The sequence below is a fragment of the Robbsia betulipollinis genome, assembly GCF_026624755.1.
Taxonomy (GTDB): Bacteria; Pseudomonadota; Gammaproteobacteria; order Burkholderiales; family Burkholderiaceae; genus Robbsia; species Robbsia betulipollinis.
Genome location: NZ_JAPMXC010000006.1, coordinates 287602 through 345272 on the forward strand (window position 1 = coordinate 287602; position 57671 = coordinate 345272).

The window sequence follows — 57671 nt, forward strand, 5'->3', positions numbered from 1 at the left end:
CCCCGGCACCATGGCGTGCGGTTGCAACGGCGTCAGGTATACGCGTCCCTGTCGCGCCACATCGCCTGGTAGTTATTGGTGCCGAGGCCGGTTCCGCTCCAGTCGCCGGCATGGCGGCGGGGGCGAACGGCGACGACCGTCCTGTCGTCCTCCCGGGCGATGAAGGGCAAATCCACGTCCAGGCTTGGCGCTTCATGCACGCCTCGGTACTGGTCCTCGGGAAGCATCCTGCGCCACCGATCCGTCGCCGCCGCGGCGCATGCATGACCGAGCACGCGCGGCCCCGTCACATCGACCGGATCGTCTCCGTAGTAACGCCGGTGACAATGCGCGACGATCCTCTCGATGGTCAGCGCCAGTTCCGCCCTCCCGGGCAGCGACCAGATCAGACTGTTGGACACCGTGCTGACGGTTTTACGCCAGCGCCAGGCCTGATTGAAGATGCCGAAACCATAGCGCGCCGATATCTCCCATGGCCGCTCGTGCCGCAGCATGATGTCGCTGTACAGACCGCCCTGCGCGAACAGGATGCAAAGCCGCCCCAGGTCCGACTTGTACGCGTAGGGTTTCAACGTGTCGAATGCCTGCAGAACATCCCTATCGAAGTCCCGCGCGATCAGGGTGCGCACCGCGTCGCCGCTCCAGAGCGTCTGTCGCGCCGTCGGATAGACCTGTCCGAGGGACGCCATACAAGCATCGATCCGATCGGGCAAGCGGTGCGGCAGCGAGAACCCGTCGACGATCAGGATCTGATGAATGCGATCGATCGGATGCACGCCCTCGGCGCCGGAGGCGGCACCGGCCGTTTGCGCGGCCGCCCAGGGCAGACGCAGCGTGGTGCCCGCGGCGAGGCCGTAACCGATGGTCTTGACGAATTGCCTACGCGACACGAAAGTCCTCCCTGCACGCCGTTTGCTTTCGAAAGCGTAGCGTGTCCGGAGGAACTCATGACAGGACAGGACGCAATCCGCGCTCGCCGGACGCATCGGCGGCCCCCTGGCCGGTGACGCCGTGACGTCAGCCGGAGACGGTCGGACGACCGATCGCCGCAGGCACGGCGGACGCGGCGGACGCGGCAGGCACGGCAGGCACGGCAGGCGCGTCATTCCAGCCGCCCCCCAGCGCCTTGACCAGGTACACGACCAATCCCGCCTGCTGTCCCTGAATCTGAATTTCCTGCCGCTGGCTGCTCAGCAGCTGCTCCTGCGCGCTGATGACATCGAGGTAGGCCACCAGACCGCCGGAATAACGATCGTTCGCCAGGCTCAGCAGTTTCTCTGCATCGGTGGAAGCGATGTGGGCCTGCATCACGGCGCCATCCAGCACCGAGAGGCCGGTTATCCCATCCTGCACTTCCTGGAAGGCGGTCAGCACGGTCTGACGGTAAGTGGCCTGCACCGCCACGTAATCCTGCTGGGCGAACGCCACGCCCGCGCGCCGCTTGCCGCCGTCGAACACGACTTCGCCGAGCGAACTGCCGACCGACCACAGCAATGACGGCGCGGACAGCATCGAGGCGAACCGCGTGCTTTCCCAGCCGATCGTGGGCGACAGCGTCAGGTCGGGAAAATACGCGGTGCGCGCGACGCCGATCCGGGCGTTGGCCTGCGCCATCGCCCGTTCCGCCGAGGCGACATCCGGGCGTCTTTGCAGCAGCGCGCTGGGCACTCCGAGGGCGATGCGCGGCACCGGCAGCGGCGCGACCCGGGTGGCGAGCGAGAAGACCGGCGCGGGCACGCCGATGAACGCGGCGATCGCATGCTCGTATTGCGCGCGCTGGCGCGTCAACAATTGCGCCTGCGTGCGGCTGGCGTCCAGTTGCGAACGCTGCTGCATGACGTCCAGCCCGGAGACGGCACCCAGGTCGTGCTGCGTCAGCACGTAATCCAGCGCCCGCTGCTGCAAGGTCAGCGACCGCTGGACGATGTCGATTTCGTCATCGAGCTCGCGCAGCGAAAAGTAGGTGCTGGCCAGGTTCGCCGTCAGCACCAGCCGGGCGTTGGCCAGATCGTCATCCGCCTGATCGACTGCCGCGCGCGCGCCCTCCAGCGTACGGCGCACGCGCCCGAACAGATCGACTTCGTAGCTGACGCCCGCCTCCAGCGTGATGTCGTTCTGCACGGTCGATTGACTCGGCGTGCTGTAGCGCTGCACCGGCCGCTGACCGGAGATTTTTTCCCGCGCCAGACCGCTGTTGAGCGTGACCTGCGGAAAGATCGCCGAGGTGGCCGCGTCGAGCGAGGAGCGCGCTTCGGCATAATGCGCGCTCGCGGACTGCAACGATTGGTTGCCGGTCAACAGGCGCTGTTCCAGATCGTTCAGCACCGCGTCGTCGAACACCTGCCACCAGTCGAGCGACAGCGGCGCATGCGAGGGGGCGGCCGCCTGCCAGTATGCGTCCGTGCGCCACTGCGCCGGGGTGTCCACCGCGGGGCGCTTGTAGTCGGGTCCGACCGTGCACGCCGTCAGCAACGCCGCGCACAGAACGAGGCTGCCATGCAGACGCTTCATGTCGCGGCCTTCTGCGACGCGCTCGCCGGCTGCGTGGCGGACGCCTTCGGCGCCGCCTTGGGGGGCGCGATCGTCACGGCATCGCCTTCCGCCAGGGCGTCGCCCGGGTTCACGATGATGCGATCGGACGCGGTAATGCCGTTATCGATCTCCAGCGTTTTGCCGGTGTCCTGGGCGATGACCACCGGCAGCAGGTGCACATGGTTGTCCGCGCCCACGGTCGCCAGACGGGGTCCTTCGGCGCGAAACAGCAGGGTATTGCCCGGCACGATCCAGCGTCCTCCCGAGGCGCGCGGCAGGGTGACCTGCACGTAGGCGCCCGGCAGCAGGAGGCCGTCGTGGTTGGGCAGCGTGATTTCGATCTGCAGCGACCGGGTCGGCACGTCGATGGCGGCCGACGTGTGCGTGATCGCCCCGGAAAAGGTTTTACCCGGTAGCTCGGCCTGCCGCACCGTCACCTGCTGCCCGAGCGCCACGTTGGTGGAATAGGCCTGCGGTACCGAAACATACACGCGCAACGGGTCCGATTGCGCGAGCACGAACATCGCGCGCGTGGTGCCATTTCCCGCAGCGATCAGGTCGCCGACATCGATATTGCGTTGCGTCACCACGCCGGTAAACGGCGCGAGGATACGCTTGAAGGCGCGCAACTGCGCGAGTCGCTGAACGTTGGCATCCGCCGCCGCCTCGTTGGCCCGGGCTTGCTGATAGCTGCCCGTCCGGTCGTCGAGTTCCTGCTGCGAGACGGCGTCGCGCTGCCGCAGTTGCTGCGAACGGTCGGCGGACGTCTTCGCCAGGGCCAGCGCCGACGTGGTCTGTTGACGCTGCGCGACCGCCTGTGCCCATTCCTGATCGACCTCCGGCGTGTCGAGCAGCGCCAGCAACTGACCCTTCACCACGCGCGCGCCAATGTCGGCGTACCAATGCACGACATAGCCATTGGCGCGCGCGTAAATCGGCGACTCGACGTTCCCGCGCAAGGTGGCGGGCAGCACCACGTCGCCCTCGCCGCCCTGCCGGGTCGCGTGCACCACGGTGACGAATTGCTGGCTATTCTGCTGACTGACCTTTTCGGTCCGATGACGGCTGCGCAAATTGGCATAGATCGTCCAGGCCGCGCCGATCAGCAAAATCACCAGCACCACCAGGCCAATGCGCTTGGCGCGACGGCGCACCAAGGCACGCGGCGGCATGGGCCGCGAGACATGCGGGGCAGCGTCCTTTTTCCCGGACTCATCGGTCTTGCCGGACTCATCGGTCTTGCCGGACTCATCGGTCTTGCCGGACTCATCGGTCTTGCCGGACTCATCGGTCTTGCCGGACTCATCGGTCTTGCCGGACTCATCGGTCTTGCCACGCCCGTCGGTCTTCCCGGGCGCCGGGTTCGGCGTTCGTTCCGGAACGTCCTTGCCTTCCTCGCCTTGCGGCGGCCCGGCCTGCGGTGTCTCGCTCATGTCGAATCTCGTGTCGATGCGGCCGCGCCCGGGGGCGGTGCGTCGCGCTTGTCTTCCTGCTTGTCTTGTTGCTTGTCTTGTTGCTTGTCTTGTTGCTTGTCTTCTTGCTTGCCGTCAGCTTCGTGACCGTGCCCGGCCTCGCGCCGCGCCGCGCGCTTCGCGAGACGGCTATGCACGCCGGCAAAGACCAGCGGTACGAACAGCAGCGTCGATACGGTGGCCAGCAGCAGGCCACCGATCACCGCACGCCCCAGTGGCGCGTTCTGTTCCGCGCCCTCGCCCAGACCCAGCGCCATCGGCACCATGCCGATGATCATCGCGGTCGCGGTCATGAGGACCGGACGAATCCGGGTGGCTCCCGCTTCCAGCGCGGCGGCCAGCGGGGCGGCGCCGCCCTCCAGGCGCTGCCGGGCGAACGCCACCACCAGGATGCTGTTGGCGGTGGCCACTCCGACGGTCATGATCGCGCCGGTCAGGGCCGGCACGCTCAGGTGCGTGCGGGTCAGGAACAGCATCCAGGCAATCCCCGCCAAAGCTGCGGGCAGGCCGCTGATGATGACCAGCGGATCGAGCCAGGATTGGAAATTGATGACCATGATCAGGTACACGAGCACGATGGCCATCGCCACACCCAGGCCCAGCCCCACGAACGACGACTGCATCGTCGCCACCTGACCGAGCAGATTGATTTCCGTACCCTTCGGCAAAGACTTGCGCGCCTGCGCGACGATCCGCTGGATGTCGCTGGCGACGCTGCCCAGATCGCGTTCCTCGACGCTGACGTAGACGTCGATCGACGGCTGGATATTGTAGTGATTGACGACCGCGGGCTGAACGGCTGGCCGTACCTGCACCAGGTTGCCCAACAATTGCGGCACCCCGCCCGATGGGCCGGACACCGGTGTACGCAGCAGATCGTCGAGGCTCTGTACCTGATATTGCGGTGTCTGCACCGACACCGGGTACTCGACGCCATTGTCCGGACTCAACCAGAAGGACGGCGTCGTCTGCGAACTTCCCGACAACGAAATCAGCACTTCCTGGGTAACGTTCTGCGCGCTCAGTCCCAATTGCTGCAAGCGGCTGCGATTCATCTGCAGCGTCAACATCGGTGCGTCCACGCGTTGCTGGATATGGGTATCCACAGTGCCGCGCAGCTGCGCGATCTGCTTCATCAACGTGCTGGCGACCTTGAAATTCGCCTGTTGATCCTTGCCGCGTACCTGCAGGTCGACCGCGGCCGGCTGGCCGAAATTCAGGATCTGCGTGACGATGTCGGCCGGCTGGAAGAAGAATTCGACGCCCGGGAACCGCTGCGGCAGCACCCGACGCAGCGTGTCGATATAGCCGGCGGAGGGATGATGGTCCGCCGTCAACGCGATCTGGATCTCGCCATCGAGCGAGCCGATGGTGCCGGCGTTGCTGTAGGACAGATTGATGCCGCTGTTCGGCAGCCCGAGGTTGTCGACGATCGTGTCGATTTCACTGGCAGGCAGCGTCTGGCGTACCACTTTCTCGACCTCGTCCGCCAGACGCGCGGTTTCCTCGATGCGGTAGCCGGTGGGCGCGCGCATGTGCAGCCGGATCTGACCGGCGTCGACGCTCGGGAAAAAATCGCGGCCGAGCACGAATACCAGCAGCGAGGACAGCAGGCAGAAACCCAGGAAGGCGCCCGCGTAAAACCGTCGGCGCACCAGCATCGTACTCAGCAGCACGATGTAGTTGCCGCGCACCTTCTCGAAAAGTTCGTCGAACCGGTGGTACAGCCGGCCGAACAGCGAGCCCGACGACTTTGGCGTCCCCGCCGCGCCGGAATGCGCGGATGCCGGAGGCTGATCCTTCAGCAGCATCAGCGCCAGGGTCGGCACCAGGGTGCGCGACAGCAGGTAGGAAGCCAGCATGGCGAAGACCACCGCCTCCGCCAGCGGCACGAAAAGATAACGCGCCACGCCGGTGAGGAAGAACATGGGCACGAAGACGATGCAGATGCACAGCGTGGACACCAGGGCCGGGATGGCGATCTCGCCGGCACCGTTGCGAATCGCATCGTAACGGGCCGCGCCCTCGTGCAGGTGGCGTTCGATGTTCTCGATCGTCACGGTGGCGTCGTCCACCAAAATGCCCACGGCCAGCGCCAGGCCACCCAGCGTCATGATGTTGATCGTCTGGCCCAACGCATGCAGCACGATCAACGACGACAGGATCGAGAGCGGGATCGACACCGCGATGATGATGGTGCTGCGCCAGTTTCCCAGGAACAACAGAATCAGCGCCGCGGTCAGCAGCGCGGCGATCAGCGCTTCGCGGACCAGTCCGGAAATAGATGCCTTGACAAAGATTGACTGGTCAAACAAAGGCGAAATCTTGATGCCCTGTTGCACTGTCTGCTGCAGACGCGGCAGCATCGCCTTCAAGGAACTGACAATGGCGAGCGTCGAGGCATTGCCGTTCTTCAGCACCGTGATCAGCACGCCGCGCTTGCCGTCCTGCCGGACGATATTGGTTTGCGGGATCGAACCGTCGCGCACGTGGGCGACCTCGCGCATGTAGGTGGTGGCGCCGTCGACCGTGCGAATGGGGATATCGTTCAGCTCGGCGATGGTCGCAGGCGATCCATTCATATTCACGATGAACTCCGTCTGTCCGAGTTTCGCGGTCCCGGTCGGCAGGATCAGATTCTGTGCATTGACGGCATTGACGACATCGAGGGGCGTCAGGCCCTTGGCAAGCAAGGCCCGCGTGTCCAGATCGACGGCGATGGCGCGCGTCTTGCCGCCATAGGGATAGGGCGAGGCCGCGCCCGGGATCGTCACGATCTGCGGCCGCAGAAAATTCAGCGCCGCGTCGCCGAGTTGCTGCTCGCTGACGTTCGACCCGGAAAGTCCGAGCTGGATGACCGGAATGCTCGAAGCGGAATAACTGATGACCAGCGGCGGCGTCGCCCCCGGCGGCATCTGCTTCAACTGGGCTTGCTCGTTCGCCACCGTCTGCGCGATCGCGGTCGGCAGCACCGCGTCCGGTTGGAGAAACAGCTTGATGATGGCGATGCCGGGCAACGACTGCGACTCGACATGCTCGATGTTGTTGACCGTCGTCGTGAGGCTGCGCTCGTTGACGGAGGTGATTCGGTCCGAGATGTCTTTCGCGGACAGCCCGTTGTAGGTCCAGATGACGCTGATGACCGGAATATCGATGTTCGGCAGCACGTCCGTGGGCGTGGTGAAGATCACGAACGGCGTTGCCATCAGGATCATCAAGGCCATCACGATGAACGTGTAGGGCCGTTTCAGCGCAATATCGACAATCCACATTGACGATGTTTCCGGAAGGCAAGGGACTTGCGGCTAGGACGGTCGCTTCGCACGGTGGTGCAGGGCCATCCTGCCTGCCGGAAACGTGCTACATCATAGCGTGCGCAGTAAAACGCGGTTGCCTATCCCGGCGTGCCGGAGCAGGGGAAATCTTACGAAATATCACAAAAAACCCGCGTGGAGGGCGCGGTAAAACAGGCGCAAAAAAAAGGCGCCGTTCAGGGCGCCTTTTTCATCATTCGTCAGCCGGTGCTTCCCGGCCCACGCCACGCGGGCTGCTCAGGCGAACACGCCCTGCACTTCCAGCCCGAAACCCTTGGGCGCCGTCTTCGCGTCCTCGAAGGTGACGAATTCGAACGCTTCCTCGTGGGCGAACATCTCGCGCAGCAGCAGGTTGTTGAGCCCGTGCCCGGACTTGTACGCGGTGTAGGCGCCGATCAGCGGGCTGCCTGCCACATACAGGTCGCCGATCGCGTCAAGGGTCTTGTGCTTGACGAACTCGTCCTCGTAGCGCAGACCGTCGGCGTTCAGGATGCGGTATTCGTCGAGAACGATGGCATTTTCCATGCTGCCGCCGCGCGCCAGCCCCAGTTCCCGCATCGCCTCGAATTCATAGGCGAAACCGAACGTACGGGCCCGGGCAATGTCGCGCGTGTAGGACGTTTCCGCGAAATCGACCTCCACTTCCTGTCCGGTCTTGTCGACCGCGGGATGATGGAAATCGATGGTGAATTTGAGTTTGAATCCGAAAAACGGTTCGAGGCGGGCGTACTTGTCGCCCTCCCGTACCTCGACCATCTTCTTGATTCGGATAAAACGTTTTGCCGCATTCTGTTCCTCGATCCCGGCCGACTGGATCAGGAACACAAAGGACGCCGCGCTGCCGTCCATGATCGGAATTTCCTCGGCCGTGATATCGACATAGAGATTGTCGATTCCCAGTCCGGCGCAGGCGGACATCAAATGTTCGATCGTCGATACGCGCGCCCCGTCCTTTTCCAGGACCGACGCCATGCGTGTTCCCCCAATGGCGTGTGCGCTCGCCGGGATATCCACCGCCGGTTCGAGATCGATACGCGAAAAGACAATGCCCGTACCGGGAGCAGCCGGACGCAAGGTCAGTTCGACCTTCCGCCCCGAGTGCAGACCAATCCCCACCGTCTTTACGATCGTCTTGATGGTGCGCTGCTTTAACATTGGATGAACTTTTTTAATAAACTTTACTGATTGATTTTCCCAATCACGCTCTTTTACTTCATAGCCCCCATTCTAACAAAGTCGCTTCCATTGCGGCTTTTCCATCTGTTGCCATGTGTTACTTTTTGATGACACGGCGGCCCGCCGGACCAGGGGAGGCTTCCTCGTCCGGCGTACCGTCGCTTTTATGACACATTACCGTTCCGCTCCTTGCCCGAGGCGCGTCGCGTTCCCCTTGTCAACGGCAGGTTTCGCCATTCCTGAAGGGCGACGTGATGAACGGCCGTGGTCAGTCATCTCAGTCCGCCTGCTTGCGCAGGAAGGCCGGGATGTCATAGGTGTCGACACCCTTCTCCTGCAGGGCCGCAACGTGCGACGCCGCGGTTTCACGCGTGTTGCGCCAGACGGCGGGCGTGTCGAGCGAGCCGTAGTCCGCCGTCGAGTGCGTCGTCGTCGGGTGGCTGCCCACCGACATCGGCGCATTGTCGGTACCGGTGCGCAGCAAGGTCATCGGCGCCTGGTGCGCCGCCTTCTTCGCGGTGCGACCCAGGCCGGTGGCGACCACCGTCACGCGCAGCGCATCGCCCATCGCGTCGTCGTACACCGTACCGAAGATCACCGTCGCGTCTTCCGCGGCGTAGCTCTTGATGGTGTTCATGACTTCGCGGGTTTCCGACAGGCGCAGCGACCGGCTGGCCGTGATGTTGACCAGCACGCCGCGCGCACCCGAGAGATCGACGCCTTCGAGCAGCGGACTGGCGACCGCCTGCTCCGCCGCCAGACGCGCGCGGTCGACGCCGGCCACCGTCGCGGTGCCCATCATCGCCTTGCCCTGCTCGCCCATCACCGTCTTGACGTCCTCGAAGTCGACGTTCACCAGACCGTCGACGTTGATGATCTCGGCAATCCCGGCGACCGCGTTGTGCAGAACGTCGTCCGCGCACTGGAAGCACTTGTCCATCTCGGCATCGTCGCCCATGACGTCGAACAGCTTGTCATTGAGCACGACGATCAGCGAATCGACGTTTTCCTCGAGTTGCTGCGAGCCGGCCTCGGCGACGCGCTTGCGCTTGCCGCCTTCGAATTCGAACGGCTTGGAGACGACACCCACCGTCAGGATGCCCATTTCCTTCGCGCATTGCGCCACCACGGGCGCCGCGCCCGTGCCGGTGCCGCCGCCCATGCCGGCGGTGATGAACACCATGTGCGCGCCGCGCAGCGCGTCGCAGATGCGCTCGCGCGCTTCCTCCGCGGCCGCCTGGCCCATTTCGGGCTTCGCGCCCGCGCCCAGCCCGGTCTTGCCCAGCTGGATCACGCTGGCCGCCTTCATCCGCGCCAGCGCCTGCGCGTCCGTATTCATGCAGACGAAATCGACGCCCTGGACGCCGCGGTCGATCATGTGCTGAACGGCATTGCCGCCCGCACCCCCCACGCCGACGACCTTGATCACCGTACCGTTGGTTTCGGTTTCCAGCATTTCGAATTCCATGTTTGCCTCCATCTCGATTAAGGATATGTCCTGATTCGGCGATCGGTCCGCGACCCCGCTCGGGCAAGCGAGGCCGCGAGCGCCGCCGCCGCGCGGCGCTAACTGCAGTATTACCGTATTGCCATGGCGCTTCCACTGCGTTTTTTTCGCGCACTGTCCGGTTTTGCTGCCGGCCCCGAAGGGACGGTCACCGCGCCGGGCGCCCGCTTAAAAATTGCCCACGAACCATTCTTTCATGCGTGTCCAGATCTGCCCCGCCGACCCGCTCTGCACGGCGACTTTCCGGCCGCGCGAGCGCTGCGCGTGCGCTTCGCGCAGCAGCCCCATCGCGGTCGCGTAACGCGGATTGCGTACCACGTCGGCCAGACCGCCGGAATACTCGGGCACGCCCACCCGTACCGGTTTCAGAAAGATGTCCTCGCCCAGCTCCACCATCCCGGGCATCATCGACGCGCCGCCTGTGAGGACGATACCCGAGGACAGAAGTTCCTCATACCCGGATTCACGTACCACCTGCTGAACCAGCGAGAACAGTTCCTCGACGCGCGGCTCGATCACGGCCGCCAGCGCCTGCCGCGACAGGGTCCGCGGCCCGCGCTCGCCGAGGCCCGGCACCTCGATCATTTCGTCGGGATCGGCGAGCGTCTGCTTGGCGATGCCGTGCGACACCTTGATGTCCTCGGCGTCGGGCGTCGGCGTGCGCAGGGCCATCGCGACGTCGCTGGTGATCTGGTCCCCGGCGATCGGAATCACCGCGGTATGGCGGATCGCGCCCTCGCTGAAGATCGCGATGTCGGTCGTGCCGCCGCCGATGTCGACCAGCACCACGCCCAGTTCGCGTTCGTCCTCGGTCAGCACCGCGAGACTTGATGCGAGCGGCTGCAGCACCAGGTCGTTGACCTCGAGCCCGCAGCGGCGCACGCACTTGACGATGTTCTGGGCGGCCGACACCGCGCCGGTCACGATGTGCACCTTCACCTCGAGCCGGATGCCGCTCATGCCGATCGGCTCGCGTACGTCCTCCTGCCCGTCGATGATGAACTCCTGCGTCAGGATGTGCAGGACCTGCTGATCCGTCGGGATATTGATCGCCTTCGCGGTCTCGATCACGCGCGCCACGTCGGCCTGCGTGACCTCCTTGTCCTTGATCGCCACCATGCCGCTCGAATTGAAGCTGCGGATGTGGCTGCCGGCGATGCCGGTGAACACATTCGTGATCTTGCAGTCGGCCATCAACTCGGCTTCCTCGAGCGCGCGCTGGATCGACTGCACCGTCGCCTCGATATTGACCACGACGCCCTTCTTCAGCCCCTTCGACTCGCTCTGGCCCAGTCCGATCACTTCGTAGCGCCCTTCGCCACGCAGCTCCCCGACGATCGCGACCACCTTGGCGGTACCGATATCGAGCGAGACCAACAGATCTTTGAAGTCTTTACTCATGGCGTGTGTATGAAGTCATTTGTTTCCCTTGCTTGCGCTCGGATCCTGGGTGAAGCGCATGCTTGCGGCCCGGATCGCCAGCCCGTTCGGATAGCGCAGGTCCGCATGCTCGATATTGTCCCCCCAACGCCTGACCACCTGTGGCCAGGCCTTGACGAGACGCATGCTGCGCTCGTCGAGCGTCTGCGCGGTACGCTCGCGGCCCAGATCGATCTCGAGCCCGCTGGTCAGGCGCACGGTCCACGCATAGCGCGCCGACAGCGATACCGCTTCCGGCGCGGCGCCCAGTGGCGCGAGCCACTTCTGGAAGTCATGGTACCGCTGCACGACCATCTTCTCGCTGCCGACGGGGCCGGAGAACTCGGGGATGTCGTCGTCGATCTCGGCCTGGTTCGCGGTGAACAGTTCGCCGTCGACGCTGACCAGCTGATTATCGCCCCAGGTCCCGAGCGGCCTGTACTCCTCGAGCGAGACCGCCAGGCCGTTCGGCCAGACGCGCCGCACGCTCGCCCGGCGCACCCACGGCATGGTTTCGAACGCGACGCGCGCCCGGTCCAGATCGACGGTGAAGTAATTGCCGCGCAGCGTGCCCACCACGTCGGCGCGAATCGTCGGCACATTGATGTGCGCGACGTCGCCCTCGACCTGGATCGCCCGCAGCGCGAACATCGGCCGCTCCGCCAGCCAATAGCCCGCCGCGCCCAGCAGGGCGAGCAGCGCCCCGGCCGAAAGCAGGCTGGCGGCGGCGTTGAGCTGGCGGACATTGTTCCACATGGATCAGGCATCCTCCAGCGTCAGCGACAGGACGTGCAGCACCAGGTCCTCGTAGGGGATGCCCACCGCGCGCGCCGCCTTCGGCGGCAACGAATGGTCGGTCATGCCGGGCGCCGTGTTGACTTCGAGGAAATACGGCCGACCCTCGGCGTCCATCATGAAATCCACCCGCCCCCAGCCCGTGCAGCCCAGCAGGCCGAACGCGCGCTCGGCCAGTTCGGCCAACTCGGCCTCGCGCGCCGCGCCCAGTCCGCTCGGAATCAGGTACTGCGTCGCGTCGGACAGATATTTGGCGTCGTAATCGTAGAACTCGCCGGCCGGCACGATGCGGATGATCGGCAGGCGCAGCCCGGTCGCGATCGCGATCGTGTATTCCCCGCCCATCGCGCCGCCGCCCTCGATGCTCTGCTCGACGATGACGATGCGGTCCGCGCGCGCCGCCGCGGCCAGCGCGGGCGCCAGTTCGCCGGCCTGCTTGACCTTGAAGACCGCGACGCTGGAACCTTCGCTCGCCGCTTTCACGAACAGCGGCAGACCCAGCCGGGTGACGATCGCGTCGGCGCGTTGCGCGTAATCCTCGCCCCGGTGCACGGTCTCGAACGGCGGCGTGGGAATGCCGGCCTGCTGCCACACCAGCTTGCTGCGGTATTTATCCATGCCGAGCGCCGAGCCGAGTACGCCCGGGCCGGTATAGCGGATACCGAGGAAATCGAGCGCGCCCTGCAGACGGCCGTCCTCGCCATAGCCGCCATGCAGCGCGTTGAAGACCCGCGCGAAGCCCTGCTCGCGCAGCGTGAACAGGGGCGTCTGCGACGGGTCGAACGGATGCGCGTCGACGCCCTTCGCGCGCAGCGCGGCCAGCACCAGCGCGCCGGATTTCAACGACACTTCGCGCTCCGCGCTCGTGCCGCCGAACAGCACCGCGACCTTGCCCAGCCGCGCGACGTGCGATGCGGCAGCCTGCGACAGCAACGCCACCTGCGCGGCGGCGCCCGGCGCGGCGGCGCCCGACGCGGCAGCGCCCGAAGCCGCCATCGGCGGGTCTTGCGGCAGGCCGGGGTTCACACTTTCATTCATGCTCTTGCACCACATCCTTTGCAATTTGCGACGGCACGCCGCCGATCGAACCCGCGCCCATCGTGATGACCACATCGCCATCGCGCGCCAGCAGGCCGATCGCCGCCGGCAACTCTCCCACCGTTTCGACGAAGACGGGCTCGACCTTGCCCGACACGCGCAACGCGCGCGCGAGCGCCCGGCCGTCGGCGGCGATGATCGGCGCCTCGCCCGCCGGATAGACCTCGGTCATCACGACCGCGTCGACCGTGGACAGCACCCGCACGAAATCCTCGAAGCAATCGCGCGTGCGGGTGTAGCGGTGCGGCTGGAACGCCAGCACCAGCCGGCGGCCCGGAAACGCGCCGCGCGCCGCGGCGACGGTCGCTTCCATCTCCACCGGATGATGGCCGTAGTCGTCGATCAGCGTGTAGCGTCCGCCATCCTGCGCGGGCACCTCGCCATAGCGCTGGAAACGCCGGCCGACGCCGGTGAAACCGGCCAGCGCGCTGCAGATCGCCGCGTCGGAGACTTCGAGCTCGGTGGCGATCGCGATGGCCGCGAGCGCATTCTGGACATTGTGCACGCCGGGCAGGTTCAACGCGACCTGCAACGGCGCGGCATCCTCCCGCAGCACCTTGAAATGCATCTGCTGACCCGCGGCGACGACGTCGACGGCACGCACCTGCGCGTCCGGCGACAGACCGTAACGGATGATCGGCTTGGACACGAACGGCAGGATCTCGCGCACGCTCGGGTCGTCCACGCACAGTACCGCGATGCCGTAGAACGGCAGGCGCTTGGTGAAATCGACGAACGCCTGCTTGAGCCGCGAAAAATCGTGGCCGTAGGTGTCCATGTGATCCGCGTCGATGTTCGTGACGACCTCGATCACCGGGAACAGGTTCAAAAACGACGCGTCCGATTCGTCCGCCTCGGCGACGATGAAATCGCCCGTGCCCAGCCGTGCGCTCGCGCCGGCGCTGTTCAGGCGCCCGCCGATCACGAAGGTGGGATCGAGCCCGCCCTCGCCCAGCACCGAGGCCACCAGGCTGGTGGTGGTGGTCTTGCCGTGCGTGCCGGCGATCGCGATGCCCTGCTTCAGACGCATCAGTTCGGCCAGCATGACCGCGCGCGGCACGACGGGGATGCGCCTGGCCCGGGCCGCCAGCACCTCGGGATTGCCCGAATGCACGGCGGTCGAGATGACCACGGCATTCGCGCCCTCGATATTGCTTGCCTCGTGGACATAGGCGATGCGCGCCCCGAGTCCGGCAAGGCGCTCGGTGGTGGGCGTCATCTGCAGGTCCGAACCGCTGACGTTGTAGCCCTGATTCAGCAGGACCTCGGCGATGCCGCTCATGCCGGAACCGCCGATGCCGACGAAATGGATGTTCTTGACGATATGCTTCATGCTGATTTCCTTGATGCCGCCGCGGCCGCCGCGCAGACGGCGGCGACCCGGTCGGTCGCGTCCGGCTTGGCGAGCGCGCGCGCTTTCCCGGCCATCGCCGCCAGGGTGTCGCGGTCCAGGCGCGCCAGCCAGGCCGTCAGGCGCCCGGTATCCAGATCGCGCTGCTGGATCACCTCCGCCGCGCCCTGGTCGGCGAGAAACGCCGCGTTGCTGGTCTGGTGATCGTCGACCGCGAACGGAAACGGCACGAACAGCGCCGCGACGCCGATCGCGGCGATTTCCGCCACCGTCATCGCGCCCGCGCGGCAGATCACCACGTCGGCCTGCGCATAGGCGCTGGCCATGTCGTCGATGAAAGGCACCAGTTCGACGCTTGGCGTGCTGCCCGTGCTTTCGGGACGTCCTGCGACAGGCGCGCCGTTGATCCTCGCGCCCGGCGTGCCCGCGTCCTTGTTCGTCCACAACCCCGCCGCCGCATAGTTCGCCCGCAACGCGTCGAGATGCTTCGCGCCCGCCTGGTGGAACACATGCGGGCGCTGGGCCGGCGGCAGCGCGGCCAGTGCGCGCGGCACGACCTCGTTCAATGCCGCCGCGCCGAGGCTGCCGCCCACTACCAGCAGGCGCAACGGCCCGCTGCGCCGCGCATAACGCTGCGCCGGCGGCGCGACGTCGATCACCGCGTCGCGGATCGGGTTGCCGGTCCATTCGGCATGCGGCAGGGCACCCGGGAATGCCACCAGCACACGGCTCGCGAGCTTCGCCAGCACCCGGTTCGCGAGTCCCGCGACCGAGTTCTGTTCGTGCAGCACCAGTGCGCGACGCGCCAGCACCGTCATCAGACCGGCGGGAAAGGTGATGTAGCCGCCCATGCCGAGCACGACGTCGGGCCGGACCCGGCGCAGCACGCGCACGCTGTCCGCGCAGGCGCGCGCCAGGTTGGCCGGCAGCATCAGCTGGGTACGCAGGCCCTTGCCGCGCAGGCCGCCAAAGCGCACGAATTCGATCGGGATGCCATGCTGCGCGACCAGTTTCGCCTCCATGCCGGTGGCGCTGCCCAGCCACAGCACGCGCCAGCCCGCGGCCTGCATCCGATGCGCGACCGCCAGACCCGGGAACACGTGTCCACCAGTGCCGCCGGCCATCACCAGCAGGGTGCCGGCCGGGGTGTCGGTCAGGATATCGGCGGGGGTGTCGGACGGCGCCGCGCGCGCAACGCTCACGTCTTGCCTCCCCGCATCATCAGCCGGTTCTCGAAATCCACGCGCAGGAGCACCGCGCAGGCGACGCAATTGAGCAGAATGCCGGAACCGCCATAGCTCACCAGCGGCAGCGTCAGGCCCTTGGTCGGCAGGATGCCGAGGTTCACGCCCATATTGATGAAGGCCTGCGCACCCATCCACAGGCCGATGCCCTTCGCCACCAGCGCCGAGAAGGTGCGATCCAGCGCCAGCGCCTGGCGGCCGATCTCGAACGAGCGGCGCACGAACCAGTAGAACATCAGGATCACGATCATCACGCCGACGAAACCGAGTTCCTCGCCGATCACCGCGAGAATGAAATCGGTATGCGCCTCGGGCAGATAGTTGAGCTTCTCCACGCTGTTGCCCAGCCCGACGCCGAACCACTCGCCGCGCCCGAAAGCGATCAGGGAATGGGTCAACTGATACGCCTTGCCCTGCGCGTACGCTTCGTTCCACGGGTCCAGATACGCGAAGATGCGCTCGCGCCGCCAGGGCGACGCCCAGATCAGCAGACTGAAGGTGCCGACCGCGGTCAGCACCAGCCCGCCGAACAACCGGCCGTTGACGCCTCCCAGGAACAGCACGCCCATCGCGATCGCCGCGACCACCAGAAAGGCGCCCATGTCGGGCTCCAGCAGCAGCAAGGCCCCGACCACGCCCACGGCAACGGCCATCGGCAAAAAGCCGCGGCCGAAGCTCTGCATGAACTCCTGCTTGCGCACCGTGTAGTTCGCCGCGTAGATCGTCACGGCCAGCTTCATGATCTCCGACGGCTGCATGTTCAGGATGCCGAGCGGGATCCAGCGGCGCGCGCCGTTCACCCCCTTGCCGACATGCGGGATCAGCACCATGATCAGCATGATCAGCGCGAGCACGAACAGCTTCGGCGCGAAGCGGTCCCAGGTCTTCATCGGGATGCGGAACGCCAGCAGGCCGCCGATCGTGCCGACCGCCAGCGAGAAGATATGCCGCAGCAGGAAGTGGCCGGGACTGTACGACGAATACTTCGGCGAATCGGGCATCGCGATCGACGCCGAATACACCATCACGAGGCCCAGACCCAACAGACCGATGATCACCCAGAGCAACGGCTGGTCGTATTCGAGCACGGTCGAGCGCTTGGGACGCACGCCGCTCACCGCGCTCGACAGGCCGCCGATCTCGCTCGCCGATACCGGGCTGTTGGGCATCGCTTCCTTGCGTCCCGACAACCGTGCCGTCAACCGCTCGATCAGACTCATAGCGTCACTCCCTGCTCGGCCGCGATCTCCGCGACACATTGCCGAAAAACGTCCGCGCGATGCGCGTAATTGCGAAACATGTCGAAGCTTGCGCAGGCGGGCGACAACAAGACCGTGTCGCCCGCCTGCGCGAGCCGCGCGGCGGCCGCGGTCGCGGCTTCCAGCGTCGGCTGGTCGTGCAGCGCCACGCCGCAGTCCGCCAGCGCCGCGCGCAGCAGCGGCGCGTCGCGCCCGATCAGCATCACCGCCTTGCACCAGCGCGTCACGCCCGGCGCGAGCGGCGCGAAATCCTGGCCCTTGCCGTCGCCGCCGGCGATCAGCACGATCGGCGCGGCCAGGCCGTCGAGCGCCGCCGCGGCGGCGCCGACATTCGTTGCCTTGCTGTCGTCGACATAATCGACGCCATCGAGCGTCGCCAAACATTCGACGCGATGCGGCTCGCCGCGATACTCGCGCAGCCCGTGCAGCAGCAGCGCGAGCGGCAGGCCGATCGCCCGGCACAACGCAAGCGCCGCGAGCGCATTGCTCGCGTTGTGCAGGCCGCGGATGCGCAGCGCGTCCACCGGCATCAGCGGCCGGACCTGCGTTTCCACCGCCGGCGCCGCGCGGCGCGTGCGCCGGCGCGAGGGTGTATCGCCTGTCGCGCCTGCCATGCCCGTATCGCGCTCGCTGCCGGGCGCGGCGGCGTCCTCGCCATCGGCGCGCACCGTCTGCGCCAGCCAGGCCAGACCGGCGTCGCGCGCGATGCCGAAATCGCCGGCCTGGACCGGCGCGTCGGTGCCGAAGCTGAGCGACGCCGGGCGGCCCGCGCCCGCCTTTACCAGCCAGGCGCTCGCGTGCGGATCGTCGCGATTGATCACCGCGCGTGTCGTCGGCCCGAAAATGCGCAGCTTCGCTGCCGCGTAAGCGTCGAAGCTGCCATGCCAGTCGAGATGGTCCTGCGTGATGTTCAGCACCACCGCGACGTCCGGCGCAAAATCCTGCGCGGTCTCGAGCTGAAAGCTCGACAGCTCCAGCACCCAGACCTGCGGCAGCGCATCCTGTTCGATCGCCGTCATCAGACGATCGAGCATCGACGGGCTGATGTTGCCGGCCACCGCGACGCTGCGCCCGGCGCGTGCGACCAGTTGCCCGGTCAGCGCGGTCGTCGTCGTCTTGCCGTTCGTGCCGGTGATCGCGATCACCTGCGCGGGCGCGACGCCGTCCGCCTTGCCGGTGCCGGTGCCGGTGCCGTCCACGGCATCATCGCCCGCGCCCGCGCCCGCCAGCACCGCATTGCGCGCCCGCAGCGCATGGCTGAAAAAGGCCAGTTCACCCCAGACCGGGATGTCCCTGCCGCGCGCCGCGTCGAGCAGGGGCGTGAGCGCGGGGTCGAGCGGCGAGAGGCCCGGGCTGATCGCCACGAGATCGATCGCGTCGTCGAGCAGCGCCGGCGGGAACGGCCCGTTCGGCGCGTCCGTCCCACCCGCGAATGCATGCGGGCCGCCCTCGAGCGCCAGCGCGGTCGCGAGGTTCGGCGGCGCCTGCCGCGAATCGGCCAGGCGCAGGGTGCAGCCGTGCAGCGCGCACCAGCGCGCCATCGCCAGCCCGGATTCGCCCAGGCCCAGCACCAGCACCCGCGGCCGGTCCGGTCCACCAAACAGCAAGGAACGATCGAATTCCATATCAGCGCAGTTTCAGGGTGGAGAGGCCGACGAGCACCAGCATCAGCGTGATGATCCAGAACCGCACGACGACCTGCGTTTCCTTCCACCCCGTCAGTTCGAAATGATGGTGCAGCGGCGCCATCTTGAAAATGCGCCGCCCCTCGCCGAAATACCGCTTCGAAACCTTGAACCAGACGACCTGCAGCACGACCGACACGGTTTCCGCGACGAACACGCCGCCCATGATGAACAGCACGATTTCCTGACGCACGATGACGGCGATCGTGCCGAGCGCGCCGCCCAGCGCCAACGCGCCGACGTCGCCCATGAAGACCTGCGCCGGATGCGTGTTGAACCAGAGAAAGGCCAGCCCCGCGCCGGACATCGCCGAGCAGAAGATCAACAGTTCGCCGGCGCCCGGGATGTGCGGAAACAGCAGATAGCGCGAATACACGGCGCTGCCCATCACGTAGGCGAACACGCCCAGCGCGCTGCCCACCAGCACGACCGGCATGATCACCAGGCCGTCGAGGCCGTCGGTCAGGTTGACCGCGTTGCTCGAACCGACGATCACCAGATAGGTCAGGGCCATGAAACCGAACAGGCCGAGCGGATAGGTCATCGCCTTGAGGAACGGCAGCAGCAGGTTCGCGCTTTCCGGCAGATCGGTCGGCAGGCCGTTGTGGCACCAGTTGACGATGACCTGGAACACATGCGCGTTGCTCGACTGCGAGATGCTGACCGCGAGATATACCGCCGCCACCAGCCCGATCAGCGATTGCCAGAAATATTTCTCGCGCGACGACATGCCGCGCGGGTCCTTGTGCACCACCTTGCGGTAGTCGTCCACCCAGCCCACCAGGCCGAAGCCGAAGGTCACCAGCATCACGATCCAGATGAAGCGGTTGCTCAGGTCCGCCCACAACAGCGTCGACACCGCGATGGCGAGCAGGATCAGCACGCCCCCCATGGTGGGCGTGCCGGTCTTCACCAGATGCGTTTGCGGCCCGTCCTTGCGCACGGCTTGCCCCATCTTCAACGCAGTCAGCTTGCGAATGACCGCCGGCCCCGAAACCAGGCCGATGACCAGCGCCGTGATGGTGGCCATCACGGCGCGAAACGTCAGGTAATTGATCACGCGCAAAAAGCTTGCTTCGTTCTGCAGCCATTGCGCCAACAACAAAAGCATCGAGAAACTTCCTTATCTATCAGTGAGGCGTCGTCGCGACGTCGAGCAGCGCATCCACGACGCGTTCCATCGCCATGAACCGGGAACCTTTGACCAGCAATGTCGCGTCCGCGCCCAGGTCCGACGTGCGCAACCCGTCGATCAGCTCCGCGACGCTGGCGAAGTGCCGGGCGTGCGTGCCGAAGGCCTGGCAGGCTCCCCGCGACGCGTCGCCCAGCGCATAGAAAGCGTCGATTCCCGACGCGTACGCATAGGCGCCGATCTCGCGGTGCGCAGCGGCTTCCTGGTCGCCGACTTCGCCCATGTCGCCGACGATCAGCACGCGCGGCGACGGCGCGGCGGCCAGCACGTCGATGGCCGCGCGCATCGAATCCGGATTCGCGTTGTAGGTGTCGTCGATGAGGCGGGCACCGGCGAACGGCGCGAACGTGGCGCGTTTGAGCTGCAACCGTCCCTTGACCGGTGCGAACGCCTCGAGCCCGGCCCGGATCGCCTCGATCGGGACGTTCGCCGCCAGCGCCGCGGCCGTCGCAGCCAGCGCGTTGCGCAGATTGTGGCGCCCCTGGGTCGACAGCCGCACGGCGAAGTTTCCGGCCGGCGTCGCGATGTCCAGCGCGCCGTCGTCTTCGGGTCCCGGCGTCCCGGTCACGGCCGCGCGCGGCGCATCGGCGCCTGCATGACCCTCGTCGAGCATGAAATCCAGCACGCGCCGCTGATGTGCGGCCACGCGCCAGATCGGCGCGTAGCGGTCGTCCGCCGGATAGACGGCGACGCCGCTGGCGCCCAACGCGTGAATGACGCTGGCATGCTCGAGCGCGACCGCCTCGACGGTGCGCATGAATTCCTGATGCTCGCGCTGCGCATTGTTGACCAGCGCAATGGTCGGCTCGGTCAGCTCCGCCAGATAGCGCGTTTCGTCCGGATGGTTCATGCCGAGTTCGATCACCGCGAGCGCATGGGCCGGGGTGAGCCGCAGCAGCGTCAGCGGCACGCCGATGTCGTTGTTCAGATTGCCCCGCGTCGCGAGTCGCGCCGCCTCCCCCACTGCCGCCGCGAAGATCGACGCGATCATTTCCTTGACCGTCGTCTTGCCATTGCTGCCCGTGACCGCCACGACCGGCAGGTCGAAACGGCGCCGCCAGCCGCGCGCCAGCGCGCCGAGCGCGAGACGCGTATCCGGCACGCGCAGATGCGGCAGGCTCCGTCCCGCGGCATCCCGCAAAGTGTCCGGCGCGATGTCCTGCGAAACGATCGCCGCCGCGACCCCTTGCGCGGCGACCGCGGCAAGAAACGCATGCGCATCGAAACGCTCGCCGCGCAACGCCACGAAAAGGTCGCCCGGGCCGGCCGTCCGGCTATCGGTGGACACGCGTGCGAACGGCGTCGTGCCCGCGCCGACGACGCTGGCGCCGTCGATCCATTGCGCCGCTTGATCCAGTGTCAGCAGAGTCATTCGTGCTCCCGGTGAGTCGCCCGGGCGGCGAGCGCCAGCTGGGCATGGTCCTGATCCGAGAACGGTCGTTTCTTGCCCATGATTTCCTGCGTGGCCTCGTGGCCCTTGCCGGCCAGCAGCACGACATCCTCGCACCGCGCCGCGCGGATGGCCTGCAGGATCGCGCTGGCGCGGTCCTCGATGCGGCGCACGCGTTCTACGACATGCCCGGCGACGCCCGGCGTACCGACGCCCGGCGTAACGACGCCCGGAGCGTTCGCCGCGCCCGCCGCGATCTGGTCGATGATCGCCGCCGGTACCTCGCTGCGCGGATTGTCGCTGGTCAGCACGACGGCATGCGCCAGACGTGCCGCGACCGCGCCCATCAGCGGCCGCTTCCCCGCATCGCGATCGCCGCCACAGCCGAACACCACGTTCAGCTCGCCGCCCCGCGCCTGCGCCACCGGACGCAATGCCAGCAGCGTCTTCTCGAGCGCGTCGGGCGTATGCGCGTAATCGATCACGACCAGCGGCTCGTCGTGCTGCGGCCGGCCGCCCAGACGCTGCATCCGTCCCACCACCGGCTGCAGCCGGGCGAGTGCGCCCAGCGCGGCGCGCCACGCCATCGGCTCGAGCAGATCCGTCGCCGCGTCGGCCTGCGGGTGCGCCCGCAGCCATTGCGTCGCCAGCAGCGCGCCGAGCACGCCCAACAGGTTCGAAACGTTGAACTCGCCCAGCGTCGCGACCTCGATCGCGACCGCCGCAGGCGCCGCACTGCCGTTTGCGGCGGCGTGCACGGTCAGCGCGGTGCCGCCCGCCGGGGTCACGCGAATATCCGTGGCATGGAGATGACAGGTGGCCGGCACGGTCCCCGGGGTGGTCGAATCCGGCACCGCACCGATTCCGTACGACAGCGTCGGCAGCTGGCCGTCGAGTTGCCGCAGCAACCGCGCGCCGGCCGGATCGTCGCGGTTGACGACCGCGAAACGCAGACCTGGCCAGTCGAACAAACGCGCCTTGGCGGCCTCGTAGGCAGCCATCGTACCGTGGTAGTCGAGGTGGTCCTGGCTCAGGTTCGTGAACACCGCGATATCGAAGGCCGTGCCGTTCACACGCCCCTGGTGCAGCGCATGCGACGACACCTCCATCGCCACCGCCGCCGCACCGTCGCGGCGCAGCGCCGCCAGCGACTGCTGCAGCTGCGCGGCATTCGGTGTCGTGAAACCGGTGGGCACCAGCTTGTCCGGCAGGCCGACGCCCAGCGTGCCGATCGTCGCCGTGCGCACGCCCAGCGTCGCCAGCGCCAGCGCGATCCACTGCGTCAGCGAGGTCTTGCCGTTCGTGCCCGTCACGCCGATCACCGTCATCTGCCGGCTCGGCTCGCCGTACCAGGCGCTCGCGATCGGGCCGGCCAGCGCGTCGAGCCCCGGCACCGGCAGGACCGGCGTGTCGCCGAAACCGGCGTGCGGACTCGCGCCGCGCGGCTGGAACAGGACGGCCGCCGCGCCGCGCGCGATCGCATCGCCCACGTGCGGCCGGTTGTCGGCGCCATCTACCGCATAGGCAAGGAAACCATCGCCGGGTCGTACCGCGCGGCTGTCGGTGCGCAGGTCCGCGCCCGCGGATAGCGTATCGCTCAGCCAGCCCAACGCCCGCGCGACCGCCACGGCAGCCGCGCTATCCGCCCTGGCGTCCGCCGGCATCGGCGATGCATGCATCGTGCGGATCATCGCAGCACCTTGCCCGCCGGCTCGTCATGGCGCAACGACGCCCGCACGATATGCGCGGCCGCCTCGTGCGCGGCGTGCGTGGTCGGCCGGGCCGCGAACGGCTTGACGGCATTCGACTTGCCGGCGCTCGGCCTGGCGGCCGGCTTGGCCGCGGCCGACGCGCTGGCGGGCTGATCCTCCACCGCCACGGTCTGCTTGACCTGATTGTCCGGCGCGACATTCATCGCGCGCAGGATCTCGCCGGCGATCGAAGAAAACACCGGGCCCGACACCTGGCCGCCGAAGTGCTTGCCACCTCGCGGATCGTCCACCGACACCGCGACGATGATGCGCGGATTGGACATCGGCGCGATGCCGACGAAGGACGCCCGGTAACGCGACTTGTCGTAGCCCCTGCCGAAGTGTTTGTACGCGGTACCGGTCTTGCCACCCACGCGGTAGCCCGGCACCTGCGCCTGCGGCGCGGTGCCGCCCGGCGCCACCACCGTTTCCAGCATCTTGCGCACTTCGGCGACCGTTTGCGGCTCGAACACCTGCGGCCCCTGCGCCGGCGGCGCGTCGAGCTTGTAGATCGACAGCGGCAGCAGACGGCCGTTGTTCGTGAAAACCGTGTACGCATGCGCGAGCTGGAACAGCGACACGGACAACCCATAGCCGTACGACATCGTCGCCTGCTCGATGCGGCGCCAGCTTTTCCACGGGCGCAGCCGCCCCGACACCGCGCCCGGGAAACCGACGTTCGGCGCGACGCCCAGCCCGACGCTGGTGTACATGTCCCACATTTCCTCGGGGCGCAACTGCATCGCGATCTTGCTGGTACCGACGTTGCTCGACTTCTGGATCACGCCCGCCACGTTCAACGTGCCGAAGTTCGAATCGTCGGTGATCTGCGCGCCGTCCAGCGTATAGCGGCCCGGCGACGTATTGACGATCGTCGTCGGGGTCACGCGGTGCAGGTCGAGCGCCAGCGAGATCGTGAACGGTTTCATGATCGAACCGGGCTCGAAGGTGTCCGTGAACACGCGATTGCGCAACTGCTCGCCGGTCAGGTGCGTGCGGTCGTTCGGGTTGTAGGTCGGGTAGTTCGCGAGCGCCAGCACTTCGCCGGTCTGCGCGTCGACCACCATGGCCGCGCCCGCCGCCGCCTTGTTGCTGACGACGGCGTTCTTCAGTTCATTGAAGGTGATGTACTGGATCTTGCTGTCGATCGACAGACTGATGTCCTTGCCGTCGCGCGGCACCGCCAGCTCATCGACATCCTGAACAACGTGTCCCATCCGGTCCTTGATCACGCGCCGGCTTCCCGGCGTGCCGATCAGGCCCTTTTGCTGGCTCAGCTCGACGCCTTCCTGGCCTTCGTCCTCGACATTCGTGAAGCCCACCAGATGGGCGGTGATCTCGCCCTCGGGATAGAAACGCTTGTATTCCTTGCGCGCGTAGAGACCGGGAATATCGAGCGCCGCCACCTTGTCCGCCACGTCGATCGGCACCTGGCGCTTGATGTAGACGAAAGAGCTGTTGCGCGCGAGCTTGCCGCGCAATTCCTTCGGGTCGATATCGAGCAATGACGCCAGCGCTGCGCGTTTCGCTGCCGGCAGGTCCTCGGGCACATCCTCCGGAATCGCCCAGATCGCGCGCACCGGCAGCGTGGTCGCCAGCACCAGCCCGTCGCGATCGAGTATCTTGCCGCGGCTCGCGGGCAATTCCAGCGTGCGCTCGAAGCGGCTCGCGCCCTGTTTCCGGTAGAAGGCGTTGCCGGGCCCCTGAATCCACAGCGCGCGCGCCGCCAGACCGGCGAACGCGAGGAACACCAGGAATACCAGGAATTTGGAGCGCCACAGCGGCAGCGAAACCGAGAGCATCGGGCTCGACGAATACTGCACGCCACGGGCATTGCGGCTCGCGCGGATCGGATCGGGTTTTTTCTTCATCAGCGCGATCCCGGCACGGCTTTCGCCGCCGCGCCCGACGCCGGCACGGGCGCCGGGGCGATTTGCGCAGGACTGCCGTCCATGTTCAGGTATTGCGTGCGCCCCGCGGCCACTGCGTCCATGCCGAGCTGGTTACGGCTGTTTTCCTCGACGCGCGAGGTCTTCGACAAGGCACTCTGCTCGTATTGCAGGCGCGTCCAGTCCTGGGCCAGATTGCGCTGCAACAGTTGGGCATGCTCGAGCTGAACGAAGACGCGGCGCTGCTGGTACGTCGAATTGACGACCGACAGCGCGCAACACACCAGAATCAGAAGGAGGAGGCTGTCGAGACGGCTCACGCGCTCACCTTTTCGGCAATGCGCATTACGGCGGAACGCGCGCGCGGATTCGACGCCACCTCGGCATCGCTCGCGCGCAGCCGCCCCAACCGCTTCATGGGCGGCGCCGGGATATCGGCGGCGCGCAACGGCAGGCGGCGGTCGAGTTCGGGCGCGGACGCGTGCTTGTGCATGAATTGCTTGACGATGCGGTCTTCAAGCGAATGAAAGCTGATCACCACCAGACGGCCGCCCCGCTCCAGACAGTCCAGCGCGGCCTCGAGCGTTATCTGCAGTTCCGCAAGCTCTTGATTGACGTGAATCCGTAAAGCCTGAAAGGTGCGGGTGGCCGGATTCTGGCCTTTCTCGCGAGTCTTGACGGCGTGCGCCACGAGCGCGGCAAGCTCGCCTGTACGGGCGAGAGGACCGCGCTGTTCGGACTCTGCCCGGCGAGCAACAATCGCCTTTGCAATCTGAAAAGCAAACCGTTCTTCCCCATAGTCTCGTATCACCTTGGTCAATTCATCGAGCGGCGCCCGCGCCAACCAGTCGGCCGCGGATTCACCGCGTGTGGGGTCCATGCGCATGTCCAGCGGGCCGTCGAAGCGAAAGCTGAAACCCCGCGCCGGGTCGTCGACCTGCGGCGAGGACACCCCCAGATCCAGCAGGATTCCGGAAACCGGGCCAATGCCGCGCTCCGTCAGGGCGGACGACAGCGAAGCGAAACTGTCATGGACGATATCGAAACCCGCATCCGCGCCGGCTGCGCGAGCCGGGACCGGCGAGGATGAAGCGGCCGGCGCGTGGCGCGCGGCGATCAGCGCATCGGCGGCCGCGATCGCCTCGGGGTCCTTGTCGAAGGCCAGCAGCCGCCCCGGAAACGCCAGGCGGTTCAGAATCTCCCGGCTGTGCCCGCCCCGGCCAAACGTGCCGTCCACATACGTGCCGTCGGTACGCCATACCAGCGCGTCGACGGCATCGTCGAGCAACACCGTCCGGTGCTGGAAAATCATATCAGCCGCATTTGGCATGTATCGACGCCTTGCGGCTAAAAACTGAAATTCTTGAGAGCGTCGGGCATGCCTTGCGCCATCGCGGCCTGCTCCTTCGCAGCATAGGTTTGCGCGTCCCATATCTCGAAATGGCTGCCCATACCCAACAGCATGACTTCCTTCTCGAGATTCGCGGCAAGCCGCAATTCAGGCGAAATCAGCACGCGGTTCGTACCATCCATTTCGACATCGGACGCATTGCCGAGGAAGATCCGGCGCCACCAATGCGCGTCCATCGGCAACGCAGCAATCTTGGCGCGGAAAACTTCCCATTCCGGACGAGGGAACAGCAGCAGGCAGCCATCCGGGTGCTTTGTGATCGTGACGCGGCCCTCGGCCTGTCCCTGGAGCGCATCGCGATGCCGGGTAGGAACGGACATCCGCCCCTTCGCATCGAGTGTCAGCGCCGATGCTCCCTGGAACACGCCTTTCTCCTGTCGATCCCACGTGGACCACGCGAAACGGCCTCTGGGACGAGTCCGGATTAGGAAGTTTTTGCGCGGAAAATTGCACTTTTCTGCACCTTTTCCCACTTTAAGGTAAGCATCGAGTGTGGTCAAGCACACGCTCGCGTTTTGGCGCTATTTTTGCCCGACAGAACAATGACTTAGCTTTCCGGCACACTCTTTCGCCAAAAAAAATTCAGTAAAATTAATGTGATACGGAACTTATTGAATGTTTTGGATGAGCGCGCGAACGTGGACGGTAGTGCGAAAAGGCGAAAATTACGGGGCTGTTGAGCGTAGAAAAGGACGTATCGCCATCCGTTGCGCGCAAACGCCGGTGGACGCACCCGCCCCGGGCGAGGCGGTAAGAATGACATGAGGAACGATCGGCTTCATCGGCAAGATGTGGGATGGCACAGAGGCCGACACAGGGCGCGCACCGGACATGCGGCCTGCACCGCCCCCTCTCGCCGAATCGCGGCAACCGCCGGCACCCATGCGCCGCGCCGCCCCGTAGCCCGCGCGCATCAAAGATAATAGGCGGTCCGCGTCATCACCTTGGACATCGCCCGCATTGCTGCGGTCAACGGGAACGGCAGTTCGACACCGCCGGCTTCCATCGCGGAGCGGGCGTGCTTCATCTCATCGGTGCGCATCTGCTCGACCACGGCGCGCGACGCCGCATCGCCCACGGGCAGGCTTTCCAGATGACTGTCGAGATGATGCTCGACCTGTCGCTCCGTCTCGGCCATGAAACCGAGGCTGACCCGGTCGCCCATGCGCCCGGCGACGAAACCGATCGCCAGCGAGCCGGCGTACCACAGCGGATTGAGCAGACTAGGCCGCCCGCCCAGCGCCTCGATGCGACTGGCCGTCCAGGCAAGGTGATCCTCCTCTTCCTCCGCTGCCACCGCGAACGCCTGCTTCAGCTTCTCCGAGCGGGTGGCCAGTTTCTGTGCCTGGTACAGTGCCTGCGCGCACACCTCGCCGACATGGTTGACCCGCATCAATGCCGCCGCGTGCTGCCGCTCCTCCGGCGTCAGCGCCGCGTCTTCCAGTTCGAGATTGGCGCCGGGATAGGGACGCGCAGTCCGCGTCACGCCGGTCAATGAACGCAAGCCGCGGTCGAATTCGCCAATCAGTTTATCCAGCAACATCGCCTTCCCCTGTTTTGCGCTATTTTCAGCTATCCACCGATGGTACTGCGATGCCGACCGGTGCGCACCGTTTTGCGCCGCATTCACCCGCCGGCCGTCGGCGGAGGAATGGCGCCCTCCTCGCGTAGCGCCCGGCGCAGGATCTTGCCGACATTGGTTTTCGGCAGTGCCTCGCGGAATTCGATGGTCCGCGGCAACTTGTAGGCGGTCAGGCGCTCCCGGCAAAACGCGCGCAGGTCCGTCTCGGTCAGGCCGGGGTCGCGCCGCACGACGAAGATCTTGACGGCCTCACCGGATTTGTCGTCGTTGATGCCTACCGCCGCCACCTCGCCCACACCGGGGTGACTCGCCACCACGTCCTCGATTTCGTTCGGGTAGACATTGAAACCGGACACCAGAATCAGGTCCTTCTTGCGGTCCACCAGCTTCAGATTGCCGTGCGCGTCGAAGCGCCCGATGTCGCCGGAACGCAGAAAACCGTCGGCGGTCATCACCTTGTCGGTTTCGTCGGGCCGCTGCCAATACCCGGCCATCACCTGCGGTCCGCGAATGCAGACCTCGCCGGTCTCGCCGTTCGGCACTTCCCGGCCGGATTCGTCGCGGATCGAGACGTCCGTCGACGGCATGGGCAGGCCGACGCTGCCCGAGTACGCGGTCGCGGTCACCGGCGTGCAACTGACGATCGGCGACGTCTCGGACAGCCCATAGCCCTCCACCAGCACCCGGCCGGTCCGCTCCGCCCAGCGTCGCGCGACGGCTTCCTGCACCGCCATCCCGCCGCCCACGGCGACCAGCAACTGCGAGAAATCGAGACGACCGAAATCAGGGTGATCCATCAGCGCGTTGTAGAGCGTGTTGACCGCCGGGAAGCTGTGCACCGGATAGGCGGACAGCGTCTTGATCAATCCCCGGATATCCCGGGGATTCGGGATCAACACCGCCAGACCGCCGATGCGAATCGATAGAAAGCCGCAGACCGTCAGCGCGAAGATATGATAAAGCGGCAGTGCGGCCGCGGTGATCACCTGCGCACCGGCGCGCCGCGTCAATGCCGGCGCCAGCCAGGCTTCCGACTGGATCGTGTTCGCCAGCAGATTGCGATGCAACAGGATCGCGCCCTTCGCGACACCGGTCGTGCCGCCGGTGTATTGCAGCACCGCAATGTCGTCGAGCGCGGGCGCCGCCGGGCGGTACCCCGCCCGGGCGCCCGCCGCAAGGGCCGCGGACCAGCCCACGTGCCCGGGCAGGGTCCAGGCGGGCACCAGCCTGCGCACGTGCCGCACGACGAAATCGACGATCCGGCCGCGCCCGCCCAGCATGTCGCCCATCGACGTGACGACGACGTGCCGCACCGCCGTGCCGGCCAGCACCTTCTGCAGCGTCGCCGCGAAATTCTCCAGGATGACGATCGTTTCCGCGCCGCTGTCGATCAGTTGCTGCGACAACTCACGCGCGGTATACAACGGGTTGACGTTGACGACGATGCACCCCGCCCGCAGCGAGCCGATCAGCGCGACCGGGTATTGCAGGACGTTGGGCAACATCAGGGCGACGCGGCTATCCTTGCGCAGGCCGCGCGATTGCAGCCATCCGGCGAAATGCGCCGATTGCGCGTCAAGCGCGGCATAGCCGAGCGTTGCGCCCATGCAGGTGAACGCCGCGCGTTCCGGAAAACGCGCGAAGGTCTGCTCGCACATGTCGACCAGCGATTCGCAGCCGGACAGGTCGATGTCGGGCGGCACGCCCGGGGGATATTCGTTCAGCCAGGGCCTGCTCATGTCGTCTCCTCCGTCTTTTCGGTCGGACCGTGTGCGCCGAATGCCCGGTAGCGCGCTCGCCGGCACGCTGGAGACGCCCGACTACGGCCTCTGACACGCGATCATTTTTAGCATGATCGTTCGTTAACGTGATCGTAACGGGCCGCGCGCGGCACCGCAACCAGTTAGACGGATCGTTCGGTTCAGATGTGCCGACGCGTGCCCTCGGACCCGACGATGGACGGGGCATGCGGTTTGACCGCCGGGGACGCGCTCCGCCCGGCCGGCCATGCCTCGACTTCGACGAGACAGTCGTAAAACGACGCCGACCCGCCGAGATCGGTCAGCGCCTGGCTGGTCAGCTCGTTCGCGTTGCGTCCGTCCGGTGCCAGCTTGCGCCACCAGATCGACAGACCGACGACCAGCCCGCCGCGGGCACGGTCCCCGACGCGGGCACGCGCCCGCAGCGATCCGCGATCGTTGAACACCCTGACCGGGTCTCCGTTCGCGATACCGCGCGCGGCGGCGTCGTCCGGGTGCATGTCGAGGTGCGGTTCGGGCTCGGTCTTGCGCAGGCTGTCGACGTTGACGAAGGTGGAGTTCAGGAAATTGCGCGCCGGCGGCGAAATCATCGCCAGCGGATATCGGGCCGCGAGCGCCGGATCGGCCTCCGCCGACTCGCGCGGCGGCAGATAGTCGGGTAGCGGGTCGCGGCCTTCGGCGGCCAGCGTCGACGAAGCGAACTCGCATTTTCCGGACGGTGTGTGGAAACCGCCCTCGGCGAACGGCGCGTCCGGCAGCGCCAGGCGGATCCAGCTCTCGCGCTGCAGGCGCGCCCAGTCCGCGCCGCCCATCAGGGGATCGGACCAGCGCAACGCCTGGCTGCCCAGCATGGCGTCGCTTTCCTGCAGGAGCGGATGGTCGAGCCCCATCGCGCGGGCGATGCCGCGGAAGATCTCGGTATTCGGCCGCGCCTCGCCCAGCGGCGCGATCGACGGCTGGTTCACCATCACATAGGTATGCCCGTACGCCTTGTGCACGTCGAAATGCTCGAGTTGCGTGGTGGCGGGCAGCAGCAGGTCCGCGTAGTCCGCGGTGTCGGTCTGGAAATGTTCGAGCACGATCGTGAACAGGTCCTCCCGGGCGAAACCGGCCACGACCTTCCGGGAATCGGGCGCAACCGCGACCGGGTTCGAGTTGTAGACGATCACCGCCTCCACCGCCGGGCCGAAATCCTGACCATCGACCCTGCCGCCCGGATGCGTCAGCGCGTCGCCGATCGCATTCATGTTGATAATGCGCGACTGACGGTCCGGCCAGCCGGGATGCAGGTCCGGGCGCTGCAGGGCGAAGGTGTCCACCGGCGCGTAACCGGACGTGGACAGCAGCATGCCGCCCGCCCGATGCCGCCAGGCCCCCACCAGCGACGGCAGGCACGCCACCGCACGGACCGCGTTGCCGCCACCGTAGGCGCGCTGCATCCCGTAGTTCAGGCGAATCGACGCCGGCTTGACGGTGCCGTACGCGTGCGCGAGGTCGCGCAACTGGCGCTCCGGAATGCCGCACACAGCCGCCACGCGCGCCGGCGGCCATTGCCGGGCACGCTCGGCAAGCGCCGCGAAGCCCAGCGTATGGCGGGCGACGTAATCCTCGTCGATCATGTCCTGCGCGATCAGCAGATGGATCATGCCCAAGGCCAGCGCGCCGTCGGTGCCGGGACGCAAGGCGATGTGCTCATGGCACTTTTCCGCGGTCAGCGAGCGGTAGGGATCGATCGCGATCAGGCGCGCGCCGCGCCGCTTCGCTTCCTGCGCGCGCGTCCAGAAATGCAGGCTCGACGCCACGGGATTGCTGCCCCAGATCAGGATCAGCTGGCTTTCCTCGATGAAGTCGACCTGCATGCCGACATTGCCGCCATAGGTATGCTTCAGGGCCGCCGCGCCGGCCGACGCGCAGATCGTGCGGTCCAGCCGCGACGCGCCGATCAGGTTGAAAAAGCGCGCGGCGATCGATTCGGTTTGCAGCAAGCCCATCGTGCCGGCATAGCTGTACGGCAGAATCGCCTCCGGCGCGCGCCGCGCGATCTCGCCCAGGCGCTCGCCCGCCAGCGCGAGCGCGGCGTCCCAACTGATCGGCTCGAAGCGCCCTTCGCCCTTCGGACCGACGCGTCGCATCGGCTGGCGCAGGCGGTCGCGATGGTAGGTACGCTCGGTATAACGCGACACCTTGGTGCACAGCACGCCCTGCGTCGGAGGATGGTCCGGATCGCCCCGCACGGCGGTCGCGCGCCCGTCCTCCACCGTCACCTTCATCGCGCAGGTGTCGGGGCAGTCGTGCGGGCATACGCCACGGATCGTCGTGATGGCAGGCGAACTCATAACCGTGATTCTCGAAAAGGGCAGCGGGCGGGGCGGCTGCATGAGCCAGCCACACGGGGTGGCAGAACGGGACAGCCACACGCGGTAGGCCAGATTGTATTACGCCGGCGAATTTCGGCGGGTCGACCGACGCCCCCGCGCCCACGTAGAATGATGGCATCGCCTCTTTGCCGAAGCTGCCGGAAGCTTTCCGGTGCTCACTCCCGCTCCCTGACGCTCTCCCCACCATGAAAATCATTCCCGAAATTCTTGCCGTCGGCGCCGAAACCCGGGCGATCCGGCATGACATCCATGCCCATCCCGAACTGGGCTTCGAAGTTCACCGGACCGCGGACCTGGTCGCAGCGAAGCTGACGTCCTGGGGCATCACCGTGGTACGCGGCATCGGCCGCACCGGCCTGGTCGGCACGCTCAGACGCGGCAGCGGCACCCGTGCCATCGGCCTGCGCGCGGACATGGATGCGCTGCCGGTGAACGAAGCCAACACCTTCGCCCACCGCTCCACCACGCCCGGGCGCATGCACGCCTGCGGTCACGACGGCCACACGGCGATGCTGCTCGGCGCCGCGCGTTACCTCGCCGAACACGCCGACTTCGACGGCACCGTGCACTTCTTCTTCCAGCCCGCCGAGGAAGCCGGCGGCGGCGCCCAGGCAATGATCGACGACGGACTGTTCGAGCGCTTTCCGGTCGACGCGGTGTTCGGCGTGCATAACTGGCCGGGCATGCCGGAAGGCAAGTTCGGTGTGCGCGTGGGGCCGTTGATGGCATCCACCAGCGATTTCCGCATCGACATCAAGGGCATCGGCGCGCATGGCGCGATGCCCCACAACGGGCGCGATCCGCTGTTCGTCGGCACGCAGATCGCGAACGCGCTGCAGGGCATCATCACGCGCAACAAGAAACCCGTGGACACCGCGGTGTTGTCGATCACCCAGTTCCACGCGGGCGATGCGAACAACGTCGTGCCGGACCAGGCCTGGCTCGGCGGCACCGTGCGCACCTTCACCGAGGACACCCTCGACCTGATCGAGGCCCGCATGCGCGCGATCGCTCCGCCGATCGCCGCCGCCTTCGAATGCGAGGCGGTCGTCGACTTCGTGCGCAACTATCCGCCGACGATCAACGAAGCCGACGCCACGGCGTTCGCCGCCGACGTCATCGCCGACACCTTCGGCGAGGACCATCTCGACCGGGACGTGGAGCCGACCATGGGCGCCGAGGACTTCTCGTACATGCTCAAGGCGCGTCCGGGCTGCTACGCCTTTCTCGGCAATGGCACGGGCGAGCACCGCGGCGCCGAGGGCGGCATGGGACCGTGCTCGCTGCACAACCCGAGCTACGACTTCAACGACGCGCTGCTGCCGATCGGTTCGACGTATTTCGTCAAACTGGTCGAACGTTTCCTGACGAAGTAAGCGCGGCGTCCCGAGACCTTTCTTTTTTCATCCACTGCCTCCTCCCGAACATGCCTTCGATCAAGATCACCGCCGGCGACCTCGTCTTCACGGCCCACACCAACGATGCGGCGCCCGACACCGTCGCCGCCTTCCTGCAATTGCTGCCTTATCGCCAGAAGGCGATTCACGTACGCTGGAGCGGCGAGGCGTGCTGGGTGCCGCTCGGCGAATTCCGTCTGGAAAAAGACGGCAAGGCCGTCGGCTTCGAGAACCACACGAGCCATCCGTCGGTCGGCGACGTGCTGTTCTACCCCGGCGGCTACAGCGAAACGGAGCTGTTGATCGCCTACGGCTCCTGCTGCTTCGCCAGCAAGATGGGACAGCTGGCCGGCAATCATTTCCTGACCATCGTCGAAGGCCGGGAACACCTGCGCAAACTCGGCGAGAAGACCCTGTGGGAAGGCGCACAGGAAGTGCTGTTCGAACTCGCCTGAGTTTTTCGGGAGCAGACGAGAAGATTCCCATACGGTAAAAACCGGTCTGCTCTTACTATTCTCTCTATCGCAACCACACAGCGGCGGCTCACCTGCTCCGCTCCCGCCATCGTGGCCTCTCCCGATCCAATCCGCACGCTTGCGCCCCCCGGGGCCGACAGGGACCCGGAACCGGGCGATTTTCCGCTTTTCATCCGCGAACTGTTGATCGACACGATGGATCGGGACATCGCCCTGCTGCGAAGCCTGACGGACCTGTCGCCGTCGCCGCGCATCACGCGCGACATCGCCGCCATGCTGCACCGCATTCAGGGGGCCACGGCGACGATGCGGTGGCAGTCGATGACGGCCCTGGTGGAGCGAGCGCGGAAACAGATGAAGACCGGCGACGGCGACGGCATCGTGCGACTGATCGCCTTTTGGAGACGCAAACGGCGGGTGTGGTTGCGGGATACCGCCTCCCCGCCGACGAGCGTGGACGACCGGCGGAAACGAACCTTCCGGCCAGCGCCGGACAGCTGACTGGCGGCGTCGCGAGGACCGGCCCTACACTCGACCCACCTGTTTCGCGGGTTGCCTGCCGGTCCCGCCGTCGAGGGCGCGAGGAGACGAATCACGCGAGTGAGACACGAGAGTGAGACATGAGAGTGAGACATGACGGAAACCTGCAGAATCGTTCTCGCGGACGACCATCCGATCGTGCGATGGGGCGTGTGGGCCTTGCTCGAAAAATGCCCGGGTCTGTCGGTGGTCGCGCAGGCGGCCGACTCGACCGAGCTGTTCGACGTTCTCGAAACGCACCCGGTCGAACTGGTCATCACCGATTACGCGATGCCTGGCGGCAAATTCCAGGATGGCGTCGTGATGTTCGAACGCCTGAGACGGTTCTATCCCGATCTTAAAATCATCGTCCTGACCGTGCTGAAAAACCCTGCGATTCTCGCGCGCATCAAGGCCAGCCCGGTCGACGCGATCCTGAACAAGGAAGGCAGCCTCGACGACATTTCCCGCGCGATCGCCAGTGTCGCAGCAGGTCAGCGTTACCTGGGCGCCAGCGTGATCGCCGCGCTCGCAGATGCCGACGCCGCACGCCAGCGACGCCTCCTCGCCCTGTCGATGCGGGAAATCGAGATACTGCGCATGTTCCTCGACGGCATGCCCATGACGCGCATCGCCGAGGCTACCCATCGCAGCATCAAGACCGTCAGCAACCAAAAGCAGTCGGCGCTACGCAAGCTCGGCTGCGCGAACGACCTGGAACTGTTCCAGTTGAAGGCCCTGACCGGTCTGGCAACGTTTTCGACGGGCCATCCAGGAATGGCGTTCGATTCTGCCGACGCCGGTGCCGGCCCTGATGCAGATACGGACGTCGTCCGCGATCCCGGTTTCGACAGCCGCTTCCATGCGGCCGGCATCGCCCCCTGACTGGCGGGGGACGTACTGGATCGCACCGACGCGCGGTGCGACTCTGCGCCACGATGGCGGATTGGACCGTCCCCTGTCGGTCCGGGTCATTTCACCGCCTGCGCCAGATCCCTCCGCGGAAAGATCGAGCTAAAAGCAGCGCCGGGCCGGCATGTCCATTAGAATTTTCACATTAAATCTCAAAAAACCTACCGGGGCCTGTCTGCATGATTGCGCGAGATGTCGTAAAGAAAATGGTTGTCCAGTGTGGCGTGTGCGTCATTTCCTCCACGCTCCTGGCGGCCTGCAGCGGCACCGGCCCCCGGTCCGACGCGGATCTCGGCCCGGACATCGCGCTGGAACCCGGCCCCGGGCAAAAACCGATTCCCGGGTATCAACCACCCAGCATGGACGATGTCACGGCCAGCGTCGACGTGACGCGGAAGGATGCCGCATCGTCCTCACCCAGCCCGGTGGTGGGTGGAACGCCTGCGTATGTGGCGGTTGCCCCCGCGGCTGTGGTCGCGCAGGTGCCGGTGATGGTGTCACCGGCGCCCGTACCCGTGGTCGTGGCAGCCCCCGCTCCACTTACACCGCCGGTCCCGGTACAGCCGCCCGCCATGACAGCGCAGGCGCCTGTCGTCGCGGCACCACCGGCTGCGCTGGTTCCGGCCCCGGTTGCCTCCCCACCGATGCCGCCTGTCGTTGCGCAGGCGCCGGTCGTGGTCGCGCCGCCTGTCATGGCGCAGGCGCCGGTCGCGGTCGCGCCGCCTGTCATGGCGCAGGCGCCGGTCGCGGTCGCGCCGCCTGTCATGGCGCAGGCGCCGGTCGCGGTCGCGCCGCCTGTCATGGCGCAGGCGCCGGTCGTGGTCGCGCCGCCTGTCGTTGCGCACGCGCCCGTCGTGGTCGCGCCGCCTGTCGTCGCACAGGCGCCCGTCGTGGTCGCGCCGCCTGTCGTGGCGCAGGCGCCTGTCGTGGTCGCGCCGCCCGTTATTGCGCAAGCCCCGTCGCGGATTGCGGCACAGGCTCCGGTTGCGCAGACGTCAAAGATGGTCGCCCCAGCCCCCGCAACACCGGTTGAAACGGCCACGCCTGCGGCCAGCCGTCCCGTGATCGTGGCAGTCACGCCGGCCGTCGTGCCTGCGACAGCCCCCGTCGCTCAGGAACCGATCAATACGCTCGATAACGGCCAGATCATTGGCCGCATCGTTTCGAGCAACCGTCGCGCGGCCGTCGCCACCTGCCTCTACAGCTATCTTGCCGATTTCAGCAACGGATTGAAATCCGCAAAGGATGCGACACCCGACATGACGGTCAGCCAGATCGACATCGGCATGGTCCCGCCACACGCACATCGAAGCCTCTTCGGTTCGAGCAATGATGCCGGGTATCAGGCTTACTATCGTCTGTCTCTCGTCGATCGCGCCACCGGAACGACCATCACGATCCAGCAAGGACCCAATGCCTTCACGCCGCTGTCCCGGGAAATGCTGATGGATATCGTGTCGGCATGCGGAGCGGGCAAGTGAGTATGCCTGCCAACATTTCGGGACAAGAATAAAAATACATTCATAAAATCGGCCGGCACAACCTGTCACTGGCGAACCGGTCTCGCCATGCTGGAGGAACCGGCAGAGAGTGAGCGTTACGGAAGAGACGCGGCACGCAGTTCGTACCACCGGCAGATTCGCCGGGCCAGGATACCTGCCGCGTATTTCTCTCGGGTGTCGAACAATATGAGTGCCCTCTCCTTCAGCGCCACAATCGGTCTGGTCGCCGATACCTTCGCGATCAATATTCTCAACAAATCCGATTCGCTGAATCGCTTCGTTAGCTGGATCACCCATGCCCGCGTCAATCGCGAGACCCTTGCGCAACGGGTGTGGCATAGCGCGATTGGCTTGCTGCAGGACAGCCAGATTGTCTCGAAAAGCCTGGGGGCACGCGGCGCGACCTTGGCGCCCCTGCTGACAACCGCCTTGATCAAGGGCGATCATGAAGAAATGCGCCAGGCCGTGGCCGAACTGACCCGCATCGGCGTCGATGGGGCGATCGGGACGGCCACCATGCACGGCGCCAAACGTGCGCTCGCGATGGTGCTCGGCGAGGCAACGTCCATGGTCAGCACCAAGCTGATAGACAGCTATCTTGGCACCCACGCTGGCGAGAAAGTTCTCGCTACGATGGTTGCGCGACATGGTTGGACGCCCATACAGGAACGCCTGCAAAAGGCGCTGGGCGCCAGTGTCGGCAGCGGCTTCCTGATCGGGCAGATCAAGGGCGTGCTCGATACCGCCGTGATAAAGAAAACGGGCATGAATCAGGAAACGTCCGCGGAATATCGAACGCTCGCGGACCTTGCCCACATCGGCCTCACCGGAGGCGGCCATGACGCCATGCTCGCGCGTCTACAGGACTATGCACCGACGTCGTTTGCGGCCGTGCAGCTTGCCAGCAGCAGCTGGCAGGCGGTGCAGACATTCGCCGAAAGCGTCGCCACGCGCGTGAACGAGGCACGCGTGACAGTCAACGATACTGCACGCTTGGTTAAAGAAACGGTACCCGCATTGCTTCATACGATCCAGACCCAGGCGGGCCTTGGCCTGCAACCTCAGTCGCTGGACGATGCCTATGCGGCAAGCGCACACGCAGTGCATACCGGCAAGGCAAGCGCGGTCGGCAGCATGCCCTTCGCGGTGGATGTGAAAGACCGTCAAATCGCAGACGCTTATCTTACGCGACTCGCTATTGCACGCACCGCGGAGCACCAGGTATCCGACGCGTTCGGCCTGGTCCCCGCCGACGCTCCCCTGATCGCGGCGGCGCGTGTCAGACAGGATTTATTCGAAGTCGCGCAGGAAACGCCCGAGCGTTTCAACGATACGCAGCGTCTGCTGGATATCCTGAGTCCGCAGCAACTTTCTCCGCTAGGCGAGCGTGGCGACATCGCCGTCGTCAAGACGCTGACGGGTCAACTCGCCAAGATCGAAGCAAACAGTCATCGCTGGCTGAAAAACGATGTCGAACTGAATGACGCTATCGAAAATACGTTGGCGCAATTGCCAGACGATACTACCTGGCTGGGTGGGTACAAAGTCGGCCGGGCCTTCGCCACACACTTCGACGTATCGAATATTTCACTGCCGGCAAGCGAGTATGGCTACGCCGATGGCGCGCGGGACGGCGGTATGGCCATCGCGAACGTCGGTTGGGGGCTTCTCGGATTCAAGGCCGATAGCCTATCGGCGGACGCAAATGCGCGTCTGAGACACCTTTACAATACCTGCGGGCAAGACGCCGGCGTCATGCAGGAAGCCACGCGTTATCTCGACCCCCGGAGTGCCCAATCCATGATGGCCTCCACCGTCCTTGCCCAATTCGCTACAGCAGACCGGTCACCCCCCCTCATCGATACCGGAGATGGCTTTGTTCAGCTTGCCGGCGAGGACCCACGAATCAACTTCAAGGTCACGCGCAATGCCGACATGGTGACGCTGTCGATGGAAGCGCGATGGTCAGTGACCGGGTTTGGCGTAACTTCCGACGCGATGCGTGAACCGCTTGACGCGGCCAAGGACAGTGCGATGAGCACGGCCTGTACCATCACGATACGCCGTCGGCCTGATGGCGAGGGACTGGATGTACGGCGCATCGCCATGGGTACTGCAGTGACGATCGCCAACACAATCGACTTTGATGCGGGTAGTGGCAGGCTTGTATCGTCTTCCGCATGAGCAAGCAGATGCAGTTGGACATCGCGCATAAGACGGTGCCAGGGACGGACGAGCAGGGAAACTGCAATATTCCCGCTTGCAATATTGGCGAGCGCAAACGCAAACGCCCCGCCTTTTAAGGGGCGGGGCGTTTGGTACGGCTTAGGGAGCCTGACGATTACCTACTTTCACACGGGAATCCGCACTATCATTGGCGTGGAGTCGTTTCACGGTCCTGTTCGGGATGGGAAGGGGTGGGACCGACTCGCTATGGTCATCAGGCAAAGAGGGGTGTGGCGCACGCGGTGCAGCGGTGCGGCGTCACGAATCCGGGAAGAAGTTCAATATGGGGTGCGAGTGTATCGGCACATGACCGATGCTGCATAACCTGCTCACGTTGGCTGCGGTATTGCACGCAGTCTTAAAACGTACTGGTTATAGGATCAAGCCTCACGGGCAATTAGTACTGGTTAGCTTAACGCATTACTGCGCTTCCACACCCAGCCTATCAACGTCCTGGTCTCGAACGACCCTTCAGGGGAATCAAGTTCCCAGGGATATCTCATCTCAAGGCGAGTTTCCCGCTTAGATGCTTTCAGCGGTTATCTCTTCCGAACATAGCTACCCGGCGATGCCACTGGCGTGACAACCGGTACACCAGAGGTTCGTCCACTCCGGTCCTCTCGTACAGCCCGGCTGACACGCCACGCGAGATCTCTTCACGTTCACTCAAGGTCAATGCCCGCAGCGATCGCTTACGCGGAGCAGGGGTGTAACCCCCGCATAGCCGGATTACGCCGTAGATCGACCCGGCGGGCTTGCCTATGGCCTTGCCGATCCCAAGAAACGATTCACCTGCGCGCCACCGCCGCCAAACCTCCACTTTGCCTTCTGTCGGCAACCCAGGCCGTCCCATTTGTGTCATTCGTCAACCCTCCTTCATTCGATATTAATATGAAGGTGTTGCAACGACCCATTGAACCTACCACCGCGCTCTTGATGTCGGAAGGAATCGAACGTATGAGGTAATGGAACAGGTCGCCAGTGCCGAACCTGTCGCGTTGATCTGTGCTTTATTTGACGTGCCGCGATCTTGCTTTTATGCGTATCGGCAACGACGACATCGAGTAGATGCTGCGCGCATGGCGATACGCAGTCGGGTGCATGAACTGTTTGTCCAAAGCCGTAGCTCTGCTGGCAGCCGAAGCATTGTCGGCATGCTGCACGCACAAGGCGCGGTTATCGGGCGATTCAAGGTCAGACGCCTAATGAACGAGCTCGGCCTGATTTGTAAGCAGCCCGGAAGTCATGCCTACAAACGCGCTACGATCGAACGCGTCGACATCCCGAATGTTTTAAATCGACAATTTGATGTCGCGGCACAGAATCAAGTCTGGTGTGGCGACATCACCTATGTTTGGGCACAAGGGCGTTGGCATTACTTGGCGGTGGTGTTGGACCTTTGCACGCGCCGGGTCGTCGGCTGGGCCTTCTCGACACGGCCTGATGCTGACTTGGTGGTGAAAGCGCTGGAGATGGCCTTCGAACAACGCGGGCGCCCGCTGGGGCTGATGTTCCACTCCGATCAGGGTGGGCAATATGCAAGTCGAAAGTTCCGTCAACAATTGCGGCGCTACCGGGTTCGGCAGAGCATGAGCCGACGCGGAAATTGTTGGGATAACGCGCCGATGGAACGTCTGTTCCGCAGCTTGAAAACGGAATGGGTACCGACCACCGGATACGTGACGGCAGGTGAAGCACATCGTGATATCAGCTATTACCTGATGCAGCGGTATAACTGGATTCGACCGCATCAGTTCAACTACGGTCTCGCGCCTGCAATCGCCGAAGAAAACTTAACCCGGTGTCCGGCGTGAGTTGACCACTACATAAATTTTGTGTGCGGGGCTAACATGTCGGAAAAGGACGATGTAAAGCCATGGCATGCAAACCGAAGACACCGCCGCGAGAATTGCCTGCGATTCCCCAGGAGCTGGTCGACCAGTTCGTAAAAGGTCCAATGACGGCTGAAGCCGTCCAGGACGCCGCGATGGCGTTCAAGAAGGCCCTGATCGAGCGGGCCTTAGGCGCCGAGATGGGGCACCACCTCGGTTACGCCACCGGCACCGAACGCCCGCCCGGGACCACGAACCAGCGTAACGGCCGTAGCGCCAAGACCGTGCTCACCGACGATGGCCCGTTGGCGTTGCAGATCCCGCGAGACCGCGACGCCAGCTTCGAGCCGATCCTGATCCCGAAGCACGAACGGCGCTTCACGGGCTTCGACGACAAGATCATCGCGATGTACGCGCGCGGCATGACGGTGCGCGATATCCAGTGGAACAGCCCCTGGTGCACCAAGCTGCGGCGCACACGCTCCGCGCTCGCCTTTATCCCCCGCGCGGCCAGCGCCTTGACCAGCCTGGGACAACCGTAGGTGCCACGGCTTTGCGCGTGCAAGCGAGCAATCTCGTCATCGAACGCGGCACGCCGCTGGCCGCGCGCGCTGGGTGAACGCACCCGCCATTGGCAATAGCCGCTGCGCGAGACCTGCAACACCCGGCACAGGCGGCTCACATCGTATGGGTCGCGGTGAGCCGTAATCCAGGCATACTTCACCGCTACCCCTTCGCGAAGTACGCCGTCGCTTTTGACAAGATTTCCACATCGAGCTTCGCGCTTGCCAGTTCCTGGCGAAGCCGGCTGATCTCGGCCTCCATCTCCGACACACCCAGCTTCACGCGGGTGGCGGCCGGGGCTGCGCCAGAGACGCCCGCCGCGCCATTACGCTGCTGCTTGCGCGCCCAGTTGCCTATCGTCGCCACCGGTACCCCAAGGCGGCGTGCCGCCTCGTTATGCCCCACAAAATTGGCCAACCTTGCCGCTTCCGTGCGAAATTCCTCGGTGTGGCGACGATTCGGTACGTTCTTTTCGACCATCTCGACCTCCGTTCAACAGATTATCCAACATCTCTGCTGTACGTCGTTTCGAGGCATGGTCAGATCCAGTCGGCCAAGCTCAACGGGCACGACCCCTACGTCTACCTCAAAGACGTCCTCACGCGTCTGCCCTCGCATCTCGCACGCAATATTGATGAATTGCTGCCGCACAACTGGATGCCCACTGAAACTTGAGGACGTTGGCGTCAAGATGGGATCGCCGGGCGCTTACATCCCGACATCGGGACTGCCGGCATTTATCTCTGAACATGCGGCGCAAGCTGAGCGCGTAGTACAACCGCGAAATGAAACAAGGTGCAGGCAAGCGCGCGCCCGTAAGCTTGGCGCCCGGGATTCATCGGATACGATGGAGCGCGACCCGTGCCGGTCCGTAGCATCGCCGGTAGCAGAGGCCCACAAGCATGTCCTCGATGCGAAAAAGCTGTACCACGAAATGGCGTTCGCCAAAACGCATGAGCAATTGCTTGCCTGCCTGCTCCTCGCTTCGCTCGGAACGTACGACGCGCATGTGCGGTAAAGCCTGAAGCAACCCGAGACCTACGCACTTGGCGCAAGCTTCCTTCGCGACCCAGAGCGTAAGAAATTCTTCTTCGATTTCGTCTTTCCGGTTCAGGAGCGGCGCGAGGCGGGAGGCGCGGCGCGCCAGATCGTCGCGCCGCGAAGATTCGAGATCGATCCCGACGTATTTGCGATTGGCCAGGAGATAGGCCTGGACACGCGCGGTGTCGCTGAATCCAAAACACGGAATCTGCGACAGGTAGGGCTTTCCCAATGCGGTACGTTTCGCGGATGACTTCATGGAGCGTAATGCCGCTTCGGTGCAGGATCGATCGCGCGTCGTGCAGCGCGCCGCATGGTCGGAAAAGAATACATCGATCTCAAAATTCGAAGAGTGTGCGATCATGCGTACCCCTCGCGATGAGTTTCGATGTCGTCGCATGGATGGCTTCAGCTGAAAAGCGCACGCTATTCGCAAACAGCATGACGACTGCGATATTCAGGATGATCGCGCTTCCCAGTTCCGCCGCGGCAACGTGCTGAACGCTGACCGCATGTCCTACCGATCCGTAGCGCTGCGCCGCGGCGTTTCTAATACACTCGGTGGCGAACATCTCGATCCAGTAGACGATAACGGGTGTCGCCAGCACATCACGGTCGCCACCAAAATGCAGGGCACTCAGTGCATCACTGGCGGTGAATGCTCGGCTGAAGGTCTGCCCGACTTTGAACAGCTTGTTGGCATCCAGCGTCATCCCGGCCTCGCCGCTCAGTGAATTGTCGCCAGCGCGGCCAGCGTCTTTGCCGCGTCGCCGAAGTGTTCCTCGAACATGGCTATCCACCGTTCAAGGCCGAACGCCACGCAACTGGTATGAATGAAGCCGCTTCCGTGTGTGATGTTGAACTTCTCGCCGAAATAATTGCGGTGATAATTCAATGACGACACCGCGTGACCCTGAAAAACGATCTCCCGTTTCGTCGGCGTGAGGGTGGACAGCCGTGCGACGGAACTGGACGTATCGAAAAACGGATCGTTCGCCAGTTCACAGGACACTGTGATTCCAAGCTGGTCGAGCAGGGCGGATATCCGCTCGTAACCCCTGTCAAGATGGGCCTGGGCGCTTTCGCCTTCGCCAAGATACACATATTCCTTCATGGTGAAATTGAAGGCGCGGTAATTGTCGAGCGCCTTGTCCTCGTGTCGGAAGCAACGCGCGATGCAGGATTCGATGTACGGCGCTTCGATAGAGGAATTCATCAGACCCAGGTAGACCTTGTAACAGGTGGCCGGCAGCAAGGCCATGCCGACATCCAGTTTCTTGAAATCGTGGTCCAGCCGACTTTTCCCCTTCGAAAAATTCAACAACTCGCCGTCTTCGATCGAACACATCACGCACGTGAGATGGGGGAAATTTCGTGCGTAACCCAAGGCGTCGATCTCGTCGATACTCAAGAGACTGTCGAATTCCGTGGTCGCATTTTTATCGATCGAGAAAGCGTTGTCCAACACCTCTTGCAAGACGTTCTTTACCTGATGCCACTGTTTTTCGATGATCACTTTCTTGTCTCCTTCCGTGTAGTTGAAGTCGCAAGGCTCAGGTGGTGAGGTCCGAGAGAAGCTGCCTCACCGTCTTGATCGCACCCGCATCCTTGCAAGAGGTCCCGCAGTACAGCGCCATCTCGGCGATTTCGCCTTCGGTGCCCTGGGTGGGCACCGCGACGCTGTACCGAAGAATAGGATATTTCTTCCCGAAATAATCGGTGTAGCCAATGACATTGGCGTCCAGCTGTCGCGAACAGGTCCTGTTCCTGATGACCCGGTGCCGGTGGGTATGCCAGCCGACGCTGAAGCAGTCGGTGATCACGGTGTCCCCAGGCATGGCGTCGACAATGGCTTGTTTGTAAATGGCGTGTGCGGCTGATTCCACCGTCGCCGCGAAAACGGTTCCGCACAACACTCCGGAGAAACCGTGGTCCATGACTTCGCGCACTTCGTTCGAATTGCTGATACCCCCGCTCAGAAAAACCATCTGCCTATCCAGGCGGAGTCTGTGCGTATTCGCCAGGACGAATGCGCGCGGGTGTTCTCCGAGATGGTGACCACCGGCTTCGGCGGTCTGGAAAACACAGAATTTGGCACCCATGGCGAACGCCGCGTCGATCTCGGCGTAGGTGCCGGCTTGTACGCCGTAGTCGGCGGCTGGGGGGATGCGGCGAAGCACCTCGGCATCCGGCAACCCAAAGAAAGTGATGACGGGATCAAACGGTCCGGTCGCGAGGAATTCGAGCCGGTCGCTGAGCTGCCCGACGTCCAGCACGAACGGCACAAAGTTGACGCCGAAGCGTCTGCCGGTCCTGCGAGCGGTCTCGGCGAGCAGCATCCCGATTTCCGCATTCGTGTGTCTGTAGAGACCGAGCATCCCGAAAGCCCCGGATTCGCATACCGCGGCGGCCAATGTCGGTTGCGCCACGCCTCCCATCCCGGCCTGGAGGATCGGAATTCGTGCGCCAAAAAGCGCTTCGACGCGCGCATCGCTCTTGATCGCTTGCATGATGGGGACGGCTCCGATCAAAGGCTGTCCAGGTGCAGTTCCGCGACCAAGCCGCTTTTGACGAAGAAGTTCGCGCTTCTCTTGAACCACAACGCATGCATTTTCTTGCGGGCAGGATGACTTCGCAACGCGTTTCGCAAGGCGTTGCCGCTCGCGAAACCAAGGGGCCGAACCACCGCCGAATCCTCATAGACCAGCGGGTTGTACATCAGGCTGATGAAGTAGCGAAACATTTTCACGACGGTTCTGGAAACATCCGCCTTCGTTTCCTCGGGATCGCTGCTGAGCGCAATGGCATCCGCGTAAAGGCGTGGAACGACCTCGCGTCCGAAAGAGACATGTCGCGATTCGTCGAGATGATGCTGATAGTTCACTTGTTTCAATATGTCGATGATGCCGTCGGACGTACCCACCTTGTGGTTGTAGTAGTCCACGAACTCCTCGAAGATAAGCGTGCTGACGAACATGTACAGATCGCGGAGGTTTTCGTCGTCGGTGTTGCCCGATCCAGGAAGGTGTGTCGATGGATAGATCTTTCCGGCATAGTCGAGGCATGCCTTGGCGAAATACCACATGTGGAAATTTTCCTCGCCGATGAAGATGTGCAGATATTCCGAGATGTCCTGGTACTTTTTTTCGTAAATGCAGCTGCTTGCGAAAGCGAGTACGCCCTTGATGCCGTGAACGTTGAGGCTGAAAAAATTGACGGCTTCCCATTTGCTGAGCGAGCGTGCTTGTTGCGGGGAAAGCTGATCCTGGTATTCCGTTCCATACGTGGTCAGCAGGTCGTCGCTGCACCACGGCTGGTCGTCGGCGATGCGCGGCGGCCATGCGAAGCGCTCGTAGGGGTCATGCGATTGCCCTTTGGACAGGTGCATGAGGCGCGATATCCTGCCTTGATCGATTTCCATGGTGGCTACCTCACTGCGCTGGACGTGGCATCTTGATGCGTCTGGACAAACGACACCACCGAATCGATGGTTCTGAGATCCTCGACTTTCACCGTGGTCGACACGTCATGACCGGCGATTTCTCCGAGAAACATGATGAAGTCGAGAAACTGCATGCTGTCGAGGATGCGATCCTCGATGAGGTTTTTCCCCTTGATAGATGCCGAATCGGTACCGCGATTGTCATTGAGCCACTTGGTGACTTCGGATTCGATCATTGAGGCGGAATGCATGGGCATATCAACTCCAAAAGGTAATGAAAGAGATCGCGATCAAGGCTTGCGCGCCGCCAAAAGACAAAAGCCGCTGTTTTCTTCCTTGAGCACGGCGGGTTTGCCGAACCCTTCATCCGAAATCAACGACTTCATGTCGTCGATGGTCCAACTGCGCCCCCCATCCCAGAGTGCCAACGCTGACAGGTTGTGCAGCGTGGCGAACTGCGGGGAGCGACGATCTTCGGCGAGAAAGTAGCCCTGGACCAGAAGCGTTCCGCCCGGTCGCAACGCCGCCAACGCCCGCCGCAGCATCGAATGGCAAACGTCGGAATTTTCCTGATGCAATACGTTGGAAAAGAGCAATGCGTCGGCGTCCGTGCCGAACGTATCCGTGCGGTAATCGGCGACACGCCCGCTGATGCGGTCCTGGAGTTCGTGTCGCGCCACGGTCTGCCGGGTGATCTCGATGACCGGAGCAAGGTCGAGGACGACGGAGGTGACCTCCGGTCGTTCCCGGCACAATGCGATCGAATACGTTCCGGCGCCGCCTCCCACATCCACGAAATTCACGATAGGCACGTCGTCCAACGCGGCCGCGAACGCCGTGCCTGAACGCGACGCGAATTCATGCATGCCGAGAATGAAGTCCTGCATGAAGGCGGGATCCTCTCCCAGCCATTTGGCCTGGTTGTCCACTGCCTTTCCGGCCTTGACCGCACTGGCCAGATCGAGCCACGGCCGTTTCCATCGGTCCATGATCCGGATCCAGTGCACCAGGGACTCGGGGTTGTCTTTGGTCATGAACCGGTCCGAGCAGACGGTGTTCGCATAGGCGCCGTCGACGCAGTCGAGCAGCTTGGACGCGACCGAACAATCCAGCAGGCGCTCCAACGGCTCGGGGTGACACGCCAGCGCCACCGCCAGGGCTGCGCACGTTTGTGGCTTGTCCACGAGCAAATCGGGAATGCCGAGTTCGACGAGTGCGTACAGGGGCTGGCCTTCCCAATGACCAAAGGCCAATCGGGAAAATGTCATAAAACTCAAATCCATACGGTCACTCCTGGTCAACGTTGCGACTGGCGTCGAGAAAATGAAGCGCATGCGCACCGGATCTAAGAAATCCAGCTGCGGGGCAGTTATTCATTTCCATTCAATGGGCAAGGCAAGGCACGGCACGGCACCGCCATCGCGGAATCGGTGGATTCACGTCGACCGGTCATCAATTCAATAGAATTGAATTGGGGAACGCTGTCGGGCAACGGTTCGCCGGAGTGGGCGCCTTATATTCGAAGGGAAGAGGCATGAACCGAAATTGCGTGTCGGTGCCGTAGCGCCTTTTCCGGATCGATATTGGAATCAATCATGACGGGTCTCCGAGGGGTCCATATAATGAACCTCATTTATTTATCTTTCTTCGAAAACCATTGTAGTGCGATAAAAAAAATATTCAAGCAAGATTTAATTCCAAATAAAATTGGACCATATTGTGGACCGAAAAACGAGAGTGCAAGAATATATTCCGTTTGGCGCTGTGATAATGGAGAAAATTGCCGGACGTTCCATTCAGGACACTTGGCCGCCATCAATCAATTCTTTTATAAAATAATCTCGTGAAACCAAAAAAGTTGCGTCATTGCCAAGCCGTGTCGGACGCTGGCGCCTCGATGCATTCCGAGTTGGCGACGACGGCGCACATCGCCGTGCGGCTTCCCGCGCCGGCCGTCGCAAAAGCGTGTGTTCCCGTTTGGACATACGAATGCGCGGAAGAGGGGGGACGCATCGAAGTCGCCCGTTGGACCGATGACGGTTCCTTGCCGTTACGGACGCATTTTCACGAGGAAACGCAGGTCACGGTTGTCCTCTCGGGGGTGCGGTCTTTCCATGTCGGTGGCCAGACGCTCGTCGTGACCGCGGGACACTATGTCGTGATTCCCGCAGGATGGTCCCACCGGGCGGAAGCATCGTCCGCCTTGATCAGCCGTGGCGTGAACGCGTATCTGCGGGAAGCGTTGTTGATACGGGAACCTGCCGTGGGATCCCTGGCCCTCATCGAAATGAAGCAGCACAACCTGGACTATCGGGCGATGGCTGAGTCGATTTTGTGCCGGACCGGCTCTGGAATGCGCGAGCGCGATATCTTGAAAGCAAGAACGGTAGCGCTGGCGGCAATCAGCTCGTTCGAGAAATTGTCGGACGTTGCCCGTGGACAGGGCGTGACGCGTGAGGCATTCAGTCGGCGGGTGGCCGAGTTGCTCGGCATGCCACCGCACCGGTATCGAAGCATCGAGCGGTTGAACCGCGGACGCAGGCGCCTGAGAGCCGGCGAGGATGTCGCGACGATCGCCGCGGATCTCGCGTTCGCCGATCAAAGTCATTTCACTCGCCTCTTCCGCGCGACGTTCGGCACGACGCCGGGACGGTATCAAAAAGGGTTCGCGTGATCACATTTGTTCAAGACGACAGGATGATCGGCCCGTAATATCGTCGCTCCTGCGTGCGATCGGAGAGTTAAAGATGGATTGGCGAGCTTTTCTTTTGTTGGCCGGCGCCGGTGTTCTTGGCGGCATCATCAACGCGCTCGCCGGTGGCGCGACCTTGATCACCTTTCCGGTCATGCTAGCGGTGGGCCTTCCTCCGGTCATCGCGAATGCCTCCAATGCTGTCGCCATCGCGCCAGGACACTTGCTGGCGACACTGGCAGACCGACGGAAACTGCCTCGGTTCGGAATGCGCCTGGTGTGGCTGGGTTTGGCCGCCGGCCTTGGCGGCGCGGCAGGTGCCATTATCCTGCTCGCGCTTCCGCCACGACTGTTCATACTGCCGGTCCCCGCATTGATCGCATTTGCCACGCTGCTGTTCGCGTTCGCGCCGTCCATTCAGGCATGGAGTCGGCGTAGTCCGCGTGGACTCGTTTCGTCCAGCGACACGCGTGGAGGATTGTTGATCGCCGTCGCCTCGGTGTATGGCGGATTTTTTGGAGCGGGCCTGGGGGTGATATTGACGGCGGTCGTCTCGATCACCGACCCGGGAGATATCCGCACGATCAAGGTGCTGAAGAACCTGCTCGCGTCGTTCGTCAGCATCGCCGCCATCATCATTTTCGTCGCAAAGGGGATGGTGCAATGGCGGGAGACCATCTACATGCTCATAGGAGCCCTGCTCGGCGGCTATCTCGGTGGACATCTGATCCGCGTGCTGCCCGCGGTCGTGGTGCGCTGGTTCGTCCTCGTGGCAGGCACGGTGATGACGGCAATCTATGCGGCGCAGTACTGGTTCTAAGCCCGGCGCGGTAAGTCCGGCAGCGTTCGCGACGCCTTCGCGGCGGGTACCTTGGCGTCATGCCGGCAGCCATTCCTGGATGGACGCCTCGATGGTGATGAAGGAAAGGTTCGCGCCTTTCTTGAAGCGCCCGGCGAAAAGATCGCCGTTCGTGTCCGCGACGATGCCACTGAGGTGGGATGTGGGAAGACCGCCGACCACGTTCACCTCGCCGAATACATTCAATATTTCCACGCCCGGTCCGGCGACACACTGCTCCCGGACCGAGAGCGCGTCGCCGCGAAGCAGGGTCGCGGCAGTCAGGCTGCCCACCACGCCGCGGACGACCGCACGCTGGATGTCGTGCTCGACGCACATGGCCTCGATCGACTCGATCAAGTCCTCGTTGGGCTTCAAACGCGCCACGATCAGCCGGCCATACACCCCTGATTCAATACTGACGTCGATTGTCATTCCCGTTCCCCTAGTTCCTGTGAACCGGCGTCAGTAAATCGAAACGCGTTTCGTCGTCCGGCGAGATCACGTACTCGATATCATCGAAAAGACATACGCGAACGACGAGGCCATCCAGCCCGGCGACGCAGGCATCAAGCGCGATGTGCCCGCCATGTTGTTTCCCCGCCGCGTCGATGAAGCCGCCGTGGCAGTGGAGGATCTGCGCGCCGTCCGGCTTGCGTCCAAGGGTGACCGCCGCCGTGACCAGCGTCAGTTCGCCGTCGCACTTGATTGGCGAGCCATAGCCAAAAGGCGCGTCGCCCGCGGTCGCGACGATCACGTGGTACTGGAGCGAACTGAGCGACCCCGCCGCGACACGGCCGCAGCCGCTGACCGTGCCCCGGGGGGACAGCGCCTGCCGCAGCGCCGCGCCGACATTGGCGTGCGCGGGTACGACGATGCGCAGTTCGGCCCCGCGCGGCATCGATTCGCTGTCGATCAAACGCGGCCAGGTCGGGGTGCCTGGATGAACGAAGTAAGCGGGACGCCGCGCAGCTTGTGGGAAGGACATGAGCGTTTCCATTGAGGGGATCGTCGAACTCTTCGGATTACGCAAGATAAATGCCACTTCGCATGGCTGCCCGACGCGCCTGCGCCACGGGGTTTGCGCACGCCAATGGGGCGCGGCATGCGACACGGCGTGCGACACCTGAGCGCGACAAATGCGACAGGTGTCGCACGCCGCGTTGCGACACTTCAGGCGTTGATCCGGGGCCACATCCGTTCGGCGCTTTGCGAGAAAGTGTCGATGCAGGCGTTGCGGTTGTCGCGCGACCATACGAGGGCGACTTCGACGATGGGCGTCGAGTCGAGCGGTTTGAATACGACATGCGCCGGCCGTGCGGTCTGAATGGACCGGTGCACGAGCGCGACGCCCAGATGCTGCCCGACGAGGCTGACGATGGTCTGCTGGAAATTGGTTTCGAGTCTGATCCTGGGCGTGAAGCCGGAACGCTTGCAGTGTCCGACGATCGTATCGTAAATATAAGGAGACGCGCCGCGTGGCGAAATCAGGAAGCCTTCGTGCCGCAAGTCTTCCACATTGATTGATTTTCGCGAAGCGAGCGCGTGGCCGGCCGGAAGCGCCGCCACCAGGGGTTCCCGATACACCGTACGCACGACCAGACCGTCACTGTTTTCCGGCGGATACATGATCGCGACGTCGGTCCTGCCGTTGCGGATGTCGTCGATCAGCAGCGTCGGTATGGATTCGCTCAGCTTCAGTTCGACATCGGGAAAGTTCGACGTGTAGGCGCGCGTGAGGCTCGGCACGACGCTGTAGGCCGCCGCGAACATGAAGCCGACCGACAGGGTGCCGGGGCTGCCTGCGCCCGCCGCGAGGGCATTGCGCCGGGCGCGCTCTACCGCGGCGAGTATGTCGGTGGAATCGATGAGAAACTGTTTGCCGGCCAGGGATAACTGAACGTTCCTCGTAGAGCGGTTGAAGAGCTGAACCCCCAGTTCGTCCTCGAGCAACGCGATCTGACGCGATAGCGGGGGTTGCGATATATGCAGTTTCGCCGCGGCGCGCCCGAAGTGCAGCGTGTTCGCCAAGGTCACGAAATATTGGAGATGGCGCAACTCCATATTGATACCTTGAGGGTATAAGTCGTTGCGCTATTTTATATTGGAAAAGATCAATCCACACTATTAGTCTCGTATTTGCGGCAAAGCGCAGAGAATCGCCACAAGCGATTCCCAGCGTCCACAGCACGATGGCGAATCCCTCGGTTACTCGCGTGCGCCGCCACAACCAAAAGATTGGAGACGAACATGACCGCCCACAAAGCAGTCGGTGCCGATGGCCAAGACGACGCCCGCTTCTATCCCGATATAGACGAGCTGGGGAATGACGACCCATCTTGCAAAGCGCTGATCGAGCGTGCAAAACGGCTGATCGATCGCAGACTGCCAGTGTTGATTCTCGGGGAGTCCGGCACGGGAAAGGAGTGTCTGGCGCGCGCCCTGCATGCCTACAGCCAGCGGCGGAACGCAGCTCTGGTCACCTTGAATTGCGCGGCGATTCCCGAAAACCTAATTGAAAGCGAACTTTACGGTTACGCACGCGGCGCTTTCTCGGGCGCATTGTCCGCGGGCATGAAAGGCCGGCTGATGCAGGCGCACAAGGGCACGCTTTTTCTAGACGAGATCGGCGACATGCCCGCTTCGCAGCAGATGCGTTTCCTACGGGTGCTATCGGAAAAAGAAGTGGCACCGCTGGGTGCATCGGCGCCGGTTCGGGTGGACTTTCAGCTTATCTGCGCGACTCATCAAGACCTGTTCGCCCGTGTGGAAGGCGGGACGTTTCGCGAAGATCTCTATTACCGCATTGCGGTGGGCATCGTCAGCTTGCCGCCTCTGCGCGAGCGCGGCGACCGCGCCTTACTCATCAACAAGATACTTGGCGAGGAACTTGGCGCGGCCGCCGCTACTGTCGCGCTTGCTGATAACGTGGTCGATCTTCTCATGACGCATCGATGGCCTGGCAATGTGCGGCAGTTATCGGCCGCCTTGCGCTATGCCTGCGCGGTCCGAACGGGAGATCGCATCGAGGTAGGTGACCTGCCGCTGGACCTGCTCACAATGCGCAGCAGCGGCAGGCATGAACAGCCGCGGGTCGTCGAGGCGACGCAGATCGTCACCCGAAACCGCCATCAGGAACGGGAACGCATAATGGCGGCGCTGGTCGAGCGCCGCTGGAATATCTCGGCCGCGGCGCGGGATCTGGGCGTGTGCCGCGCGTCGGTATATAGGAAGCTCAAGGAACTGCGCATTCCGCACGTGCGCGATGGCATCGCGGGGCAGGCCGATGAGCCTGCTCCCATGCATCTTGCCGCGGTGGCCTGATCGGCCCCTGAAGATACGCGAGGAGGCAGACACACCTATGCGCGTGGTCTCCTCGCCGCGTTTGGTGACGGGCAAGGAGGGGCGCGCGATCAGATCTCGAGCACGCCTGCGGCGGTAAACCCGCCATCGACCGCGATCGTCTGGCCCGTTATGTACGAGGCGTCATCCGAGGCGAGAAACGCGACGGCTGAGGCGATTTCGTCCGGCGAGCCGTAGCGGTTCATCGGCACGAGCCGCAGGAAGTTGTCGCGTGACGCCTGCGAGTGCAGGGCATGGACCATCGGCGTCTCGATCGGTCCCGGCGCGATGCCATTCGCGGTGATGCCGAACTGCGCGAGTTCGATCGCCATCTGTCGCGTCAAGCCGATCACCGCGGCCTTCGACGTCCCGTACGCTGTTCTTCCCCAACTGGCGCGAATGCCGCTGATCGAGGCGATGTTGATGATTCTGCCCCAGCGGCGTTGCATCATCATCCGGGCAGCCCGCTGTCCCAGCAACATTGGACCCGTGACGTTGATGTCCATGACACTCTGCCAGTGGTCCGACGGGCATTCCCAAAAAGGAAAGGTCTTGGCGATCCCGGCGTTGTTCACCAGGACGTCGCACTGGTCGAACTCGGCTGTGATCTGATCGAACGCGTCAGAGATCGAATGCGGATCACCTACGTCCATCGGCATCGCGACGGCGCATCTGTCGAGCGGCGAGAGCGCCTCGGCGAGCGCTCTCGCCGCGGATGCATCCCGGTCAGCAATGATGACGGCGAAACCATCCCCGGACAGTCGCCGGACGATAGCCTCGCCGATTCCCATGGCGCCCCCAGTCACCAGGGCAACGCGCTGGCCCGGCGATAACGATACTTTGGTTAAGCGAGTTTCGGTGAATGCGGTCAATTGACGCTCCTCTGAGAGAGATGATCGATATCGACAATCGCACTCACTCGGCCGCGTGCCCGAGAAATCCGGTCGATAGCCAAGGTATGAAGGCAACGAGTAGCAGCGCGATCAGCAACGCGAACAGGTAGGGCCATATTCTTTTGCCGACACCGTCGGGCGATGTTTTGCCAATCGCGCATGCGGCATAGAATCCGACGCCGAATGGTGGCGCGAAAAGGCCGAGTCCCATGGCGAGGATTACCACCATCGCGTAATGCACTTCGTTGATGTGCAACGCATGGGCGGCGGGAAAGAGGAGCGGGCCGAAGAGCACGATGGCCGGAATTCCTTCGAGCACGCTCCCGAGGATCGCGAAGCACACAATGGTCACGATCATGAAGCCAGTAGCGCCGCCTGGAACGGACTGCATCATGCCGACGAGATAAGTGGAGAAACCCGAGCGCGTCAGCGCCCATGCCATCGACGTTGCCAGTCCGATGATCAACAGGATCGCCCCGGAGAGCGCGGCGGCATCCACCAGCATTTTATAGAGGCGGCGATAGGCAAAGGGTTTGCCGAATAAGCTCGCCAGGATTCCCGCAATCAGCGTGTAGATCACGCCAAGCGTGGACACCTCAGTGGCTGTCGCTACTCCTTCGACCACGGCGGCACGGATGAGCACCGGTAGCGCCAGCGCCGGAACGGCGATGACGAAGGTGCGCATGACGACGCGCAGCGGCGCGCGTGACAGGGTAGGCGCGTCAGCGCGGCGTGCCTTCATCCAGCATACGAAGGCGATCGCCACGGTCGCGATCAGTGCTGGCAGAAGTCCTCCCACGAACAACGCGCTAATCGATACGCTGCAGACCGCGCCGATGGTGATGAGTACCAGGCTCGGCGGAATGGTTTCGGTCATCGCGCCGGACGCGCTCAACAGCGCCGCCAGATCCTCGCCCTGTACGCCGCGGGATTTCATTTCGGGAAACAGTGCGGGCGCGATCGCCGCCATGTCGGCGGCTTTCGATCCAGAGATGCCGGAGACGAGGAACATCGCGCCGAGCAACACGTATTGCAGGCCACCACGCACGTGCCCGAGAAGCGACGCCATGAAATCGACGAGATTGCGCGCGAGGCCGCTGATTTCGATCAATCCGCCCAGCAACACGAAGATCGGTACGGCAAGCAGGATCAGGTGGGACATGCCTTCGTCCATGCGACTCACGACGATACCCAGTGGCGCATGGGTGACGACCGTTAGATACGCCACCGTCGAGATGCCGAACGCGAAACCGATCGGCACGCCAATCAACACCGCCGCGCCGACCAGCAGCACAAAGAAGACCAGCAGGTTGAGATTACCCATCGCGATGAAAGCGGGTTGTAGCAGCCACAACGCGGCACCGATCGCGGCGATCGTGGCGACGCCACCTAGGATCGCCGTGCGGCCGCCGTTCATCAACAGGTTGCCGATGGCGAACAGCAGCATGAGGGCCGCGCCCACCGGTACGGCGAGGGCGCGAAGCCCGTCGGCAATGCCGAGCGCTGGCGTCAGGATCGCCATTTGTTCGGATGCGTGTTGCCCGGCGGGCAGCAGAATGATCGCCACGAACAAAGCGACCACCAATTGCGAGACGGACTCGCACCAGCGCTGCGCGGCCGGACTGAACCGGTTGACGATGGCCGTCATGCGCATGTTTTCGCCGCGGGCGAGCGCCAGCACGGCACCCAGCATCGCGAGCCAGGTGAAGAGCATCGACGCGAGTTCATCGGTCCACGTCAATGGCGAATCGAGAACGTAGCGCCAGACGACGCCCGTTATCAGGACGCTCACCTCGGCCAGGAGGAGCGCGGCCGCGGTCAATTCGACCAGCGTCGTCAACACGCGCAGTGGAATGGCGAGCGGCGCGTTCACGCCGTCGCCGAGCCGAGCATCGAGAGAGGAATGGACGGATTCCATTAGACGAGCGTCCCGGTATATTTCTCAAGGATCGCCCACGCTTGCGGTCCAAACTTCTTCTGCCACTCCCCGTAGAACCCGCTGTCTGCGAGTTTTTTGCGGAACAACGCGGGATCGGGTTCGTTGAATGCCAGGCCGACACCGCTGAGCTCGCCGCGCAAGTGTGCATCCAAATCCTGCACATCCTGTCGCTGCTTGGCTGCCGCGTCGTTGACCGCGCTGCGGATGATTTGCTGGATATCTTTCGGAAGGCGATCAAAGGATGCCCTGTTGCCGAGGAACCAGAAGCCGTCCCACATATGGTTGGTCAAGGCGCAATGCTTTTGAACCTCGTAGAGCTTTGCGGTGTAGATGATCGAAAGCGGGTTTTCCTCGCCCTCTACGATATGGGTCTGCAACGCGGAATAGGTCTCGGAAAAGTTCACGCTGGCGGGCGCCGCACCCAGCGCCTTGAACATGGACGTCCACAAGGGACTCGCCGGCACGCGCAGTTTCACTCCCTGCATGTCGTCGGGTTTGTTCAAAGCCTTGCTGCCGGTCGTAATTTGCCGAAAACCGCCGTTCCAGATCTTCTCGAAGGCAAAGAGCGGCGTGGCCTCGATCTGTTTGCGCACGTGCGCACCGAGATCGCCGTCCATCGCCTTCCAGACCTGATCGTAATTCTTGAACGCGAAGCCGATCCCGCTGATCTGGGCCGACGGAATGTAAGTGCCCAGGATCAACGGCGACAACGTGAAGAAATCGACGGCACCCGATCGAATCTGCGAGAGCGTATCGGTATCACTACCGAGCTGGCTGCTGGGATAGACCTGCAGCTCCACACGTCCTTTCGATTCCGACGCAATGCGCGTGGCCATCTCCTTCGCGCGCAGATTCATCGGATGCTGGAGCGGCAGGTTGTTGGCGTATCGAAGCGTGAATTCGGCGGCGTGTGCCCGAAGTGCAACGGTACCCATGCCGGCTGCGACCGCAGCGGTCGAGATGGTCTTGAGGAACTCTCGGCGGGATTTTACGTGCATGTCACATCTCCTGTGTCATCCTGTCTCATCGCCGTTTTCGGGCGATTTTTTACTTATGTGTCAAACGGTCGGGAGGCGATATTGCGAATTATTCTTTGTGAAAATTGTCGGGAAATCAGAAAGAAGAATGCGCAATAAAAATAGTTAATTCCATAATATGAACCGCAAAAACGATCGAACTGTACGTTGGGGCCATTAGAAACCTTGAATGTATCCCCCGTCAAACCGTTCCATTGAAATTCGGTGTAAACGATGACGTTATAATGTGGACCATTTATTCCGGCCCGGAAATGCTTATGCACGCTTTATTTTTTTCCTCTCGCGGACCGTGCTCCGGGATTGGCCGCGAAGGACGCGGTGCGAATCAAATGTCCTTCGAGCGTTTTGGCGGCATCCACCAGCACTTTCCCCAATTCACGTTGACGTGATTCCGGAAGCCGGGATTCGACCGCTGCGATAGTCAAAGCGCCCACCACGTCGCCCCGCGACGAGTGCACCGACGCGCCCAGCCCCCAGGACCCCTCGACGACCATTCCCTCGTTGACTGAATACCCGAGCCGCCGCGTGAGCGCTACCGCGGCGCGTATCGATTTCATCGGGAAATGGGCATAGTGCTTCGCCAGGCATTCGTGATTGGCTTCCATGCAGCGTTCGACCTCGTCGTCTTCCAAGGCTGCAAGCATGGCCAGGCTTCCCGCGCCGACGCCAAGAGGATGGCGAGTGCCCGGTTGCAGCACGTGTGTTTTCAGCGGAAAGTCGCCGTCCTCGCGCAAGACGCATACGGCGGAACTGTCGCTGCGTATGGAAAAAAACGCCGAGTCGCCTGAAGTGCGCGCGAGCCGCGCGACGATAT

45 protein-coding genes, 1 rRNA gene, 5 pseudogenes and 1 other annotated feature (1 of these 52 running past the window's edge) are annotated in these 57671 nt (G+C 64.0%); of the genes and pseudogenes, 12 read left to right on the plus strand and 39 right to left on the minus strand.

The window, feature by feature from the left end; all coding sequences use genetic code 11:
* Positions 1 to 32: 32 nt before the first annotated feature.
* From OVY01_RS17320 to OVY01_RS17430, 23 genes and pseudogenes are all read right to left on the minus strand, one after another.
* Positions 33 to 890, minus strand: coding sequence for a glycosyltransferase (locus tag OVY01_RS17320; RefSeq protein WP_267848808.1), 858 nt, complete (start codon positions 888 to 890; stop codon positions 33 to 35).
* Between the two features lie 127 nt (positions 891 to 1017).
* Entirely contained in the window at positions 1018 to 2511 is a 1494-nt protein-coding gene (locus OVY01_RS17325; protein WP_267848809.1) for an efflux transporter outer membrane subunit, read from the minus strand.
* Positions 2508 to 3704 (minus strand): efflux RND transporter periplasmic adaptor subunit, encoded by a 1197-nt coding sequence (locus OVY01_RS17330; protein ID WP_267848887.1) that lies wholly within the window; start codon positions 3702 to 3704, stop codon positions 2508 to 2510. Before OVY01_RS17330 ends, OVY01_RS17325 begins: the two co-directional genes overlap by 4 nt.
* A 257-nt stretch (positions 3705 to 3961) precedes the next feature.
* Positions 3962 to 7276: an efflux RND transporter permease subunit gene (locus OVY01_RS17335; RefSeq protein WP_267848810.1), complete on the minus strand. Its 3315-nt coding sequence runs from the start codon at positions 7274 to 7276 to the stop codon at positions 3962 to 3964.
* Between the two features lie 279 nt (positions 7277 to 7555).
* Positions 7556 to 8473: a UDP-3-O-acyl-N-acetylglucosamine deacetylase gene (lpxC, locus tag OVY01_RS17340; RefSeq protein ID WP_267848811.1), complete on the minus strand. Its 918-nt coding sequence runs from the start codon at positions 8471 to 8473 to the stop codon at positions 7556 to 7558.
* A gap of 298 nt (positions 8474 to 8771) precedes the next feature.
* Complete coding sequence (ftsZ, locus tag OVY01_RS17345; RefSeq protein ID WP_267848812.1) at positions 8772 to 9962, minus strand: cell division protein FtsZ; 1191 nt, start codon at positions 9960 to 9962, stop codon at positions 8772 to 8774.
* A gap of 207 nt (positions 9963 to 10169) precedes the next feature.
* Positions 10170 to 11402, minus strand: coding sequence for a cell division protein FtsA (gene ftsA, locus OVY01_RS17350; protein ID WP_267848813.1), 1233 nt, complete (start codon positions 11400 to 11402; stop codon positions 10170 to 10172).
* A 15-nt stretch (positions 11403 to 11417) separates the two neighbouring features.
* Positions 11418 to 12176 carry a cell division protein FtsQ/DivIB gene (locus OVY01_RS17355; protein WP_267848814.1) on the minus strand — a complete coding sequence of 253 codons (759 nt, stop codon included), beginning with the start codon at positions 12174 to 12176 and terminating at the stop codon, positions 11418 to 11420.
* Between the two features lie 3 nt (positions 12177 to 12179).
* Positions 12180 to 13253, minus strand: coding sequence for a D-alanine--D-alanine ligase (locus OVY01_RS17360; RefSeq protein ID WP_267848815.1), 1074 nt, complete (start codon positions 13251 to 13253; stop codon positions 12180 to 12182).
* Positions 13246 to 14646 (minus strand): UDP-N-acetylmuramate--L-alanine ligase, encoded by a 1401-nt coding sequence (murC, locus tag OVY01_RS17365; RefSeq protein ID WP_267848816.1) that lies wholly within the window; start codon positions 14644 to 14646, stop codon positions 13246 to 13248. The genes OVY01_RS17360 and murC overlap by 8 nt, the downstream gene beginning before the upstream one ends.
* Positions 14643 to 15821, minus strand: coding sequence for a UDP-N-acetylglucosamine--N-acetylmuramyl-(pentapeptide) pyrophosphoryl-undecaprenol N-acetylglucosamine transferase (locus tag OVY01_RS17370; RefSeq protein ID WP_432422276.1), 1179 nt, complete (start codon positions 15819 to 15821; stop codon positions 14643 to 14645). Before OVY01_RS17370 ends, murC begins: the two co-directional genes overlap by 4 nt.
* A 41-nt stretch (positions 15822 to 15862) precedes the next feature.
* Positions 15863 to 17128, minus strand: a complete 1266-nt coding sequence (gene ftsW / locus OVY01_RS17375; RefSeq protein WP_267848817.1) for a putative lipid II flippase FtsW — start codon at positions 17126 to 17128, stop codon at positions 15863 to 15865.
* Positions 17125 to 18771, minus strand: coding sequence for a UDP-N-acetylmuramoyl-L-alanine--D-glutamate ligase (murD, locus tag OVY01_RS17380; RefSeq protein WP_267848889.1), 1647 nt, complete (start codon positions 18769 to 18771; stop codon positions 17125 to 17127). Before murD ends, ftsW begins: the two co-directional genes overlap by 4 nt.
* Positions 18772 to 18793: 22 nt before the next feature.
* On the minus strand, positions 18794 to 19963 hold the full coding sequence (gene mraY, locus OVY01_RS17385; RefSeq protein ID WP_267848818.1) for a phospho-N-acetylmuramoyl-pentapeptide-transferase: 1170 nt from the start codon (positions 19961 to 19963) through the stop codon (positions 18794 to 18796).
* Between the two features lie 19 nt (positions 19964 to 19982).
* Positions 19983 to 21416, minus strand: coding sequence for a UDP-N-acetylmuramoyl-tripeptide--D-alanyl-D-alanine ligase (locus OVY01_RS17390; RefSeq protein ID WP_267848819.1), 1434 nt, complete (start codon positions 21414 to 21416; stop codon positions 19983 to 19985).
* Entirely contained in the window at positions 21413 to 23098 is a 1686-nt protein-coding gene (locus tag OVY01_RS17395) for a UDP-N-acetylmuramoyl-L-alanyl-D-glutamate--2,6-diaminopimelate ligase (protein WP_267848890.1), read from the minus strand. The genes OVY01_RS17390 and OVY01_RS17395 overlap by 4 nt, the downstream gene beginning before the upstream one ends.
* Positions 23099 to 23121: 23 nt before the next feature.
* Positions 23122 to 24987, minus strand: a complete 1866-nt coding sequence (locus tag OVY01_RS17400; protein WP_432422277.1) for a peptidoglycan D,D-transpeptidase FtsI family protein — start codon at positions 24985 to 24987, stop codon at positions 23122 to 23124.
* 68 nt (positions 24988 to 25055) lie between these two features.
* Positions 25056 to 25394: a cell division protein FtsL gene (ftsL, locus tag OVY01_RS17405; RefSeq protein WP_267848821.1), complete on the minus strand. Its 339-nt coding sequence runs from the start codon at positions 25392 to 25394 to the stop codon at positions 25056 to 25058.
* Positions 25391 to 26386, minus strand: a complete 996-nt coding sequence (rsmH, locus tag OVY01_RS17410; RefSeq protein ID WP_267848891.1) for a 16S rRNA (cytosine(1402)-N(4))-methyltransferase RsmH — start codon at positions 26384 to 26386, stop codon at positions 25391 to 25393. Before rsmH ends, ftsL begins: the two co-directional genes overlap by 4 nt.
* 35 nt (positions 26387 to 26421) lie before the next feature.
* Entirely contained in the window at positions 26422 to 26850 is a 429-nt protein-coding gene (gene mraZ, locus OVY01_RS17415) for a division/cell wall cluster transcriptional repressor MraZ (protein WP_267848892.1), read from the minus strand.
* 548 nt (positions 26851 to 27398) lie between these two features.
* A complete protein-coding gene (coq7, locus tag OVY01_RS17420; RefSeq protein WP_267848822.1) occupies positions 27399 to 28028 on the minus strand; it encodes a 2-polyprenyl-3-methyl-6-methoxy-1,4-benzoquinone monooxygenase in 630 nt (209 codons plus the stop codon).
* 83 nt (positions 28029 to 28111) lie between these two features.
* Complete coding sequence (locus tag OVY01_RS17425) at positions 28112 to 29806, minus strand: long-chain-fatty-acid--CoA ligase (protein ID WP_267848823.1); 1695 nt, start codon at positions 29804 to 29806, stop codon at positions 28112 to 28114.
* 272 nt (positions 29807 to 30078) lie between these two features.
* A pseudogene (locus OVY01_RS17430) lies at positions 30079 to 32163 on the minus strand (molybdopterin-containing oxidoreductase family protein); the annotation flags it as partial.
* Positions 32164 to 32390: 227 nt separating this feature from the next.
* Between OVY01_RS17430 and OVY01_RS17435 the strand changes: the two are divergent.
* The 6 genes from OVY01_RS17435 (at position 32391) to OVY01_RS17460 (ending at position 39195) form a co-directional block, all read left to right on the plus strand.
* Positions 32391 to 33581: a M20 aminoacylase family protein gene (locus OVY01_RS17435; RefSeq protein WP_267848825.1), complete on the plus strand. Its 1191-nt coding sequence runs from the start codon at positions 32391 to 32393 to the stop codon at positions 33579 to 33581.
* Between the two features lie 50 nt (positions 33582 to 33631).
* Positions 33632 to 34057, plus strand: a complete 426-nt coding sequence (locus OVY01_RS17440; RefSeq protein ID WP_267848826.1) for a DUF3830 family protein — start codon at positions 33632 to 33634, stop codon at positions 34055 to 34057.
* Between the two features lie 204 nt (positions 34058 to 34261).
* Positions 34262 to 34579, plus strand: a complete 318-nt coding sequence (locus tag OVY01_RS17445) for a hypothetical protein (protein WP_267848827.1) — start codon at positions 34262 to 34264, stop codon at positions 34577 to 34579.
* 132 nt (positions 34580 to 34711) lie between these two features.
* Positions 34712 to 35482 (plus strand): response regulator, encoded by a 771-nt coding sequence (locus OVY01_RS17450; protein WP_267848828.1) that lies wholly within the window; start codon positions 34712 to 34714, stop codon positions 35480 to 35482.
* A gap of 719 nt (positions 35483 to 36201) precedes the next feature.
* On the plus strand, positions 36202 to 36990 hold the full coding sequence (locus OVY01_RS17455; RefSeq protein WP_267848829.1) for a hypothetical protein: 789 nt from the start codon (positions 36202 to 36204) through the stop codon (positions 36988 to 36990).
* Between the two features lie 87 nt (positions 36991 to 37077).
* Positions 37078 to 39195, plus strand: coding sequence for a hypothetical protein (locus OVY01_RS17460; protein ID WP_267848830.1), 2118 nt, complete (start codon positions 37078 to 37080; stop codon positions 39193 to 39195).
* 148 nt (positions 39196 to 39343) lie between these two features.
* Here the strand turns inward: OVY01_RS17460 and rrf are convergent.
* Positions 39344 to 39456 (minus strand): 5S ribosomal RNA (gene rrf, locus OVY01_RS17465).
* Positions 39457 to 39626: 170 nt separating this feature from the next.
* Positions 39627 to 39883: a sequence feature (23S ribosomal RNA rRNA prediction is too short), on the minus strand.
* A 283-nt stretch (positions 39884 to 40166) separates the two neighbouring features.
* Between rrf and OVY01_RS17470 the strand changes: the two are divergent.
* Together OVY01_RS17470 and OVY01_RS17475 are read left to right on the plus strand one after the other, a co-directional pair.
* Positions 40167 to 41056: pseudogene (locus tag OVY01_RS17470) on the plus strand (IS3 family transposase); the annotation flags it as partial.
* A 57-nt stretch (positions 41057 to 41113) separates the two neighbouring features.
* Positions 41114 to 41512, plus strand: a pseudogene (locus tag OVY01_RS17475) (transposase); the annotation flags it as partial.
* Here OVY01_RS17475 and OVY01_RS17480 read toward each other — a convergent pair.
* Positions 41479 to 42113 (minus strand): annotated as a pseudogene (locus OVY01_RS17480) (transposase); the annotation flags it as partial. The pseudogenes OVY01_RS17475 and OVY01_RS17480 overlap by 34 nt on opposite strands.
* 63 nt (positions 42114 to 42176) lie before the next feature.
* Here OVY01_RS17480 and OVY01_RS17485 point away from each other — a divergent pair.
* Positions 42177 to 42308 (plus strand): annotated as a pseudogene (locus tag OVY01_RS17485) (transposase domain-containing protein); the annotation flags it as partial.
* Positions 42309 to 42468: 160 nt separating this feature from the next.
* On the opposite strand, the gene OVY01_RS17490 reads toward OVY01_RS17485, so the two are convergent.
* The 7 genes from OVY01_RS17490 to OVY01_RS17520 are packed head-to-tail and all read right to left on the minus strand — an operon-like array spanning position 42469 to position 47399.
* Positions 42469 to 43038, minus strand: a complete 570-nt coding sequence (locus tag OVY01_RS17490) for a 4'-phosphopantetheinyl transferase superfamily protein (protein ID WP_267848831.1) — start codon at positions 43036 to 43038, stop codon at positions 42469 to 42471.
* On the minus strand, positions 43013 to 43387 hold the full coding sequence (locus tag OVY01_RS17495; RefSeq protein WP_267848832.1) for a thioesterase family protein: 375 nt from the start codon (positions 43385 to 43387) through the stop codon (positions 43013 to 43015). Before OVY01_RS17495 ends, OVY01_RS17490 begins: the two co-directional genes overlap by 26 nt.
* Before the next feature lie 14 nt (positions 43388 to 43401).
* Positions 43402 to 44190, minus strand: a complete 789-nt coding sequence (locus tag OVY01_RS17500; RefSeq protein ID WP_267848833.1) for a class-II aminoacyl-tRNA synthetase family protein — start codon at positions 44188 to 44190, stop codon at positions 43402 to 43404.
* 37 nt (positions 44191 to 44227) lie between these two features.
* Entirely contained in the window at positions 44228 to 45184 is a 957-nt protein-coding gene (locus OVY01_RS17505; RefSeq protein ID WP_267848834.1) for an NAD(P)H-dependent flavin oxidoreductase, read from the minus strand.
* A 17-nt stretch (positions 45185 to 45201) separates the two neighbouring features.
* Positions 45202 to 46095: a diiron oxygenase gene (locus OVY01_RS17510; protein WP_267848835.1), complete on the minus strand. Its 894-nt coding sequence runs from the start codon at positions 46093 to 46095 to the stop codon at positions 45202 to 45204.
* Positions 46096 to 46100: 5 nt separating this feature from the next.
* Complete coding sequence (locus OVY01_RS17515; RefSeq protein WP_267848837.1) at positions 46101 to 46373, minus strand: acyl carrier protein; 273 nt, start codon at positions 46371 to 46373, stop codon at positions 46101 to 46103.
* 33 nt (positions 46374 to 46406) lie between these two features.
* Entirely contained in the window at positions 46407 to 47399 is a 993-nt protein-coding gene (locus tag OVY01_RS17520) for a methyltransferase (protein ID WP_267848838.1), read from the minus strand.
* A gap of 614 nt (positions 47400 to 48013) precedes the next feature.
* Here OVY01_RS17520 and OVY01_RS17525 point away from each other — a divergent pair.
* Positions 48014 to 48790 (plus strand): helix-turn-helix domain-containing protein, encoded by a 777-nt coding sequence (locus tag OVY01_RS17525; RefSeq protein ID WP_267848839.1) that lies wholly within the window; start codon positions 48014 to 48016, stop codon positions 48788 to 48790.
* A gap of 73 nt (positions 48791 to 48863) precedes the next feature.
* Positions 48864 to 49628, plus strand: coding sequence for a sulfite exporter TauE/SafE family protein (locus tag OVY01_RS17530; RefSeq protein WP_267848840.1), 765 nt, complete (start codon positions 48864 to 48866; stop codon positions 49626 to 49628).
* Between the two features lie 57 nt (positions 49629 to 49685).
* Here the strand turns inward: OVY01_RS17530 and OVY01_RS17535 are convergent, their stop codons facing one another.
* From OVY01_RS17535 to OVY01_RS17545, 3 genes are all read right to left on the minus strand, one after another.
* Positions 49686 to 50081, minus strand: coding sequence for a PPC domain-containing DNA-binding protein (locus OVY01_RS17535; protein WP_267848841.1), 396 nt, complete (start codon positions 50079 to 50081; stop codon positions 49686 to 49688).
* Between the two features lie 10 nt (positions 50082 to 50091).
* Positions 50092 to 50634, minus strand: a complete 543-nt coding sequence (locus OVY01_RS17540; RefSeq protein WP_267848843.1) for a PPC domain-containing DNA-binding protein — start codon at positions 50632 to 50634, stop codon at positions 50092 to 50094.
* Positions 50635 to 50819: 185 nt separating this feature from the next.
* Positions 50820 to 51710, minus strand: coding sequence for a LysR family transcriptional regulator (locus OVY01_RS17545; protein WP_267848844.1), 891 nt, complete (start codon positions 51708 to 51710; stop codon positions 50820 to 50822).
* Positions 51711 to 51896: 186 nt separating this feature from the next.
* Between OVY01_RS17545 and OVY01_RS17550 the strand changes: the two genes are divergently transcribed.
* A complete protein-coding gene (locus OVY01_RS17550) occupies positions 51897 to 52970 on the plus strand; it encodes a sigma-54-dependent Fis family transcriptional regulator (protein ID WP_267848845.1) in 1074 nt (357 codons plus the stop codon).
* 89 nt (positions 52971 to 53059) lie between these two features.
* Here OVY01_RS17550 and OVY01_RS17555 read toward each other — a convergent pair whose 3' ends face one another.
* The 4 genes from OVY01_RS17555 to OVY01_RS17570 form a co-directional block, all read right to left on the minus strand.
* A complete protein-coding gene (locus OVY01_RS17555; protein ID WP_267848846.1) occupies positions 53060 to 53860 on the minus strand; it encodes an SDR family NAD(P)-dependent oxidoreductase in 801 nt (266 codons plus the stop codon).
* 43 nt (positions 53861 to 53903) lie between these two features.
* Complete coding sequence (locus tag OVY01_RS17560; RefSeq protein WP_267848847.1) at positions 53904 to 55799, minus strand: TRAP transporter large permease; 1896 nt, start codon at positions 55797 to 55799, stop codon at positions 53904 to 53906.
* A complete protein-coding gene (locus OVY01_RS17565; protein WP_267848848.1) occupies positions 55799 to 56818 on the minus strand; it encodes a TRAP transporter substrate-binding protein in 1020 nt (339 codons plus the stop codon). The genes OVY01_RS17560 and OVY01_RS17565 overlap by 1 nt, the downstream gene beginning before the upstream one ends.
* Before the next feature lie 305 nt (positions 56819 to 57123).
* Positions 57124 to 57671 carry the 3' portion of an IclR family transcriptional regulator gene (locus tag OVY01_RS17570; RefSeq protein ID WP_267848849.1) on the minus strand. The gene runs 289 nt beyond the window's last position, so the window shows 548 of its 837 coding nt (coding positions 290-837); its start codon lies beyond the right edge, outside the window — the gene reads right to left on this strand; it ends in the stop codon at positions 57124 to 57126.

Coding starts and splice junctions, on each gene's coding strand:
- OVY01_RS17455 (WP_267848829.1), top strand. CDS start 36,202: ATGGCGCAGGCGCCGGTCGCGGTCGCGCCGCCTGTCATGGCGCAGGCG.
- coq7 (WP_267848822.1), bottom strand. CDS start 28,028: ATGTTGCTGGATAAACTGATTGGCGAATTCGACCGCGGCTTGCGTTCA.
- OVY01_RS17490 (WP_267848831.1), bottom strand. CDS start 43,038: ATGATCGCACACTCTTCGAATTTTGAGATCGATGTATTCTTTTCCGAC.
- OVY01_RS17495 (WP_267848832.1), bottom strand. CDS start 43,387: ATGACGCTGGATGCCAACAAGCTGTTCAAAGTCGGGCAGACCTTCAGC.
- OVY01_RS17425 (WP_267848823.1), bottom strand. CDS start 29,806: ATGAGCAGGCCCTGGCTGAACGAATATCCCCCGGGCGTGCCGCCCGAC.
- OVY01_RS17565 (WP_267848848.1), bottom strand. CDS start 56,818: ATGCACGTAAAATCCCGCCGAGAGTTCCTCAAGACCATCTCGACCGCT.
- OVY01_RS17395 (WP_267848890.1), bottom strand. CDS start 23,098: ATGCCGGCGGACGCCAGGGCGGATAGCGCGGCTGCCGTGGCGGTCGCG.
- OVY01_RS17525 (WP_267848839.1), top strand. CDS start 48,014: ATGCATTCCGAGTTGGCGACGACGGCGCACATCGCCGTGCGGCTTCCC.
- OVY01_RS17435 (WP_267848825.1), top strand. CDS start 32,391: ATGAAAATCATTCCCGAAATTCTTGCCGTCGGCGCCGAAACCCGGGCG.
- OVY01_RS17545 (WP_267848844.1), bottom strand. CDS start 51,710: ATGGAGTTGCGCCATCTCCAATATTTCGTGACCTTGGCGAACACGCTG.
- OVY01_RS17505 (WP_267848834.1), bottom strand. CDS start 45,184: ATGCAAGCGATCAAGAGCGATGCGCGCGTCGAAGCGCTTTTTGGCGCA.
- OVY01_RS17330 (WP_267848887.1), bottom strand. CDS start 3,704: ATGCCGCCGCGTGCCTTGGTGCGCCGTCGCGCCAAGCGCATTGGCCTG.
- murC (WP_267848816.1), bottom strand. CDS start 14,646: ATGAAGCATATCGTCAAGAACATCCATTTCGTCGGCATCGGCGGTTCC.
- rsmH (WP_267848891.1), bottom strand. CDS start 26,386: ATGATTTTCCAGCACCGGACGGTGTTGCTCGACGATGCCGTCGACGCG.
- OVY01_RS17550 (WP_267848845.1), top strand. CDS start 51,897: ATGACCGCCCACAAAGCAGTCGGTGCCGATGGCCAAGACGACGCCCGC.
- OVY01_RS17450 (WP_267848828.1), top strand. CDS start 34,712: ATGACGGAAACCTGCAGAATCGTTCTCGCGGACGACCATCCGATCGTG.
- OVY01_RS17390 (WP_267848819.1), bottom strand. CDS start 21,416: ATGACTCTGCTGACACTGGATCAAGCGGCGCAATGGATCGACGGCGCC.
- OVY01_RS17530 (WP_267848840.1), top strand. CDS start 48,864: ATGGATTGGCGAGCTTTTCTTTTGTTGGCCGGCGCCGGTGTTCTTGGC.
- OVY01_RS17520 (WP_267848838.1), bottom strand. CDS start 47,399: ATGGATTTGAGTTTTATGACATTTTCCCGATTGGCCTTTGGTCATTGG.
- ftsW (WP_267848817.1), bottom strand. CDS start 17,128: ATGAGTCTGATCGAGCGGTTGACGGCACGGTTGTCGGGACGCAAGGAA.
- OVY01_RS17510 (WP_267848835.1), bottom strand. CDS start 46,095: ATGGAAATCGATCAAGGCAGGATATCGCGCCTCATGCACCTGTCCAAA.
- ftsZ (WP_267848812.1), bottom strand. CDS start 9,962: ATGGAATTCGAAATGCTGGAAACCGAAACCAACGGTACGGTGATCAAG.
- OVY01_RS17535 (WP_267848841.1), bottom strand. CDS start 50,081: ATGACAATCGACGTCAGTATTGAATCAGGGGTGTATGGCCGGCTGATC.
- lpxC (WP_267848811.1), bottom strand. CDS start 8,473: ATGTTAAAGCAGCGCACCATCAAGACGATCGTAAAGACGGTGGGGATT.
- OVY01_RS17360 (WP_267848815.1), bottom strand. CDS start 13,253: ATGAATGAAAGTGTGAACCCCGGCCTGCCGCAAGACCCGCCGATGGCG.
- mraY (WP_267848818.1), bottom strand. CDS start 19,963: ATGCTTTTGTTGTTGGCGCAATGGCTGCAGAACGAAGCAAGCTTTTTG.
- OVY01_RS17325 (WP_267848809.1), bottom strand. CDS start 2,511: ATGAAGCGTCTGCATGGCAGCCTCGTTCTGTGCGCGGCGTTGCTGACG.
- OVY01_RS17355 (WP_267848814.1), bottom strand. CDS start 12,176: ATGTGGAACAATGTCCGCCAGCTCAACGCCGCCGCCAGCCTGCTTTCG.
- OVY01_RS17460 (WP_267848830.1), top strand. CDS start 37,078: ATGCTGGAGGAACCGGCAGAGAGTGAGCGTTACGGAAGAGACGCGGCA.
- ftsA (WP_267848813.1), bottom strand. CDS start 11,402: ATGAGTAAAGACTTCAAAGATCTGTTGGTCTCGCTCGATATCGGTACC.
- OVY01_RS17515 (WP_267848837.1), bottom strand. CDS start 46,373: ATGCCCATGCATTCCGCCTCAATGATCGAATCCGAAGTCACCAAGTGG.
- OVY01_RS17540 (WP_267848843.1), bottom strand. CDS start 50,634: ATGTCCTTCCCACAAGCTGCGCGGCGTCCCGCTTACTTCGTTCATCCA.
- OVY01_RS17335 (WP_267848810.1), bottom strand. CDS start 7,276: ATGTGGATTGTCGATATTGCGCTGAAACGGCCCTACACGTTCATCGTG.
- OVY01_RS17440 (WP_267848826.1), top strand. CDS start 33,632: ATGCCTTCGATCAAGATCACCGCCGGCGACCTCGTCTTCACGGCCCAC.
- OVY01_RS17560 (WP_267848847.1), bottom strand. CDS start 55,799: ATGGAATCCGTCCATTCCTCTCTCGATGCTCGGCTCGGCGACGGCGTG.
- OVY01_RS17400 (WP_432422277.1), bottom strand. CDS start 24,987: ATGCTCTCGGTTTCGCTGCCGCTGTGGCGCTCCAAATTCCTGGTATTC.